Source organism: Micromonospora fulviviridis, assembly GCF_014648395.1.
GTDB classification, from domain to species: domain Bacteria; phylum Actinomycetota; class Actinomycetes; order Mycobacteriales; family Micromonosporaceae; genus Micromonospora; species Micromonospora fulviviridis.
Genome location: NZ_BMRA01000010.1, coordinates 57672 through 114967, shown reverse-complemented (window position 1 = coordinate 114967; position 57296 = coordinate 57672). Strand labels below are relative to the sequence as shown.

The 57296-nt window shown below is 69.6% G+C and carries 51 protein-coding genes and 3 pseudogenes (2 of these 54 cut by a window edge); 18 read left to right on the top strand and 36 right to left on the bottom strand.

Going from position 1 to position 57296, the window contains the following annotated elements; translation table 11 throughout:
- The 3 genes from IEY96_RS24530 to IEY96_RS24520 all read right to left on the bottom strand — a co-directional run.
- Positions 1-4, bottom strand: the 5' portion of a protein-coding gene (locus IEY96_RS24530; RefSeq protein ID WP_189197179.1) for a BlaI/MecI/CopY family transcriptional regulator. Its footprint begins 359 nt before the window's first position; the window shows 4 of its 363 coding nt (coding positions 1-4); its start codon is at positions 2-4; its stop codon lies beyond the left edge, outside the window.
- Positions 5-380: 376 nt separating this feature from the next.
- Positions 381-1070, bottom strand: a complete 690-nt coding sequence (locus IEY96_RS24525; RefSeq protein ID WP_189197178.1) for a DUF305 domain-containing protein — start codon at positions 1068-1070, stop codon at positions 381-383.
- 74 nt (positions 1071-1144) lie between these two features.
- Positions 1145-1552 carry a DUF6153 family protein gene (locus tag IEY96_RS24520; RefSeq protein ID WP_229791859.1) on the bottom strand — a complete coding sequence of 136 codons (408 nt, stop codon included), beginning with the start codon at positions 1550-1552 and terminating at the stop codon, positions 1145-1147.
- A gap of 509 nt (positions 1553-2061) precedes the next feature.
- Between IEY96_RS24520 and IEY96_RS24515 the strand changes: the two genes are divergently transcribed.
- The gene (locus tag IEY96_RS24515; RefSeq protein WP_189197177.1) at positions 2062-2277 is read left to right on the top strand and encodes an SHOCT domain-containing protein; all 216 of its coding nucleotides are present in this window, start codon (positions 2062-2064) and stop codon (positions 2275-2277) included.
- 33 nt (positions 2278-2310) lie between these two features.
- Here IEY96_RS24515 and IEY96_RS24510 read toward each other — a convergent pair whose 3' ends face one another.
- Both IEY96_RS24510 and IEY96_RS24505 read right to left on the bottom strand, forming a co-directional pair.
- A complete protein-coding gene (locus tag IEY96_RS24510) occupies positions 2311-2715 on the bottom strand; it encodes a sensor histidine kinase (protein WP_229791858.1) in 405 nt (134 codons plus the stop codon).
- A gap of 199 nt (positions 2716-2914) precedes the next feature.
- Positions 2915-3115 (bottom strand): annotated as a pseudogene (locus IEY96_RS24505) (NlpC/P60 family protein); the annotation flags it as partial.
- Positions 3116-3385: 270 nt separating this feature from the next.
- Between IEY96_RS24505 and IEY96_RS24500 the strand changes: the two are divergent.
- Complete coding sequence (locus IEY96_RS24500; protein ID WP_189197176.1) at positions 3386-3940, top strand: hypothetical protein; 555 nt, start codon at positions 3386-3388, stop codon at positions 3938-3940.
- Positions 3941-4033: 93 nt separating this feature from the next.
- Here the strand turns inward: IEY96_RS24500 and IEY96_RS24495 are convergent, their stop codons facing one another.
- The gene (locus tag IEY96_RS24495; RefSeq protein WP_189197175.1) at positions 4034-4738 is read right to left on the bottom strand and encodes a response regulator transcription factor; all 705 of its coding nucleotides are present in this window, start codon (positions 4736-4738) and stop codon (positions 4034-4036) included.
- Positions 4735-5979, bottom strand: a complete 1245-nt coding sequence (locus IEY96_RS24490; protein WP_189197174.1) for a sensor histidine kinase — start codon at positions 5977-5979, stop codon at positions 4735-4737. Before IEY96_RS24490 ends, IEY96_RS24495 begins: the two co-directional genes overlap by 4 nt.
- A 202-nt stretch (positions 5980-6181) precedes the next feature.
- Here IEY96_RS24490 and IEY96_RS24485 point away from each other — a divergent pair, with 202 nt between their 5' ends.
- The 4 genes from IEY96_RS24485 to IEY96_RS24470 are packed head-to-tail and all read left to right on the top strand — an operon-like array spanning position 6182 to position 11058.
- Positions 6182-6610, top strand: a complete 429-nt coding sequence (locus tag IEY96_RS24485) for a DUF6220 domain-containing protein (RefSeq protein WP_189197173.1) — start codon at positions 6182-6184, stop codon at positions 6608-6610.
- On the top strand, positions 6607-8607 hold the full coding sequence (locus tag IEY96_RS24480) for a multicopper oxidase family protein (RefSeq protein WP_189197172.1): 2001 nt from the start codon (positions 6607-6609) through the stop codon (positions 8605-8607). The genes IEY96_RS24485 and IEY96_RS24480 overlap by 4 nt, the downstream gene beginning before the upstream one ends.
- The gene (locus IEY96_RS24475; protein ID WP_189197171.1) at positions 8597-8881 is read left to right on the top strand and encodes a hypothetical protein; all 285 of its coding nucleotides are present in this window, start codon (positions 8597-8599) and stop codon (positions 8879-8881) included. The genes IEY96_RS24480 and IEY96_RS24475 overlap by 11 nt, the downstream gene beginning before the upstream one ends.
- Complete coding sequence (locus tag IEY96_RS24470; RefSeq protein ID WP_229791857.1) at positions 8881-11058, top strand: MMPL family transporter; 2178 nt, start codon at positions 8881-8883, stop codon at positions 11056-11058. The genes IEY96_RS24475 and IEY96_RS24470 overlap by 1 nt, the downstream gene beginning before the upstream one ends.
- Before the next feature lie 108 nt (positions 11059-11166).
- Here IEY96_RS24470 and IEY96_RS24465 read toward each other — a convergent pair whose 3' ends face one another.
- The 5 genes from IEY96_RS24465 to IEY96_RS24445 all read right to left on the bottom strand — a co-directional run bounded on the left by IEY96_RS24465 (position 11167) and on the right by IEY96_RS24445 (position 15138).
- Positions 11167-11625 (bottom strand): SRPBCC family protein, encoded by a 459-nt coding sequence (locus tag IEY96_RS24465; RefSeq protein ID WP_189197169.1) that lies wholly within the window; start codon positions 11623-11625, stop codon positions 11167-11169.
- A gap of 81 nt (positions 11626-11706) precedes the next feature.
- Positions 11707-12891 (bottom strand): ABC transporter permease, encoded by a 1185-nt coding sequence (locus IEY96_RS24460; RefSeq protein ID WP_189197168.1) that lies wholly within the window; start codon positions 12889-12891, stop codon positions 11707-11709.
- Positions 12888-13574 carry an ABC transporter ATP-binding protein gene (locus IEY96_RS24455; RefSeq protein WP_189197167.1) on the bottom strand — a complete coding sequence of 229 codons (687 nt, stop codon included), beginning with the start codon at positions 13572-13574 and terminating at the stop codon, positions 12888-12890. The genes IEY96_RS24460 and IEY96_RS24455 overlap by 4 nt, the downstream gene beginning before the upstream one ends.
- Entirely contained in the window at positions 13571-14674 is a 1104-nt protein-coding gene (locus tag IEY96_RS24450) for an efflux RND transporter periplasmic adaptor subunit (RefSeq protein ID WP_189197166.1), read from the bottom strand. The genes IEY96_RS24455 and IEY96_RS24450 overlap by 4 nt, the downstream gene beginning before the upstream one ends.
- A complete protein-coding gene (locus tag IEY96_RS24445; protein WP_189197165.1) occupies positions 14671-15138 on the bottom strand; it encodes a hypothetical protein in 468 nt (155 codons plus the stop codon). Before IEY96_RS24445 ends, IEY96_RS24450 begins: the two co-directional genes overlap by 4 nt.
- Positions 15139-15170: 32 nt before the next feature.
- Between IEY96_RS24445 and IEY96_RS24440 the strand changes: the two genes are divergently transcribed.
- The 3 genes from IEY96_RS24440 to IEY96_RS24430 are packed head-to-tail and all read left to right on the top strand — an operon-like array spanning position 15171 to position 17804.
- Positions 15171-16754: a sensor histidine kinase gene (locus IEY96_RS24440; protein WP_444543427.1), complete on the top strand. Its 1584-nt coding sequence runs from the start codon at positions 15171-15173 to the stop codon at positions 16752-16754.
- Positions 16751-17416, top strand: a complete 666-nt coding sequence (locus tag IEY96_RS24435; protein ID WP_189197163.1) for a response regulator — start codon at positions 16751-16753, stop codon at positions 17414-17416. Before IEY96_RS24440 ends, IEY96_RS24435 begins: the two co-directional genes overlap by 4 nt.
- A gap of 34 nt (positions 17417-17450) precedes the next feature.
- Positions 17451-17804, top strand: a complete 354-nt coding sequence (locus IEY96_RS24430) for a hypothetical protein (protein ID WP_189197162.1) — start codon at positions 17451-17453, stop codon at positions 17802-17804.
- Positions 17805-18077: 273 nt separating this feature from the next.
- On the opposite strand, the gene IEY96_RS24425 is transcribed toward IEY96_RS24430, so the two are convergent.
- A complete protein-coding gene (locus IEY96_RS24425; RefSeq protein ID WP_189197161.1) occupies positions 18078-18659 on the bottom strand; it encodes a type 1 glutamine amidotransferase domain-containing protein in 582 nt (193 codons plus the stop codon).
- A 238-nt stretch (positions 18660-18897) separates the two neighbouring features.
- Here IEY96_RS24425 and IEY96_RS24420 point away from each other — a divergent pair, with 238 nt between their 5' ends.
- The gene (locus IEY96_RS24420; RefSeq protein ID WP_189197160.1) at positions 18898-19740 is read left to right on the top strand and encodes an aldo/keto reductase; all 843 of its coding nucleotides are present in this window, start codon (positions 18898-18900) and stop codon (positions 19738-19740) included.
- A gap of 143 nt (positions 19741-19883) precedes the next feature.
- On the opposite strand, the gene IEY96_RS24415 is transcribed toward IEY96_RS24420, so the two are convergent.
- The 5 genes from IEY96_RS24415 to IEY96_RS24395 form a co-directional block, all read right to left on the bottom strand.
- Positions 19884-20291: a DUF2267 domain-containing protein gene (locus IEY96_RS24415; protein WP_189197159.1), complete on the bottom strand. Its 408-nt coding sequence runs from the start codon at positions 20289-20291 to the stop codon at positions 19884-19886.
- A 73-nt stretch (positions 20292-20364) separates the two neighbouring features.
- On the bottom strand, positions 20365-20997 hold the full coding sequence (locus IEY96_RS24410; RefSeq protein ID WP_189197158.1) for a TMEM175 family protein: 633 nt from the start codon (positions 20995-20997) through the stop codon (positions 20365-20367).
- 191 nt (positions 20998-21188) lie between these two features.
- On the bottom strand, positions 21189-22364 hold the full coding sequence (locus IEY96_RS24405) for a zinc-dependent alcohol dehydrogenase (protein ID WP_189197157.1): 1176 nt from the start codon (positions 22362-22364) through the stop codon (positions 21189-21191).
- Positions 22361-23281 carry an SRPBCC family protein gene (locus IEY96_RS32865; RefSeq protein WP_229791856.1) on the bottom strand — a complete coding sequence of 307 codons (921 nt, stop codon included), beginning with the start codon at positions 23279-23281 and terminating at the stop codon, positions 22361-22363. The genes IEY96_RS24405 and IEY96_RS32865 overlap by 4 nt, the downstream gene beginning before the upstream one ends.
- A gap of 317 nt (positions 23282-23598) precedes the next feature.
- Positions 23599-24657 (bottom strand): DUF2267 domain-containing protein, encoded by a 1059-nt coding sequence (locus IEY96_RS24395; protein WP_229791855.1) that lies wholly within the window; start codon positions 24655-24657, stop codon positions 23599-23601.
- A 522-nt stretch (positions 24658-25179) separates the two neighbouring features.
- Here IEY96_RS24395 and IEY96_RS24390 point away from each other — a divergent pair.
- Positions 25180-26070, top strand: a complete 891-nt coding sequence (locus IEY96_RS24390) for a hypothetical protein (protein ID WP_189197155.1) — start codon at positions 25180-25182, stop codon at positions 26068-26070.
- Between the two features lie 103 nt (positions 26071-26173).
- Here IEY96_RS24390 and IEY96_RS24385 read toward each other — a convergent pair whose 3' ends face one another.
- Positions 26174-26782 carry a tyrosine-type recombinase/integrase gene (locus IEY96_RS24385; protein ID WP_189197154.1) on the bottom strand — a complete coding sequence of 203 codons (609 nt, stop codon included), beginning with the start codon at positions 26780-26782 and terminating at the stop codon, positions 26174-26176.
- A 551-nt stretch (positions 26783-27333) separates the two neighbouring features.
- Between IEY96_RS24385 and IEY96_RS24380 the strand changes: the two genes are divergently transcribed.
- The gene (locus tag IEY96_RS24380) at positions 27334-28662 is read left to right on the top strand and encodes a TolB family protein (protein ID WP_189197153.1); all 1329 of its coding nucleotides are present in this window, start codon (positions 27334-27336) and stop codon (positions 28660-28662) included.
- A gap of 280 nt (positions 28663-28942) precedes the next feature.
- Entirely contained in the window at positions 28943-30400 is a 1458-nt protein-coding gene (locus IEY96_RS24375) for an SDR family NAD(P)-dependent oxidoreductase (RefSeq protein WP_189197152.1), read from the top strand.
- Between the two features lie 289 nt (positions 30401-30689).
- Here IEY96_RS24375 and IEY96_RS24370 read toward each other — a convergent pair whose 3' ends face one another.
- Complete coding sequence (locus IEY96_RS24370) at positions 30690-31430, bottom strand: TetR/AcrR family transcriptional regulator C-terminal domain-containing protein (RefSeq protein WP_189197151.1); 741 nt, start codon at positions 31428-31430, stop codon at positions 30690-30692.
- Positions 31431-31633: 203 nt separating this feature from the next.
- On the opposite strand from IEY96_RS24370, the gene IEY96_RS24365 reads away from it, so the two are divergent.
- The gene (locus tag IEY96_RS24365) at positions 31634-32983 is read left to right on the top strand and encodes a transaminase (RefSeq protein WP_189197150.1); all 1350 of its coding nucleotides are present in this window, start codon (positions 31634-31636) and stop codon (positions 32981-32983) included.
- Positions 32980-33126: a hypothetical protein gene (locus IEY96_RS24360; RefSeq protein WP_229791899.1), complete on the top strand. Its 147-nt coding sequence runs from the start codon at positions 32980-32982 to the stop codon at positions 33124-33126. Before IEY96_RS24365 ends, IEY96_RS24360 begins: the two co-directional genes overlap by 4 nt.
- On the opposite strand, the gene IEY96_RS24355 is transcribed toward IEY96_RS24360, so the two are convergent.
- Both IEY96_RS24355 and IEY96_RS33415 read right to left on the bottom strand, forming a co-directional pair.
- The gene (locus IEY96_RS24355; RefSeq protein WP_229791854.1) at positions 33107-33763 is read right to left on the bottom strand and encodes an NADP-dependent oxidoreductase; all 657 of its coding nucleotides are present in this window, start codon (positions 33761-33763) and stop codon (positions 33107-33109) included. The two genes, IEY96_RS24360 and IEY96_RS24355, sit on opposite strands and share 20 nt — an antisense overlap.
- Before the next feature lie 86 nt (positions 33764-33849).
- Positions 33850-34005, bottom strand: a pseudogene (locus IEY96_RS33415) (NADP-dependent oxidoreductase); the annotation flags it as partial.
- A 205-nt stretch (positions 34006-34210) separates the two neighbouring features.
- On the opposite strand from IEY96_RS33415, the gene IEY96_RS24350 reads away from it, so the two are divergent.
- A complete protein-coding gene (locus IEY96_RS24350; protein ID WP_229791853.1) occupies positions 34211-34786 on the top strand; it encodes a hypothetical protein in 576 nt (191 codons plus the stop codon).
- 879 nt (positions 34787-35665) lie between these two features.
- Here IEY96_RS24350 and IEY96_RS24345 read toward each other — a convergent pair.
- Both IEY96_RS24345 and IEY96_RS24340 read right to left on the bottom strand, forming a co-directional pair.
- Complete coding sequence (locus IEY96_RS24345; protein WP_189197149.1) at positions 35666-36121, bottom strand: hypothetical protein; 456 nt, start codon at positions 36119-36121, stop codon at positions 35666-35668.
- Positions 36122-36300: 179 nt separating this feature from the next.
- Positions 36301-37266 carry a helix-turn-helix transcriptional regulator gene (locus IEY96_RS24340; RefSeq protein WP_189197148.1) on the bottom strand — a complete coding sequence of 322 codons (966 nt, stop codon included), beginning with the start codon at positions 37264-37266 and terminating at the stop codon, positions 36301-36303.
- 56 nt (positions 37267-37322) lie between these two features.
- Between IEY96_RS24340 and IEY96_RS24335 the strand changes: the two genes are divergently transcribed.
- Positions 37323-38063, top strand: a complete 741-nt coding sequence (locus tag IEY96_RS24335) for an alpha/beta fold hydrolase (RefSeq protein ID WP_189197147.1) — start codon at positions 37323-37325, stop codon at positions 38061-38063.
- A gap of 142 nt (positions 38064-38205) precedes the next feature.
- Here the strand turns inward: IEY96_RS24335 and IEY96_RS24330 are convergent, their stop codons facing one another.
- The 6 genes and pseudogenes from IEY96_RS24330 to IEY96_RS24300 form a co-directional block, all read right to left on the bottom strand.
- The gene (locus IEY96_RS24330; protein WP_189197146.1) at positions 38206-38868 is read right to left on the bottom strand and encodes a nucleoside/nucleotide kinase family protein; all 663 of its coding nucleotides are present in this window, start codon (positions 38866-38868) and stop codon (positions 38206-38208) included.
- Between the two features lie 227 nt (positions 38869-39095).
- Complete coding sequence (locus tag IEY96_RS24325; protein WP_189197145.1) at positions 39096-39590, bottom strand: DinB family protein; 495 nt, start codon at positions 39588-39590, stop codon at positions 39096-39098.
- Between the two features lie 171 nt (positions 39591-39761).
- Positions 39762-40385 (bottom strand): DUF4240 domain-containing protein, encoded by a 624-nt coding sequence (locus IEY96_RS24320; protein WP_229791893.1) that lies wholly within the window; start codon positions 40383-40385, stop codon positions 39762-39764.
- A gap of 896 nt (positions 40386-41281) precedes the next feature.
- Positions 41282-41856 (bottom strand): annotated as a pseudogene (locus IEY96_RS24310) (IS5 family transposase); the annotation flags it as partial.
- A 144-nt stretch (positions 41857-42000) separates the two neighbouring features.
- A complete protein-coding gene (locus IEY96_RS24305; protein WP_189197142.1) occupies positions 42001-44565 on the bottom strand; it encodes a glycoside hydrolase family 97 N-terminal domain-containing protein in 2565 nt (854 codons plus the stop codon).
- 112 nt (positions 44566-44677) lie between these two features.
- Positions 44678-47761 carry a DUF5107 domain-containing protein gene (locus IEY96_RS24300; protein WP_189197141.1) on the bottom strand — a complete coding sequence of 1028 codons (3084 nt, stop codon included), beginning with the start codon at positions 47759-47761 and terminating at the stop codon, positions 44678-44680.
- 178 nt (positions 47762-47939) lie between these two features.
- Here IEY96_RS24300 and IEY96_RS24295 point away from each other — a divergent pair, with 178 nt between their 5' ends.
- Positions 47940-48800 carry an AraC family transcriptional regulator gene (locus IEY96_RS24295; RefSeq protein WP_189197140.1) on the top strand — a complete coding sequence of 287 codons (861 nt, stop codon included), beginning with the start codon at positions 47940-47942 and terminating at the stop codon, positions 48798-48800.
- A gap of 24 nt (positions 48801-48824) precedes the next feature.
- On the opposite strand, the gene IEY96_RS24290 is transcribed toward IEY96_RS24295, so the two are convergent.
- The 6 genes in view from IEY96_RS24290 to IEY96_RS24265 are tightly spaced (at most 24 nt apart) and all read right to left on the bottom strand, a layout consistent with a single transcriptional unit that may run on beyond the window.
- Positions 48825-49745 (bottom strand): aldose epimerase family protein, encoded by a 921-nt coding sequence (locus tag IEY96_RS24290; RefSeq protein ID WP_189197139.1) that lies wholly within the window; start codon positions 49743-49745, stop codon positions 48825-48827.
- Positions 49742-51862, bottom strand: a complete 2121-nt coding sequence (locus tag IEY96_RS24285) for an alpha-galactosidase (RefSeq protein ID WP_189197138.1) — start codon at positions 51860-51862, stop codon at positions 49742-49744. The genes IEY96_RS24290 and IEY96_RS24285 overlap by 4 nt, the downstream gene beginning before the upstream one ends.
- 2 nt (positions 51863-51864) lie before the next feature.
- The gene (locus IEY96_RS24280) at positions 51865-52752 is read right to left on the bottom strand and encodes a carbohydrate ABC transporter permease (RefSeq protein ID WP_189197137.1); all 888 of its coding nucleotides are present in this window, start codon (positions 52750-52752) and stop codon (positions 51865-51867) included.
- A complete protein-coding gene (locus tag IEY96_RS24275) occupies positions 52745-53695 on the bottom strand; it encodes a carbohydrate ABC transporter permease (RefSeq protein ID WP_189197136.1) in 951 nt (316 codons plus the stop codon). The genes IEY96_RS24280 and IEY96_RS24275 overlap by 8 nt, the downstream gene beginning before the upstream one ends.
- Complete coding sequence (locus IEY96_RS24270; protein WP_189197135.1) at positions 53695-54960, bottom strand: ABC transporter substrate-binding protein; 1266 nt, start codon at positions 54958-54960, stop codon at positions 53695-53697. The genes IEY96_RS24275 and IEY96_RS24270 overlap by 1 nt, the downstream gene beginning before the upstream one ends.
- Positions 54961-54984: 24 nt before the next feature.
- Positions 54985-57296, bottom strand: partial view of an NPCBM/NEW2 domain-containing protein gene (locus IEY96_RS24265; protein ID WP_189197134.1) — the 3' portion only. It continues 190 nt past the right edge of the window; 2312 of the gene's 2502 nt are visible here — the last part of the coding sequence; its start codon lies beyond the right edge, outside the window; it ends in the stop codon at positions 54985-54987.

Genomic DNA, 57296 nt, shown 5'->3' with positions numbered 1-57296 from the left:
CCACGTGCGCTCCCTTCGTGCCGCAAGGGTACGCGGGGCGACGCGCCAGGCCGGCAGGACGGGCCGAGGAAGCGCCGGCTGCTGGCGAGCGCAGTGGCCCGATGCCTCGTCACCCGCCAGGAGGTCGGCCACACCTTCGGCCTGGACCACCAGGACGAGAACTTCGACAAACCAACCTCGGCACCTGCATGGACTACACCGACGACCCCGGCACCAGGTTCACCGAGGCACATCGCGGCCCCTCGCCGAGTGGCGAGGGACCGCTTGTGCTGGTGCGGGTCAGGCCGCGCGAGTCGGCCCGCTCGGCCCCGGTGAGGTCCTGACCACGGAGCCTCTCGTGGGGTGGGGAAAGCCGTCCGGCCCGGCCCGACAGGCGCCGTCTAGAGGCGGTCGAGGATCTTCTGCAGGGTCTGCACCTCGGCGGCCTGATCCGAGGCGATCTTGGCGGCGAGCGCCTTGGCCTCGGGATTGGTGCCGTTGGCCTGCTCGGTCCTGGCCATCTCGATGGCGCCGTTGTGGTGGGCGATCATCATCTCGGCGAACTTCTTGTCGAAGGCGGTGGCCTTGGCCGCGGTCAGGTCCGCCATCTCCTGCTCGGACATCATGCCGGGCATGTTCGAGTTCATGCCTGGCATGTCATGACCGGGCGAGGCCGACATCCCCGGCATGTTGTGCCCGGGCGCCGAACTCATGCCCGGCATGCTGTGGTTGCTCGGGAGTTCGGTGGACTTCCCCCACGCCGTCAACCACCCCTTCATGGTGGTGATCTCCGGATCCTGCGCCGCCTTGATCTTGGCAGCCAGGTCCTTCAGCTCGGGGTCGCTCGCTCGGGTCGGGGCCAGGTCGGCCATCTCGACCGCCTGCTGGTGGTGCGGGATCATCATCTGGGCGAACATCACGTCCGCGTCGTTGAAGGTGGCGTTGGCCGGGGACGAGGTGCTCGTCGACGGGCTGCTGTTGCCGTGCCGCATGCCGGCCGTGTCGTCACCGCCGCCGCACGCGGCGGTGACGAGCAGAGCGGACAGGGCGACGCCCGCGAGGGCGCTGCGGCGCAGGATGGTTCGCTTCATCAGGTACGTGGTCCTTGTCGCTAGGTCTGCGGTAAAGGGTCGTGGGATCCGAGCAGTGCGGATTCGCGCGCTTCCTATGTCCGCATGACCGACACAGCGGTCAGATGTAGCCCGATGGGACGGTGCGACGGGGCCCGACGCCTCCCGGTCGCCCAGGATCGTGGGCCAGCGGGCACGCAGAGATCCCATCGGCGGTGCCGCAGCAGCGACAGGGAGCCGAGGACCAGGACGCCGCCCAGCACAGCCAGGCACACGGTGAACGCGTGCAGGCCGTCTTTGCGGCCGTGCGAGCCATGGTGGCCCTGCGCTGGAGCCGGCGCGTCTTCGATCGTGTGGACGGCGGACGTCATGTGCCCGACGCCGGGGGATACGAGGTCGGACGGGTGGCCGAAGGTGTGCATGCCGAACACGCCGAACGTCAGGGCGACGAGCAGCACCAGCCGCAGGAGCGTCTGCCTCCGCAGCCTCGGTTCCTTCAGCATCGGACCTTTCATCCCATAACCAGACTAATTGTGCGAATGCGGCCGATGGCAGACCTCACTCGTCCCGACGCGCTTCTACTAATCGCGCATAGTAGATGGCATACCATGGGCACCTGCCGAGGGACCGCGGGTTGGGGGTCAACCCGCCCGACGGACAGCTCTACGTCGCGACCCACCACGGCGTCGTGCGCTTGTCCCACCACGGCTCACTTGGCCTGCCGGCCTCGAGGTCGGCGGGCACGGTGGCGTCGAGTTGCCGCCGCCCGCGTACGCCGTGGCGTCGACGACGGCCTGGACCACGTCCGGGCGGTGAGCGGAAGTCGCGGGCCTTCGCGGTCAGGCCACGGTCGCCCGGCGGCACGGTGGTCACGGCGGTCACTCCGGTGACGGCGAGCAGGCATCCTCGCGTGGGCCGGCCTCGGCGGCGAGGTGATCCGGTAGCCGTGGCGGGTATGCCGGCGAGCCCGCCCTGAAATTCGCGGTCCCACTGCGGAGAGGACGCGGATCCCATGCACGACAACGGCTGGATCTGGCCGATGGGCGCCATGATGATCGGCTGGCTCATCCTGGCCGTGATCATCGTCGCTGCGGTGTGGCTGGCCGTGGGCAACGGCCGGCGGCCCGCAGACCGCAACGACTCGGCGCGGCGCATCCTGGCCGAGCGCTACGCCCGCGGGGAGTTGGATGTCGAGGAGTACCACCGCAGGTTGGACGCGTTGCGCTGACCGCTCCCCCACGCGGCCACACCCCGCAGGTGGTCAGCTGACGTCGAGCGGTCCCGTGGCGGGCAGGGTGACGGTGAACGTCGCGCCCTTGCCGGGGCCCTCACTGGCGGCGCTGATCCGGCCGCCGTGCTGGACGACGATCGCGCGGGCGACGGCCAGGCCGATGCCCGATCCACCATGCTCGCGGTCCCTGGCGGTGTCCGCCCGATAGAAGCGCTCGAAGACGTGCGGCAGGTGCCGTGCGTCGATGCCGTCGCCCGTGTCCGCGATGCCGAGGTGCACACCGCCGTCGTCCCGGGTCGCGCGCGCACTCACGCTGCCGGCGGGCGGGGTGTGGCGTAAGGCGTTGTCGAGGAGGGTGCCCAGCACCTGGCCCAAGCGTTCCGCGTCGGCGTCGATCAGTCCGACATCCGGTGCGACCTGCTCGTGCAACGTCACGCCCTTGGTGGCGTACCGCGGTCGGGCGGCGGCGACGGCGGCGCTGACGAGTTCGCTCTACCACGCCGAGACCGGCATGATGATCACCTTGGCCCACGAGGAGTAGCCGGGCCTGCCCTTGCCAGAGGTGACGGAGGACCCGGTCCGTGGAAAGGGGCGGGAGCCTCCGTCGCAGGCTGGCGGTCAGGTCACGCGGCGCGTGAGCGAGATGCCCGCGGCCTTTGTAGGCGTACTGGGTGAGACCGGAACAGTCGAAGGCGTCCGGACCGTCGGCACCCCAGACGTAGGGGTCCCCGAAATGCTGGCACGCGACCCGGATCGCCGTCTGCGCGGCATTGTCGACCACGCCGGAGATGGTGGGGCAGCCCGTCACCTTCACCGTCGTCCTGGGCAGCGAGGCGGTAGGCGTTTGATTACCCGCCGGCTCGACCCGGAGGCCGGCCATCCCCTGGCGGTTCAGGCCCGCGGACGTTCTGCCACCGAGACAGCCGGACGCGCGACGCCTGACTTCCATCGCCGCCGGCCCCCGCTGGGGAGTCCGGTGGTGGGCTGACCGGCCGCCCCGCCCTGCCTGACCGGCCACAACAACAGTCACCAACCCGACAACCCGTAGTCCCGGGCAACCATCCCGACCAGCATCGACACGCCAACATCACGTGGGGAGCACAGCATGACCGAGCCGTACCCGAACCAGCAGCCGCAGCAGCCCTACCAGCAGGGCAGCCCCGGATACCCGCCCCAGCAGTACCAGCCCGCGGACCCCGGGCAGCCGCAGCCCACCGGCTTCGTCACCACCCCGCCGCCGACCAAGCCCAACCGCCGCAAGCCGCTCCTCCTCGCACTCGGCGCCGCCCTCGCCGTGCTGGTGCTCACCACCGCCGGCCTCGCCGTCTACGAGGGCTTCATCAAGGAGGACTCCGGCGTCGCGGCCTGCAAGGCGATGCGCGACGGCACGTCGGTCGTCGCCGACGACAAGTCCGGCAGCGACGACAAGATGACCGAGGCCGAGTACCGCGAGGTGCGGGAGCTGTTCGAGGATTCCCGGCACGAGAAGCTGCGCGAGCACGGCACCGCGCTGGTCGACATCGTGTGGCAGGTGTCGAACCTGCCGGAAGGCGAGGAGATGGGGGCACTGGCGTTCATCGGGCCGATGGGCACCCACGTGGCCGGGCTGCAGACGGCGTGCGCCGACCAGGGCGTGATCGTCAACCTGAACAAGAAGTAGCCCGAACAGCCGGAAGCCGCCTACCGCCGAGAGGGGTGGGCGGCTTCTTCATGTATCGATTGCCCGTCAGGGGATGCCGCAGTCCTCGGTCGCTCAGGGTGCCATGTGCGGACTGACCAGTCCCGCTTGATAGGCGATGACAACGAGTTGCGCGCGGTCGCGCGCACCCAGTTTCGCCATCGCGTGGCTGACGTGGGTGCGCGCGGTGGCCGGGCTGAGAAACAACTTGGCGCCGATCTCGTTGTTGCTCAGGCCCTGTCCCACGAGGGCCAGCACCTCGCGCTCGCGCTGGGTCAGCACCGCGAGCCGGCCCTCCGCGGCCTGGTTGGCTGTTCGTTGCGCGGTGAACTGGCCGATGAGTCGTCGGGTGATCCGCGGCGCGAGCAGCGCTTCTCCGGCGGCGATCACCCGGATGGCGTGCAGGAGCTCGGCAGGTCCGGCGTCCTTGAGCAGGAAGCCGCTGGCGCCGGCTTGTAATGCCTCGAACACGTGGGCATCGGTGTCGTAGGTGGTGAGGATGAGTACCCGGACCTGTTCCAACCCGTGCGTCCCGGTGATCTGGGCGGTGGCTTGAATCCCGTCCAGCTTTGGCATGCGGATGTCCATGAGGACGACGTCCGGGCGGTTGGCGCGGGCCAGCGCGACGGCTTCGGCGCCGTTGGTGGCCTCTCCCACCACCGTGATGTCGTCCTCGACGTCGAGCAGCATTTTGAACCCGGATCGCACCAGGCCCTCGTCGTCGGCGAGCAGCACCTTGATCGGGAGGTTGCTTGCTGGCGACGCGGCCGGTGCGTTCACAGGCGCGACCCGGTCGGCGCGAGAGGCAGCCGGGCCGTGATTTCGAACCCTCCGCCCGGAGTCGGCTCGGCATCGAGTTCTCCGCCCAGCAGTTGACAGCGCTCGCGCATTCCGAGGATCCCGCGGCCGGGCCTGGCCGAGGTGCCGGTGCCGGTCGGCTGCCGGGCCGACAGGTGCGAGCCCGCAGGGTGATCACCTGGGGCGGCACGGCGGCCCTCATCGGTCACGCGGATCTCCAGAACGTCGATCCCCGGCTTCAGGGCTACCGTCACCCGAGTCGGGCCGACGTGGCGGATCACGTTGGTGATCGATTCCTGCAGGATTCGGTAGGCCGCGCTCCCCACCGCGCTCGGCAACGGCGCCGCGGGCGGGGTCTGCTCCAGGTTGATGTCGAGTCCGGCAGCGCGTGCCTTGGCGGTGAGTTCGTCGATCTGCTCAAGCCCGGGGTACGGCACACGCCCGTCGTTCTCGTCACGGAGTACTCCGAGGATGGCTCGCATCTCTCGCAGCGCACGAGAACTGGTCTGCTCGATGGCTTGCAGCGCCTCGCGTGCCACTTCCGGCCTCTTGTCGAGCACGTGCGCGGTGACACCGGACTGGACGTTGATGATCGCTATGGCGTGCGCGACAGTGTCGTGGACCTCGCGGGCGATCCGGAGTCGTTCGGCGTCGACCCGCGCCCGCGCCTCCTCCTCGCGAGTTCGTTCGGCCAGCTCGGCGCGGTCCTGAGCCTCGGCTGCGATGACCCGTCGAGACCGGACCGACTCGCCGAGAGCTGCGCTCATCACCGACGCACCGATGCGGAAGAACACCCAGCCGATGGCGGCGCGTGGCTCGATGTCGGCCGCCGCGATGAGCCACCCGACGGCCAGCACCGTGGTCCCCACACCCGCGATCACCAATGACCGGCGGCCGTCACCGTACGCGGTGAGGGTGTAGAGGGCGACGAAGAGCCCGAGCCAGCCCGGTCCGTCCGGGAAGTCGAGGCTGAAGTAGACCAGGCTGGCGAGTGCGGTGGTGACAAACACCGGAACCGGCCACCGGCAGCGGACAGCCACGACCAGACCACTCAGCGCGAGCAGCGCGAATCCGAGGTTTCCGAGGTCGGTGAGCGGGCGCGGCGCCCCGTCGGCGGCAACCTTGGCGACCGTGCCCTGCACCTGCATCACGGCGATGAAGAGCGCGAGCGCAACGTCCTGCGCCACCACCCGCGAGGGAAACGACACGGCACGCTGATCCATGCGGTGATCCTACGGTTCTCGCCCATGGACGACGCTGCGCACAGACGCGCGACCTGCTACGCCGGCGGGCGTAGTGAGATGCGAGGCCGGCTACGCCCGACTGCGTAGACGCTGCCTCCCGCTGTCCGAGGCCACGGCAGCCTCCCCGGCGCGACGATCGCCGCCATGACCGATCACCTCCACCCGCTTCGGGGAGCGCGCCATGCGTAGATTCTTCGCCGGCCTGGCGGCCCTGCAGATGCTGGCCGTCGTCACGCAGTTCTTCCTGGCCGCCAGCGGCGCGTTCGACACGGCGCCCAACGACGAGTCCTTCCAGCCCCACCGCGCGTTGGGCGGCGGGATTGTTCTGATCGCGGTCCTGGTGACCGTCGTCGCCGCGACTGCCCGGATGCCCGGGCGGCTCATCGGGATGAGCGGCCTGGTCGCCGGGCTCGCGGTTGTCCAGTTCGTGATCAAGGGGATCGCCACAGCGCTCGACGGCACCGCCGGCGGGCTCGTCTTCGGCCTGCACGCGGTCAACGGTCTCGCCATCGTGGCGGTGACCGGGATGATCATCCGACAGGCCCGGCAGCTGTCCAGGCCGGCTACGCAGCTGTCCAGGGCGGCCACGCCCGCGCGACAGGCGCCATGACCACCGGGCTGCGGATCGTTCTGGACCACGTTGTGGCGCTGCTGAGCATCGCGGCGTGGTTCGCGGCCGGCGTCGCGCTGGCGCTGCGGCGTACCCGGCTGGCGTCTGCCGTCCTCGTCGCAGCGGTGCTCGTGACGCTCCTCCGGGTGGGCACCGTGGCGATGCTGGCCGGCAGGGGCTGGTGGTTCGTACAGGAGAAGGTGCTCCTGGGGCTGCCTGTGCTGGGGGCCGCCGCGGCCGGCGCCGTGCTGCTCGCCGGCCCGCGACTGCTCGCGGCGAGGCGGGGGCGAGGCGACGGCTGGTCGGTGTCCGGCGTCGTTTCGGTGTTCACCGCGGCGTACGCGGCGCTGGCCGGTCTCGTGGTGACCTTCCTGGTCGGGTACCCGCTGACCTTGAGCACGGCTCTGATCACGATCTCGCTGGTCTGCGCCGGCGCGTTGCTGACCATGCGCGTGGTCGCGCCGGCCGCCGAGGAGACCGCTGGTGCGGGCGTCGCGCCGGCGCTGGGGGGACGCCTGATCTCGCGTCGCCGGTTCCTCGGCTGGAGCGGCGGCGCGGCCGCGCTGACGGCGGCCGGCGCCGGCACCGGCACCGGACTGTCGTTCCTCCCCGCCGAGTCGGTGACGGTGGGAGGGGGTGCCGGACGCTCGTCCCGAGCGGCGGTGTCGGTGGCCGACCTACGGGGCTCCGGCTCGCCGGCACCGGGCGGCACCGTGCGACGACACGTGCTCACCGCGAAGAAGGCCACCGTACGGCTGGCGTCCGGACGCGAGATCGACGCGTGGACCTACAACGGCGAGGTGCCGGGTCCGGCGATCACCGCGATCCAGGGTGACCTGATCGACGTGCGGCTGCGAAACGACGACATCGAGGGCGGGGTGACCCTGCACTGGCACGGCTACGACGTACCGTGCGGCGAGGACGGCGTGCCGGGTCTGACCCAGATGGCCGTGCGGCCCGGTGAGGAATTCGCCTACCGGTTCCGCGCCGACCAGGTGGGCACCTACTGGTACCACACCCATCACGCGTCCCACACCGGCGTACACAAGGGGCTGTACGGAACCCTCGTCGTGACCCCGCGCCAGGGGCAGCGAGCCGACGGGCACGCCGCGGTGGAGCAACTGGACCTGACCCTACCGGTGCACACCTTCGACGGCACCGTCGTGATCGCGGGCAGCGACGGCCGCACCGAACACACCGCACCGCCCGGCACCCCCGTGCGGCTGCGATTGATCAACACCAACTCGAATCCGCACCGGATCGTCCTCGCCGGAACCCCGTTCCGGGTGGCGGCCGTCGACGGCCGGGACCTCAACCAGCCCGGCGAGGTCAGCGACGTCGGGCTGCGCCTGCCCGCGGGCGGGCGACACGACCTGGTGTTCCGTATGCCGGAGACGCCCGTGGCACTCGTTGTCGACGACGATCGTGACGGCGGACTGCGCCTGCGCCCGCATGGTGACGTCCCCGGTGACGCGGGCGCCGAAGACACGTCGGCCCTGCCGGAGCTCGACCTGCTGCGGTACGGAGCCCCGGCCGCCACGCCCTTCGGCGCCCGCGACGCCGACCGGCACTTCACCCTGGTCCTCGACCGCGGACTCGCCATGGTGGATGGCCAACCGGCGTACGCGCAGACCGTCAACGGCCGGGGCCACCCCTCGATCCCCGATCAGCTCGTCGCCGAAGGCGACATCGTCCGGTTCACGGTGGTCAACCGGAGCCTGGAAACGCATCCCTGGCATCTGCACGGTCACCCTGTGCTCGTCCTGTCCAGGGACGGAACACCGTCGACGGGCAGCCCGCTGTGGGTGGACACGTTCGATGTGCGGCCGGGCGAGACCTGGGAGGTCGCATTCCGGGCCGCGAATCCCGGGATCTGGATGAACCACTGTCACAACCTGCCCCACGCGGAGCAGGGCATGATGCTGCGGCTCCACTACGACGGCGTCACGACGCCATTCGGCGGCCCGCACGGCGGAAGCCCGGGCCATGGCCACTGATCCGGCCCGCACCGCCGGGTGCGCGGACGAGCTCAAGTCGGATCTTCTCGTCCTGGTCGCCCGGCACACCCGGGCCGTCATCGACGCCGAACTCCACCGGCTGGCCCGTCGAGCCCCGTCGCTCTCCCCTGCCGACCTGGCCTTCGTCAACACGGTGCTGGAAGACCTCGCCGATTCGACGGTTCTCGCCCCGTTGCGAAACGCACCACGGAACACAGCGCCTCTGCTGACGCGCATTTTCGCGCTGAACACCGATGACATGAGGAGAAGATGATGACAACCGAGGCTCCCCGTACGGACGGAGCTCTGGCGGGACTGGCCCGGTTCTGTTACCGGCGCCGTCGCCTGGTCCTCCTGACCTGGATCGTCGGCGTGATCGCCGTGGCGTTGGTCGGCTTCGGGTACGGCGCCGCCCCCGACAACGACTTCTCCGGTGGGGGCTCGCAGTCGGCCAGGGCGCAGAAGCTGATGGAGAAGCACTTTCCCGAGGAGCAGGGAGACCGGCTCAGCCTCGCGATCAAGGCTGACAAGGGGATCGACGAGCCTGCCTCCCGGCAGAAGATCGAGAGGACCATCGCCGATCTCGCCGACTCACCTGTCACCGGGCCGGTGGTTTCGCCCTATCAGGACAGGAGCCTGGTGACGGCGGACCGCCGAATCGCCCGCATGACGATTCCGCTGAGCGACAAGGAGGTGACGAAGAGCGAGGTCAAGCCCTTGGTGGACATCGTCAAGGCCGCCTCCGACGAGAACGTCACGCTCGCGCTGGGCGGGTACATGGCCGAGAAGGCCGAGACACCCCCGCAGGGTTCGGCCGAGAGCGTCGGCATCCTGGCGGCAGCAGTGATCTTGTTCATCGCCTTCGGGTCGCTGGTCGCAATGGGCTTGCCGATCGTGACCGCCCTCCTGGCAATTGCCGCCGGCCTCGCGCTGATGAAGATGGTCGGGCACGTGGTCCCCGCGCCGGATTTCACTCTGATCTTCGGCGCGATGATCGGGCTCGGCGTCGGCATCGACTACGCACTGTTCATCGTGACCCGCTACAAGGACAGCCTCCGGGACGGCGATGAACCCGAGAGCGCAACGGTCAAGGCCATCTCGACCGCCGGTCGCGCGGTGCTGTTCGCCGGCACGACCGTGGTGATCGCGTTGCTGGGCCTGGTCGTCATGGGACAGCGGCTGATGACCGGGGTGGCCGTCGCCACGTCGGTGATCGTGCTGGTGACGATGATCGCCGCAGTGACGTTGCTGCCCGCGTTCCTGGGCTTCACCGGATACAGGATCAACTCGCTGCGCCTGCCTCGTCGCGCGTCCCGCCGGAACCAACCCGCCGGTGCCCGGTCCCAGCAGCGCCGTACGCCAGCCGAGCGTTGGGCCGGCGTGGTGCAGCGCAGGCCGCTGGTCGCCGCACTCCTCGCCGGCGTGAGCCTGCTGGTGCTGGCCGCCCCCACGCTGTCGATGCGGCTGAGCCAGCCCGACGCCAGCGTCCAGCCCCACGACAGGAGCAGCTACATCTCGTACGAGATCCTCTCCGAGGGCTTCGGTCCGGGCTACGGAGCACCCCTGATCTTCGCCACCGAGGTCGAATCCCAGGATGCCGATCTGGGTTCCGTCGTCGAAGCGGTCAGCAGGACCGAGGGCATCGCCTACGCCACACCACCGCGGGTCAGTGAGAACGGGCAGGCCGTCACCTTCACCGCCTTCCCCACGACCGGTTACCAGGACGAGGCGACCGCGAACCTGGTGCACGAGCTCCGCGACGACGTGCTGCCCCGGACACCCGGCGGCGAACAGGTCCTCGTCGGCGGGCCGAACGCCAGCACCATCGACGTCGCCGAGGAGTCCGGCTCGCGCCTACCCCTGATGATCGTGGTCGTCATCGCGATGTCCATGGTGCTGCTGATCGCGTTGGTCCGGTCGGTCACGATCGCCCTGCAGGCCGCCGTGATGAACCTGCTGTCGATCGGCGCCGCCTACGGCGTGATCGTCGCGGTCGTACAGTGGGGATGGCTCGGCCCGATGCTCGGGTTCCCCGCCGCCATGCCGGTCACGACCTGGGTCCCGATGATGATGTTCCCGGTCCTGTTCGGCCTGTCCATGGACTACCAGGTCTTCCTGACCTCACGGGTCCGTGAGGAGTACGAGCGGACCGGCGACACCCGCACGGCCGTCGCCCGGGGGCTGGCCGGGACCGCAAAGGTCATCACGGCGGCGGCCGCAATCATGATCGCCGTCTTCACCACCTCACTGCTCGGCCCCGACATCGCGGTCAAGCAGGGCGGCCTCGGCATGGCGGTCGCCGTGCTCATCGACGCCACGGTCGTCCGGATGATCCTCGTCCCCGCGGTGATGGAACTGTGTGGCAAGGCGAACTGGTGGATGCCCGGACGCCGGGCACCGAAGGCGACCGCGGCTGCGCAGGCCAGGGTCGGGGAAGAGGCCAGAGTCTGACCCTTCGACCAACCGGAGTGCGGGGAATCTTCGATCGGGCTCCCCGCACTCCATCGAATTGAGGACCGCGTGGCAGTTCCAGACCTGACGCGCGATCTGCAACGCCGCCTAGCCCAGTTCGACGAGTCTGGCGAGGTTCGCCAGGGCCATGCGCGTACCCGTCTCGTTGTCCTCGGCCGGGATCACATCCGGAATGCCGTCATGAACGACGACGACCTCGGTGCCGCCGTCCGCATCGCTGAGCGTCGTGGTCATGGTCATCGCGCCGCGGAGCGCGGGATCGTCGGTCTCGAACTCGACGACCTCGACCACCTGCTGATCGGGTACGAGCTTGGCGAAGTGACCGTGGTAGGTGTCGGTGTGTGCCGTCGACTTGCCGGTACCGTCCGGCGCCTCGTAGGTGAGCGAGACGCGCAACGAGCCGCCCTCGCGTGCGTCGAACTCGTGCACGTGGCCGCTCATGCCGGTGGGCACCCGCCACCTGGCGACCGCGGCCGGGTCCAGCAGTGCCCGATAGACGGCTGAGCGCGGCGCCCTGACGATCTGGGATACCTGCGTGGAGTACATGGAATGAATTTAGTCCGCCCGCCCTCGCCTGCGCCCCGTCACGATCCGGGTCGGCACCGACCGGCTGCACGTCCTGAGCCCTCATGCCATTCGTAGCGCCGTGGCCGGGGAGAGGCGGGCGGCCCGCAGAGCCGGATAGACACCCGCCAGCCCTCCGATGAGGAGGGCGGCGGCCAGCCCCGCGCCGATCGCGGCAGCCGGCACGAGCGTCTGCCAGCCGCGGACGACGGACATCACGTACGTGACCGTGGCGCCCAGCAGGACCCCCGCCGCGCCGCCGCCCGCGCCCAGCAGCAGCGACTCGACCAGGAACTGCGCCGCGATGTGCCGCCGGGTGGCGCCCAGCGCCCGGCGCAGCCCGATCTCTCCGCGCCGTTCCAGGACCGAGATCACCAGCACGTTGGCAATGCCGATGCCGCCGACCAGCAGAGCCACGGCGCCGAGGCCCAGCAGCAGGACGGTGGCTCCGCCGGTGACCGCGAGCCGGGCGGTGAGCGCTTCCGAGGGCCGGCTCACCGCGACCTCCTCGGGGTGGGCCGGGTTGGCCGCCCGCCCGAGCAGCCCGGCCACCTCATCGGTGCGCTCGGTCTGTGCCCGCACGAAGATCCGGGTCGGTCTGCCGTCGTACCCGAATTGGTCGGCCGCCACCGTCGCGCCGATCAGCGCCGAAGCGTCCAGCTCTGGCGCCAGCTCGACCGGCGCCATGATGCCCACCACCGTGTACCAGTGGTGGCCGAGGTAGACCTGCGGATGCCCGGTGACGCGGCGGATGCCCAGCGAGGTGGCAGCGTAGTGGCCGAGCACCACCGCCGGATAACGGGCCGTGGCCGCATCCAGGAAGCGGCCGTCAACCAGGGTGCCGTCCAGCGTGGCGAGTAGCGCCGGGTCGGCGGCCCGCACCGACAGCCCGCCGGTCCGCCCGGGCGGCATCCGGTCGTTGCGGTAGATCCGCACGTCGAGCATCGCGGTCGCCGCCGAGGTGAGCACCCCATCGGTACGCGCCACCGCCGTGCCCGCGGTCACCGGCAACCGGGCCTCCTCCCCGCGGATGGTCTTGCCGCTGCCCACGGTGAGCAGGTTGGTACCGAACCGATCAATGCGGGCAAGTACGTCCGACTGGCTGGACCGGGTGACGCCGAGCACGGCCACCACGGCCGCGATCCCGATCGCCACCCCGAGGATGGACAGCGCCGCCCGGCCGGGCCGCGAGCGCAGGCCCACGGTGCTCACCGGCAGCAGGTCGGCGACGCGCAGGCGGGACCTCACGACGCACCCTCGATGTCCGCCACCACCAGGCCGTCCCGCAACTGGATGCGGCGTCGCATCGCCGCGGCGACCCGCTCGTCGTGCGTGATCACCACGATGGTCACACCGTCGTCGTTGAGCTCGCGGAGCAGTTCGACGATCTCGGCGCCGGTCACGGAGTCGAGGTTTCCGGTGGGCTCGTCGGCGAGCACCACGGCAGGGCGGCCGACCAGCGCGCGGGCGATCGCCACCCGCTGCCGCTCGCCGCCGGACAGGTGTGCCGCAGGGAAGTCGGCGCGGTGGGCCAGCCCGACCCGCTCGCAGGCGGAACGGGCGGCGCGCCGGCGTTCGGCGGCCGGCACACCGCGGTAGAGCAGGCCGGTGGCCACGTTCTCAGCCGCACTCAGCCGCTCCAGCAGAAAGAACTGCTGAAAGACGACTCCGAGGAGGTGCGCACGCACGCCGGAGAGCTGCCCGTCGCGCAGCTTCTCGACCGGGTGGCCGGCGATGCGTACCGAGCCGCCGGACGGGCGGTCCAGGCCGGCGGCCAGGTTGAGCAGCGTGGTCTTGCCGGATCCGGACGGGCCTGCCACGGCGACCAGCTCGCCGCTGTGCACGGTGAGGGTGACACCGCGCAAGGACTCGACCGGCGGCGTCCCGGGGTAGACCTTGCGCGTATCGATCAGCTCCAGGACGGCGGTCATTGCGCCGGCACCTCCACGGTCTGGCTGGCGGTGAGGCCGCGGACGATCTCCACCTGGCCGTTGCTCTCGTCGAAGCTGCCCGGTTCCACCTGAACCGCGGCCCCACCGGCCAGACGCACCTGGTAGCCGCCGCCCGGCCGCGCGAGCAGTGCGGCGATCGGGACCAGCAGGACATCGCGGCGGGTTCCGGTGACGATGTCGACGGTCACCGGTGCCTGATCCAGGCCGGAGCCGCGGGGCAGGCGGACAGCGATGGTGAGCGGGACCGTCGCGGTGTCCGGGTTCGCCGGCTGCTGCGGGCCGTTGCCCGAGTCGGCGGAGGGCGCCGTCGCGACCTCGCCGACGCCGGTGACCCGACCGGGGATCGGGTCGGCGTCCGGCAGGCCGACCTCGACATGGTCGCCGGTGTGCACAGTGCTGCGCTGCGCGGTGTCCAGTTGTACGGTCACCGCCCGGTCCGTCGACGTCCCGCTGAGCACCGTCATCCCGGGCCCGACGGTGCCGCCGACCCGGATCTGCAGCTGGGTGACGCGCAGCGGGGCGGGCAGGAACACGACCTCGCCCTGGGCCAACCGTCCGGTGCGCTGGGACGCCGACCGTCCCCAGGACGTCTCCCACCGTCGGATCGCCGCAGCCGTGGTCGCGCTGAAGTGCCGGTCCACCGTGATCCGGTGGTACGGGTCGAAGCCCATGGCGACCAGGTTGCGCTCCAGTTGCCGCACGTCGGGGCCGTCACTCATCCCGTACCGGAAGCCACGGTAGGCAGGAACACTGCCCAGCAGGAGACGGACCGGTGCGTCGGCGACCCGGTAGAGGACGGCGCCGCGGCCGATCGTGTCGCCCGAGTCAGGCCCTGTGGTCAGCACGCCCGGCGCGCCCTGATGGTCGACGGTGTAGGAGCCCAGGTACCCGAGGACGCCGCCGACCTGGATGCGTTCGGTGAGCGTGCCCTGGGTGACCGTGGCGGTTCCGATGGCCACCGTGGCGGCGGGCGTGTCGGGGGCGTTCCCCTGGGGGCGGGCGGCGTAGGCCACGCCGGCGGCGAGCGGCGCGGCCACCGCGACCGCGAGCACGGTGCCGGTCCCCCGCCGGCGGCTCACTTCTTGCCTTCGTTCGCGCCACCGCCGTTGTCGTGGATGCGGACATCCCCGCTCCAGACCTGCCTGCACGCCTGGGCCGCCGTGTTCATCCGCTGGGGCGGGACTCCGTCGGCCAGCGGGGTTCCGGTGAGGTCGAACTCGCCGGCGGCGTTCGGGTCGGGGAACTCGGGGATGCCGTGCTCGCGGATGCACTTGGCGTACTCGCCGAGCTTCCGCACGTCCTCGGACGAGAGCTGTGCCTTGGGGCGGAACGCCGTTGCGGGATACCGGTCCTCGATCGACTTGCACGCCTCGATGGCCCCGGGATGGCTCCGCAGGTCGGTCTTCCATTCATACCCGCCCTGAGGTGGGAACTGGAGGTATCCCTCCGAGCTGAGGTCGGCGTCCGGCATCCGGGGCAGACCGTGGTCGCGCAGGCACTGAACCCACTCCTGGCCGAGGGCGAGCAGCTGCTGACGGCTCACCGAGGCGGACGCCGACGGGCTTTCCGCCCCGGATGCAGAACCACCGCGCTCGCATCCGACAGCCCCGGCCCCGATCGCGAGCAGCGCGACGAGAAACACTGTGGACGTTGGTCTGGTCATGGTCACACGGTGCCCGCCACAGCGGTTCAGCTCATCGGACCGGAGTCGGTCCTTCGGCCGCCGCCGGTACCGCGGACGTAGCACCTGAGTCGGACGCTGCCGATGTCTTCCGTCCCTACCATAGGAGAGTGCCTCGGTTCGTGCCGCGCCACTTCATGACCGACGCCGCCCTGGCGGTGGTGCTGATCGTGCTGACCTTGGGGCCCGGGCTGGTGATGGAATTTCTGGCCAGGACGAACCCGGATGTCGCGGCGGAGTCCGTGAAGAAGAACGCTCTCCCGGCGGAGCAGCTGTGGTGGATGTTCGCCGCGCTGATCGTTGTCGGCCTGCTGATCAGACGACAACATCCGCCGCTGGCACTGGTCCTCACCGGGGCCGGGGTGTTCGGCCACCTTTTCAGCGACGCCAAGTTTCAGCTGCTCGATCTGGCACTTCCGCTGGTGCTGTACACCGTGGCCGCGATGGCCCGAAACCGGCGGGTCTCGCTCGCCGTGCTGGCCCTCACCATGCTCCTGACCTACGCCACGATGCTGAGCGGCCGGATCTATGCCGAACAGCAGGAGTTCGCGCAGTCCGGCAAGCAGGCCGCGCAGAAGCAGGTGGCGCAGAGGCAGGTCGAGGGGGCGCCGGCCAGGGAAGGAACAACGCAGGGGCTGGCGCCCGCTTCGGTGATCTCGGTCGACCGACTGGTCAATGTCGGCCAGTCGGTCACGGAGCTGTGGTTGCTGCTGGTCGCGGCGTTCGCCGTCGGTGACGGCATGCGCAGCCGACGCGCGCACCTGGCCGCGGTCGAGCAGCGCACCGCCGACCTGGCCCGGGAGGAGCGGCATCGGGCGGCGCTGGCCGTCGCGGCCGAGCGCGCCCGGATCAGCCGCGAGCTGCACGACGTGGTGGCGCACGGGATCTCGGTGATGGTGGTGCAGGCGCAGGGCGCGTCCGCCGCGCTGGACCGGCATCCGGACCGCGCCGCCACCGCGCTGCAGCACGTGATCACCACCGGACGTGCCTCCCTGGTCGAGATGCGCCGGCTCCTCTCCGCCGGGCGCACCGACGCGGCCGACGACGCGCGACTCGCCCCGCTGCCGGGCCTCGGCGCGCTGCCCGCGCTGATCGGTCAGCTGCGGTCCACCGGAATGCGGATCGACCTGCACGTCGACGGAGTGCCCGCCGCGGTGCCCGCGGCGGTCGACCTGTCCGCGTACCGGATCGTGCAGGAGGCCCTGACGAACACACTGAAGCACGCGGGCCCGGGCGCCAGCGCGGTGCTGCGGCTGGCATTCGAGCCCGGACGGCTCCGGGTCGAGGTGGCCGACGACGGCACGGGCCTGACGAACGGGGCGGACGGACGCGGCAACGGGCTGCGCGGCATCGCCGAACGCGTCGCCATGCTGGGCGGCGACCTGGAGACCGGCGCGGCCGACGGCGGCGGATTCCGGCTGTGCTCGACGCTGCCGCTCCCGCTGCAAGCGCCCGAGGTCACATCGGTACAGCGATGAGCATACGAGTCGTGCTGGTCGACGATCAGACGCTGGTGCGCACCGGGTTCCGGCTGGTGCTGGAGGAGACCGGCGACATCGAGGTGGTCGGGGAGGCCGCCGACGGGACGCAGGCCCTGAGCCTGGTGGCCCGCAGCCGGCCCGACGTGGTCCTGATGGACGTGCGGATGCCCGGCCTGAACGGCATCGAGGCGACCCGCCGCATCCGCCTCGGCCCGCACCCGGCCCGCGTGATCATCCTGACCACCTTCGACATGGACGAGTACGTGCTCGCCGGGCTTCGCGCCGGAGCCAGTGGCTTCCTGCTCAAGGACGCGCTCGCCGCCGACCTGATCTCCGCCGTACGTGTGGTGGCCGCCGGCGAGGCGGTGGCCGCGCCCACCGTCACCCGCCGCCTCTTCGCGCACTACCTCGGCAAGACCCCGCCCCGGCCCGACACGAACGGGCGGCTGGCGGCGCTGACGGAACGCGAGCGCGAGGTGCTGACCCTGGTCGCGCGAGGGCTGTCGAACGCGGAGATCGCGGCAGCGCTCTTCGTCTCCGAGAGCACGGTCAAGACGCACCTCGGCCGGATCCTGGCGAAGCTGGGCCTGCGGGATCGGGTGCAGGCGGTCATTCTCGGCTACGAGTGCGGCCTGGTCGAAGTCGACAACGATCGGTAGGCGAAGGGGATGCCGTCACCGCGACGCCGACGTGGTGGTCGACCCGATCGGCGGCGATGTCGCGGTCGGGCTGCTGGCCACGCTGCGTCCCGGCGGCCTCCTGGTCACCCTCAAGGGCCGCAACCCTCGGCTGGAATCCGCAGCGGCCCAGCGTGGCGTGCGGCTGGCCTTCACCTATGTGACCCCGGACGGCGCCGCGATGGCCGGGGTGGCGCAGCTGCTGGGCCCACGCACCGTTGGGATTCGTTTGGTGTCCGAGGATCGACACGAACCGATCACCAAATCGGGTTGCGCGTGGTGGGTGCCATCCCGATCGCCTGACAATCACCCTACCTGGAGCGATCATGAGAGCCCCAGGATCGCCGCACGAACGCGACTTCGCAGATGACGGGGCGGTGACCGCGAGGGCGGAGCCGTCAGGCTGAGCGGCTGTCACCGAGCTCGTCACCGACCGGGTTGCCGGCCCGGTCGCCGGGGATCGTCGCAGACGCCCTCCCGCGGACGTGCCTGTAGCCGTCATCGGCGAAGTCATCGCCGTACTGCTGCCCCCGGGCCTCACCGCGGATAGCATCCCAAGCGGCGCCAAGATCCGGTTGGCGGGATACCCGCCGGGCCGGGGCTCCGGGGCGGGCTGATCCTCCCGGCCTGGAGCCCCACCGGGTCAGGCCGTCGCCATCTGGCGGACGTGTCTGCCCTCGGCGAACTCCTCCACCATCTTGGCGCAGAAGGCCGGAAGGTCGCTCGGGCTGCGGCTGGTGACCAGGCCGTTGTCAACCTGTACCTGCTGGTCCACCCAGTTCCCGCCCGCGTTGCGGATGTCGGTGCGCAGGCTGGGGAACGAGGTGACGGTCCGCCCGTTGACCATCCCGGTCTCCACCAACGACCAGGGGCCGTGGCAGATCGCCGCCACCGGCTTCTGTTGCTCAAAGAACGCCCGGACGAAGTCCATCGCCTGCGGGTTCATCCGGAGCCGGTCGGGATCGACGGTCCCGCCCGGCAGCAGCAGTGCGTCGTAGTCGGCCGCATTGGCCTCGTTCACGGTCCGGTCCACCCGATAGCGGTTGGCCGGGTTGATGTCCTGGTTCATTGACTGGATCTCGCCGGAATTCAATGAGATCAGGTGGACCTCGGCCCCCGCCTGCTCCGCGGCGGCCCGGGACTGGGTGTACTCCACGTCCTCGACCCCGTCGGCGGCGAGGCAAGCGACTCGTCTGCCGGTCAGTGGCTGCTGGCTCTGCGCCATTTGTGCGGCCTTCCTTTCGCGGCGCCGCCCCCTCGGCGGCGCATCGTTCGCTCGCGGTCGCCTTCCCGGTGTTGGCACCGGGAAACAGGCCACCGAACGCCGCTCGAGGGCGGACAATCCGCCTATACGCCCGCCGCTCACAGAGGGCCTGCGCGGAGGAAGGTCGCGCTACGAGACTGCTTTCTGTCGCAGCGGGACAACGCACTCTACCCACTACCCAGGCTCCCGAAAGGCCGCCATGACCCTCGCTGCCGCCGCGATCGAGCTGCCATCCGGCCAGACCATGCCCGTGCTCGGCCAGGGAACCTGGTACCTGGGCGAGCGCGCCGGAAGGCGGCAAGACGAGATGGCCGCCCTACGCGCCGGGCTCGACTTGGGCATGACCATGATCGACACCGCCGAGATGTACGGCGACGGCGCCTCCGAGGAACTCGTCGGCGAGGCGATCATCGGACGACGCGCCGACGTCTTTCTGGTCGACAAGGTGCTGCCGTCCAACGCCAGCCGACGAGGAACCGTGCAGGCCTGCCGCCGCAGCCTGCAACGACTCGGCGTCGACCACATCGATCTCTACCTCCTGCACTGGCGCGGCATGCATCCACTCGCGGAGACGATCGAGGCGTTCGCCGAACTCGTCGACGCCGGTGACATCGGGCAGTGGGGCGTGAGCAACTTCGATCTTTCCGACATGACGGATCTCCTCGAGGCGGGCGGGAACTCCTGCGCGACCAACCAGATCCTGTACAATCTCACCCGCCGGGGTCCCGAGTACGACCTGCTGCCGTGGCTACGCGAGCACCGAATCCCGGTGATGGCGTACTCGCCGATCGAACAGGGCCGACTGCTCGGCCATCCCCAGGTCGCGGAGGTCGCCGCCCGACACGGGGCCACGCCCGCTCAGGTGGCGTTGGCCTGGCTACTGCGGCAGGAGAGGGTTGCGGCCATCCCTCGATCGTCCAACCCGGAACACACCCGGGAGAACGCGGAAGCGCGCGACCTGCATCTGAGCGAGGAGGACCTGGCGGCACTCGACACGGCGTTCCCGCCGCCGGCCGGCCCGCAACCGCTGGAGATGTTGTAGCGTCACGGATCGGTTCGGCGGACGGCGTCTGCGTCCGTGCGTCCGCTCGGCGGTGGGTGGGCGCAAGAAGCTTGCGGCGGTGGGCGGCGTGCAGCTGCCGACCGCAAGACATCCGGAGTCGAGCCGGGCGCCGACCGGCCCGGTCAGGTGCCGACCCGGCGGGGCTGGAGCCGTCCCGTCCCCGGCCCGGTCAACTGCCAGAACTCCTGGGGCAGCTGGTCGACCAGGTCTCCGTACTCCTTCGCGCTGGCCGACTCACGAAGGGTATCCAGCACCGCCCGTGCTGCGTCGGTGGCCACCTGGCGATCCACCCCGGCCCGTGACTGCACCCGTTGGAAGAATTCGGCGAGCCCGAACCGTTCCGGATCTTCAGTGGGCCTGTCCACCAGCCCTCGCAGCTCCTCAGGGAGTTGAGAAGCGAGGTCCCTCGCCTGGCCGCCAGTGATCCGTTCTGCCAACGTCTCGAGCGTGGCCCGGGTGATCGGTTCCGCCTGCCCCGGCGGAACCTTCGGTCGCGCTGCCACGGACTGGATGAACTCGGTGTAGTTCACCTGGGATCCCCTCTCGAACCTGGTTGCGGCGGGTACCCGCGCCCGCCGGGGTGAAACGGCGGTCCGCCCGCCCTCAGCCAGCTGGTGGGGGAGGGCGGTGGCTGATCCGGCGGGTTACCCGAAACTGGTACAGGCCGGCGCTGGTGACGGCGTAGAAGGCGGGCAGGAGGAGGAAGATGGCGAGGCCGACCAGCGGCGTCACCAGGTAGCCGAGCACCCCGGCGAGGGCGTACAGGAGGACCCCGGCGAGGGCCCGGATCCGCTCGACGCGGAAGAACTCGTGCTTGACCTGTTCCTTCAGCAGGTCGGGGTGCCGGGCCAGGTAGTGGTAGAACGCCAGCCACGTCGCGCACAGCGACGCGCCGATCAGCGCGTAGAAGGCGATGGCCACGCGCTGGTCGGCGTTGTCGTGTTCCTGCAGGGCGTGCGACACGACGATGGTCGGAAACGGCAGCAGCGCCGTGGTGAACAGCACCAAGAGGTTCATCCAGTGCAGGCCGCGATCAGTCTGCTGGATGCGGTTGAATGCCGCCTTGTGGTTGAGCCAGACGACGGCCACGTACGAGTAGGACGCGAGATACGCGACGTATGCCGGCCACTGGCTGAGCAGTCCGGACAGGAGGCGGCCGGGCGGGACGTCCGGTACCCGGAGATCCAGGACCAGCAGCGTGATGATGATGGCGAAGATGGCGTCGCTGAACGCCACGGCACGGCTGGTGTCCGACCGGGTGCCTAGCTCCGTTTCTGGCCCGCTCACCGAGCGTGCCTACCCAGGGTTGTCCCCGGCTAACACCCAGGCCCCCGCCGCCCGCAATGCGAATCAGTATGACCGGCGCCTCCCGACAGACGCCGCATCCGGCCACCGTGCACGCCACGGTTGCCGGATGCGGGTGGTCGTCAGGGTTTGAGGACGACCTTCTCGCAGTGGTCCTGTTTGTTCTTGAAGATGTCGAAGCCGCGTTCTGCCTCGTCGAGCGGCAGGGTGTGGGTGATGACCCGGGTCGGATCGATCTCGCCGCGTTCGATGCGCTGCAGCAGCGGCTTCATGTAGCGCTGCACGTGGCATTGCCCGGTACGCAGGGTCAGCGCTCGGTTCATCCACGCGCCGGAGGGGAACTTGTCCAGCAGACCGCCATACACGCCGATCACCGATACGATGCCACCGCTGCGGCACGACAGGATCGCCTGCCGCAGTGCGTGCGGGCGCTCGGTCTCCAAGCGGACCGCCTGCTTGACCCGGTCGTAGGCGTGGACGTGTGCACTGCCGTGGGTGGCCTCCTGGCCGACCGCGTCGATGCACTTGTCCGGTCCCCGCCCACCGGTCAGGTCCAGCAGCCGGGACCGCACGTCCACCTCCTCAAAATTGATCGTCGTGTAGCCCGCCCGTTCCGCCATCTGCAGCCGGTACGGCTCCTTGTCGATAGCGATGACCTTCGCGGCGCCGAGCACCCGGGCGCTGTCCATGGCGAACTGGCCGACCGGGCCGGCGCCCCACACCGCCACCACGTCGGTGGACTGGATGTCGCACATTTCGGCACCCATATAGCCGGTGGGCAGGATGTCGGAGAGGAACAGCACCTGCTCGTCGGTCAGATCGGACTCGATCTTCAACGGACCGACGTCGGCGAACGGCACCCGCGCGTACTGCGCCTGACCGCCCGCGAAGCCGCCCGTCAGGTGTGAATAGCCGAAGATCCCGGCGACCGGATGACCGAACATCTTCTCCGCGATCCCGGCGTTGGGGTTGGAGTTCTCGCAGCAGGAGTACAGCTCGGCGGCGCAGGCACCGCACGCGCCGCAGGCGACCGGGAACGGCACCACGACCCGGTCGCCGACCCGTAGCTTGTCGGCGGGCACTCCTGAGCCGACCTCGATCACCTCGCCCATGAACTCGTGGCCGATGACGTCGCCGTCCTGCATCGTGGGCACATACCCATCGATCAGGTGCAGGTCCGAGCCGCAGATCGCGGTGGTCGTGATCCGTACGATGGCATCGCGCTTGTTCAGGATCTTCGGGTCCGGTACGTCACGGACCTTGACCTTGTTGCGGCCCGCCCAGGTGTTCGCCCTCACGCGGCCGCTCCCTTCGCGAGCTCGGAATCCGACAGCGGTTGCGCCGGACGCTGCGGGAACTCCTTGCGGGCCCGCTTGCCCCACGGGGCGCCGTCGGAGCGGACCACCTCGCCGGTCTCCAGCACCTGCTTGAGCCGGCGCAGATCGTCGTCGAGCTGCTGGTGCGGTTCCTCGCCGAAGTACTTGGCGACCGCCTTGCCGACGGCGCCGCCCGGGATGTCGTAGGTCAGGACGACGTGCACCTCGGTGCTCACACCGTCCGGGGCGGGCACGAACCGAACCGTACCGGCGTTCGGCACGTCGGCGTTCCCGGTCGACCGCCACGCGATCTTCTCGCCGGCCGCCTCGTCGATGATCTCGGCGTCCCACTCGACGTTCTTGCCGAACGGAGCGCTGGCGGACCAATGGCTCGTACGGTCACCAGTGGCGCGGACCTCCTGGAGATGAGCCATGAACGTCGGGAGATTGCCCAGATCGCGCCAGAACGCGTAGACCTCCGATGGGGGTTTACGAACGGTTGTCGTGGCGGTCAGCTCCATGGGTCCTCCTCTGCGTGCGCCCCGTACCGCCTGCGCGGAGCCCATCTCCTTCGCCCGGGTGGCTTGCACGGCGGTCAGTAGATCCAGCACCGTGATCCCGAGGACGGCGCCAGTGACATTAAGGAGCCGCCGCCGGCGGCGCCCGCCACGGTGAGCGAGGGCCATTCCGAGCGAGGTCAGGTCCATCGCGTCGCCCACGACACGGGTCCACGCCCAGGCGCTCTTCCGCCGGCTCGTCAGGAGTCCGGCCGCGTGTACAAGCTCCCGCGCCCCGACGAGCGGCACCACCGCCCGAGACGTCGGGGAGTCGTCCACGCCGCTGATCCGGCGCACCGTGTCCGGCGCCGCCAGCTGTGCCACGCCCAGACCGAGACTCATCCAGCCGAGCCCGCGCCCCCGCCGCTGCACCTCCTCCTGCCGGGCATTCGCTGCCTCTCGGACTGCCAGTCGAGTCACGGGTAGCCTCCGTATCCGATCACACCTGGCCGAGCATCCCGGTCATGGCGAACCGGGGCGGCGAACTAGTGGGGCCGGCATACCCGCCGCGGACCACCTGAACCCCGCCAATCGACCGCTGACGGAGACCGCACGCCAGGCCCGGGCGGATCAGAGGGCGTCGGGAAGGAGCCCATCGTCACTGCGACCGGCCGGCGAACGCCGGCGGACCAGGAACCGACTGGCGCCCAACGGTGGGGCTACCCGTCCCTCTCGTCCCGCCAGCCGCCGGGTTCGGGATGGTAGCCGTAAGCGGCGGCCCGCACCGTTTCCTCGTTCTCCAGCCCGGAGCCGATCGCGCCACCGACGGTGGCCAGCGAACTGGTGATCCAGGCGAGCGTCAGGTAGTCGGTGAAATCGACCGGTCGCTGCAAGGTCTGCTCCAGCACGGATGTGTCGATCAGCAGCGCCCCGACGAGCACCGTTCCAGCGAACAGGACCAGGTAGGACACCGCCGTGGCCAGAGTGAGGGTGAGGATCGTACCCAGGTTGAACAGCCGGGCCAGCTCAGCAGGTGTGTCCCGGTCTGGCTTCTCCCACAGGTCGTGCGCGACGATCAGCCAGGCCACCAACGCGGTCAACCCGAGTACCATGATCACGGCGAGCCGGAGTCCGCCGAGCGCATCGCCCATCTGCCAGATGGTGTCCGTGGTGAGCGCGAACGCGGCCGTGCCAAAGGCGCCGACAAGCAGCTTGGACAGGCCCAGCAGAGCCCGTCCCGGTCGGTTGGCCCGGACCATGCCGACCAACAGCCGCACCCGGCCGATCAGCGGCGAGGCCACGTACCCCAGTTCCCCGGCCTTGCCGACCACCTGGTGGATGGCCGTAACCCGGCTTGCCATCTCGGCCGGTGCCCAGCCGGCCCGCGGCACCCGCTGGTCCGAGGCGTCGGTGAGTAATCGGCTCACCATATCCGGAACGGCCGCGCGGGCTGCTCGCAGCTGCTGCAGTCCCAGCGCCGGCAGGGACACCATCGCGACCCGGCGCCGGCCGGAGGTCTGCGCGACCAGCGGCACCCCCTCGGTGTGCAGCGGCAGGTCGGTCAGGCAGATTGCGACGTCCCACCGGTCGCCGGTGCGCCGTTCCGCAACGTCGTCGAGCAGCGCCTCAACGCCACCGTCGCGGCGCGGCGCCACCTCACCCCAGCCTTCCCGAACAATCCACCGTACGTCCGCGTCCACCCGCTCGGCGAGCCGGCCGGCCAGCTCGGCGGTGAGCCGCGCGGCGACCCGGGCCGGGTAATCCGGCGGGGTCGCCACCAGCCCGACGACGATCTCCGGACGGTGCTGTTCGCTGTGGGTCATCGGTGTTCCTCACGGGTAGCTGGGCTCGTCACCGTCCACCGGCACCAATCGCGTCGTCGTGAGCCCTCCGACGGTTGTCATGGTGCTCCCTCTCGGTGTCGGCACGGAGGTCTTTCGCCACCCCGGTCGGCGCGGCGGCCACGAAGAAGGTGCCGACGCTGCCCACTCCCTGGATCACCGGATAGACGGCCAGGCCCCGGGCGCACACAGCCATGAACGACCCGGTGGCGCAGCTTCGCCCGTCGTTGGCTCGTCGTGAGCGCGCGGGCACGGGTGGGAGCAGGAAGTCAGCTGCTTGCCCCTCGCTTTCAGACGCAGCCGATCCGCGTCTGCTCGGCCGCACCGCTGAGCCGTTTGATGCTTCGGCACACGGGTAGACCGCGACCCGGTCCGAGGGGGTGGGCCGAGGATCGGAGCCACATACCGATGTTGGGCTCCATCCGGTCCGCATGTGAGGCGAGGCCCGAGGAGTGCGGGATGGCCGAACCGGAGAGCCGGGGCAGGGGCGCACGGGAGTCGCCCGCGCAACCGCGCGAGCAGATCGATCGACAGCGCGACGCCGAGGAGGGCGCGGGAGTGTCCGGTCGTGGCCAGAACCTCGGTCCCGCCGGCGGGCCAACGGGTGCCGAGCGGCCGGGCAACTACCCCGCCGCCCCGCAGCGTGGTGAGCACGAACTTCCCCAGCCGGCTGGCGGGCACAGCAGCAAGACGATGTCAGACCCGGACGTCGTCCTCCAGATCCCGCAGGCCAAGGTCGAACAGATCTACGTCGAGGTCGACGACCTGGACGCCTCCGTCTCACTGCGAGCCCGACTGGGTAGCCTGCTCCAACTCGACGTGGGCGTTCAGGCGCAGCTCGGCACGGTGAAGATCGATATCAAGGGCGTTGAGGCCGAGGCGATGCTCGAGGTTCGGCTCGAAGAGCTCCGCGGCATTCTCGACAGCGCCCTCCGCACCATCGAGCGCAACCCTCAGATCATCGAGTCGCTGGTCAAGACGGTGGACACCGCCGTGAACCAGGTCGGACAGACAGCTCAACAGGTGCTCGGGCCGCAGGGGCCGCTAGCGCGGACGCTCGACCACGTCGGGCAGACGGCGCAGGAGGCGCTGGGGCCCAATGGGCCGCTGTCGCAGACGCTGCAGCAGACCACCCAGCAGGTCGGCCATCAACTCGGACAGACCACTCAGCAACTGGCTCAGAACGGCGCGGCGGCGGCTGGCGGCGGTGGGGGTCTGGGCGGTGTGCTGGGCGGATCTCCAGCCCGAACGGCGTGGCAAAGAATGAAGAAGGGCGTCAACAACAGCCAGCCACTGAGGCAGGTCACGGCGCGGCTGGTAGGACCGCAGGGGCAACATCGGCAGAGCTGACCGACGTCCGCCGTGGCGCCAAACGGTGCACGGCTGCAACGCTCAGCCATACCCTCGCCCGAGTAGGCCCCAACACCATCGTCAGAGCCCACTCCAGCTTCAGTTATGCAAGCGGATGGGGCTCGCTGGTGAGTGCCGCCAGCCCTGCGGCTACCTCATGGATGGTTGCCCGTACATAAGTAGCGGTGGTGCCGGCGTCACCAGCGCTGCCTGAGTGGCCGGCGTAGGCGCGGGCGATGGCGTAGCCGAAGTTGCGCTCCACCGACGTCAACGTGGTGTGCCGCAGCCAGTGGGTACTGATCTGCTGCGCGTGCACCCACGGCAGGCGCTCACCGATACGCACACACAGGTGGTCGTAGCGCCGGTAGGTGATCGGCTGCCCACTGCGGTACCGGAACAACGGCCCCGTCTCGGTCGCGTGCCGCTGCTCGGCGTGGCGTTGCAGGTACCGCATGAATGTCGGCGACACCGGCTGCCACCGGACCGTCTCGCCCTTCTCGCGCAGCAGGATCAGACACTGGTCCGGGTCCAGGTCGACCGGCCGCAAGGCTAGGGCCCCACCACGGCGGCACGCCGTCTCGGTGTGCAGCCGCAGCAGCAGACTGTCCGACGCCGGATCGTCACCCGTGCTCGCCGCGACCTCGTCGATCGCCGCCAGGCGAGCGTCCGCCAACGCCCGCCGCGTGCTCGGCAACCGCCGCGGCTTCGCCACCTTCAGCGCCCGTGTGGTGCGAAATGATGATGTCATAGGCAAGTCAGGCTATATGGGAATCCGTCGCTTCGCCCTCCCGTCGCAACAGATCCGCTAATCCGCATTGGTGCTCGAAAGTGACCTGATCGAGTTGCTGGAACAGCCGTTTTTGCGGCGGGAAGTCTGGCGGACCCGTTGCAGGGCAAGGGGTTTGCTGGCGCTCCCTGCCGCGTGACCGAAAACGACGTTGTGTCAGATGCTGATTTCGGCTGCCGTTCCTCTTGTTTTGTGGCCGGATGGGCCTTGACCTGCGCCGATAGCGGGACGACTCTGGCCTCGGTCCGGACATCCGGTCCGGAAAGAATAGCGATTGGACGGCAACCACGCCACCGACAATCGCTACGACGCGTGCGCTGACACTCAACCATCTGTGAACGCCAGGTCAAAATCCTACGCCAGATGTCGACGCAGTGACTCAAGCGCAGGCCACGGACGACCAGCAGCTTCGTGGTCGACGAAGAGGGCGAGAGCGCGCCCGTTTGAACATCGGAAATTTGGTCCTTGGAGCCGACATGAGGAATCTACGTATCGGGCTCACGATCCTGACGACCACCACTGTGACGTTCGTGGGTATCCACGCCGTCCCCGCGGCCGCCACGGCGTCCACCACCACCCGGGTCAGCGTCTCCAGCGGCGGGGCGCAGGGCAACGGCCACAGCGGAGGCCGTGGGATCAGCCCCGACGGGCGCTGGGTGGCCTTCGCGTCGGAGGCCACCAACCTGGTCCCCGGCGACACCAACGGCCGCTCGGACATCTTCGTCCGTGACCGGGCCACCGGCACCACGGAACGGGTCAGCGTCGCGACCGGCGGCGCCCAGTCGTCCGGCGCCCAATACACCGTCAACAGCACCGACCCGGTCATCAGCGCCGACGGCCGCTACGTCGCCTTCGTCTCGGACGCCGCCAACCTCGTGCCGGGCGATGCCAACTTCTCCGACGACGTCTTCCTCCGCGACCGTGTCGCCGGAACCACCACCCGGATCAGCGTCTCCACCGGCGGCGCCGAGGGCGACTACCCCAGCTACGAGCCGACGATCAGCGGCGACGGGCGCTACGTCGCGTACACCTCGTGGGCGACGAACCTGGTGCCGGGCGACGAGAACTGGTCGCCGGACATCCTGCTGTGGGACCGTGTCGCCGCGACCACGACCCGGGTCAGCGTCTCCACCACGGGCGGCGACACCTATGGGGAGAGCAGCCAGCCGGCGATCACCCCCGATGGACGCTACGTCGCGTTCACCTCGACGGCGCCAAACATGACGACGCCGCCCACCTACAACGGTTCTGAGATCTTCGTCCGCGACCTCGTCACCGCCACCACCAGCGCGTTGAGCTACTCCACTAACGGCGCCGAAGCGAACAGCGACAGCTACCGCCCCGCGATCAGCGCCAACGGCCGCTACGTCTCCTACTACTCGTACGCCACCAACCTGGTGGCCGGCGACACCAACGGCCGCTACGACATCTTCCTCCGCGACCGGGTTGCCGCCACCACGACGAGAATCAGTGTCGCGACGGGCGGCGCCCAAGCGAACATGGACAGCTATAACTCAGCGATCAGCGCGGACGGCCGCTACGTCGTCTTCGACTCGGGAGCAACGAACCTGGTAGCCGGCGACACCAACGGGTACCTGTGGGACGTCTATCTGCGGGATCGCGTAGCCGGCACCACCACCCGCGTCAGCGTCTCCACCGCCGGAACCCAGGGCAACAGCCAGACCGGTGGCCCGTCGATCAGCGCCAACGGCAGACTCATCTTCTTCAGCGGAGTGGCGACCAACCTGGTGCCCAACGACACCAATAGCGCGAACGACGTTTTCCTCCGGGACCTCGGTGCCTGACGACACCACCACCGCACCGCCCCGCGGTACCAGCGAGGGTGCGCCGCCCACGCGGCGGCGCACCCACCGCCCGGAACGCCCCGGAGCTGTTCGGCGGCCCGCACGCGGACCGAATTCGGAAGCTCCCCCCGCGCGACTGCTACCTGGTGCTCATGGACGGCTTTGGGCTGTTGAACAGACGCGGGATGCGTCGGAGAGCGTGCGGTGCGTACAGTTCCGGGTCGGACTTGGGGTGGGCCGGGTAGATCCGGCGCAGGGAACGGGACGAGACAGCGACGGCATGACGGCGGACAACATTACCGAAACCGGTCAACACGGCATTGACCGCGGCCGGCTGGAGACCTGTCTCAGCGTCTTCGAGGCGTTGGAGGACCTGCCTCCCGATCACCCCGACGTGGTGCGGGTGCAACGGGCCACCGCAAAGCTCTACAAGGTGATCAAGCAGCGGCGACGCGAGGAACGGCGGGATGCCATTGCGGCGGCCGACCGCGCGGTGACGGAGGCCACCGCCACCGGCGCCCCGGGCCGGATCGACGACGAAACCCAGGGCATCCCGCTGGCCTCCCCCACCGTGGGTGCCACGGCCGGCTTCCTGCACAATCCGCGCGGCTGCTACGTCTGCAAGCAGCGTTACCGCGAGGTGGACGCCTTCTACCATCAGCTCTGCCCGCCCTGCGCCGCGCTCAACCGGGAGCGCCGGAACGCCCGCACCGACCTGACTGGCCGGCGCGCGCTGCTAACCGGCGGCCGAGCCAAGATCGGCATGTACATCGCGCTGCGGCTGCTGCGCGACGGCGCGCACACCACAGTAACCACCCGGTTCCCGCACGACGCGGTCCGCCGATTCGCCGCGATGCCGGACAGCGGGGACTGGCTGCACCGCCTGCGGATCGTCGGGATCGACCTGCGTGACCCCGCCCAGGTGATCGCCCTCGCTGACTCGGTCAGCGCCCAGGGACCACTCGACATCCTGATCAACAACGCGGCGCAGACCGTCCGCCGCACGCCCGGGGCATACGCGCAGCTCGTCGCCGCGGAGGCGGCGGCCCTGCCGGACGGCCCTTTGCCGGAGCTGATCACGTTCGCCAAACCTACCGGCCAGGGCGACCCGGCGGGCCTTATCGCCCCGCCGCAGTCGACCCCGGTCACCCCGCAGGCGCTCACCGCGTTGGCGCTGACCAGCGGCTCCGCCTCGCCGGAACGGATCGCGGCAGCCACCGCCATTGACGCCGGCGGTCTGGTGCCGGACCTCGACCCGGTCAACAGCTGGGTGCAGCGGGTGCACGAGGTGGATCCGGTCGAGCTGCTCGAAGTGCAGCTGTGCAACGTGACCGCGCCGTTCGTGCTGGTCAGCCGACTGCGACCGGCGATGGCCGCAGCGACTGCCCGTCGGAAGTACGTGGTGAACGTGTCGGCGATGGAGGGCCAGTTCGCCCGCGGCTACAAGGGGCCGGGGCACCCGCACACCAACATGGCCAAGGCCGCGCTGAACATGCTCACCCGGACCAGCGCCCAGGAGATGCTGGCCGACGGCATCCTCATGACCAGCGTCGACACCGGCTGGATCACCGACGAGCGGCCCCACCCGACGAAGATGCGGCTGGCGGACGCCGGCTTCCACGCCCCGCTGGACCTGGTCGACGGCGCGGCCCGGGTCTACGACCCGATCGTCCGCGGCGAACAGGGCGAAGACCTGTACGGCTGCTTCCTGAAGGACTACGCGCCCTGCGCCTGGTGATCAGCGCGCCCACCCCGCCGTCGGCCGCCCAGGCTCAGGCCGACACGGTCAGCACCGTCGTCCCCGGCCACCACAGGTCCAAGCTGCGGTGGCTGCCGCGATGGAGTCGGTGCTCCAAGCCGGCATGTGGTCCGCGGTTTTCGTCAGTTCGTCGAGGAGTGGGCGGACGGCCAGGTGATCACGATCGGGGTGGACACAAGCGCCCCACACCGCGACGGCAGTGGACGATGCCAGCCAGCGGCCGTTAGCCAGCCTGCAGATTGAGTCCACGTAGCGTGGGTCGACCTTCTCAGCGGTCGGGTCGCGCTGCTGAGACCCGGGAACGGAGCCCTGTGAGGTAGGTCTCCAGGACCGTGCGGAACACCTCGTTCTCGTCCTCGAGAGCGGTGGCCACGTGGGTGCTGGCCGACCGCAGCGTCGCGGGGCGCTGCGCGGGGGTGGCGTAGGCACGCATACCGATCGCGACATCCAACGCCTGTTGCTCGGGAGAGAGGCTGAGCAGTGTCGCCGTGATGCCGATGTGCCCGAGGACTACCTCCGCGAAGGCACGGCAGTGACGGGCGGCTTCTTCGGGCTCGAATCCCGCCTTCGTCAGCTCGCCGATGATCGTGTGAACGAGCTGCATCTCGGCGTCGCCCCCGGTGAAGCGTGCGGCCGACTGGGCCCCGAGCGCAGGACGCGCCAGGTAGGCCTGCCGCATGGACCAGGCGGCGCTGCGCAACGTGTCCACCCAGGTCCTGCCCGGCTCGATCCCCGCAACCGCCTCCGCCATGATCTGGTCACCCATGGCGAGCAGGAGCTCGTCCTTGTTGCGGAAATGCCGGTAGAGGGCGGTGGGATCGGCGCCGAGGGCACGTCCGAGGCGGGTGAGGGTCAGGAAGGTCGCTCCCTCACTGTCGGCGAGGCGCATGGCGGTCTGCAGGATGACCTCCCGGGAGAGGCTTGCCCGCGTCCTCGTCCCGGACGAGCGCGTGGGCCCCGGCGGCGCATCCGGGGAGGCGCCGGGACCGCCATCGGATTCCTTCGCCATCGAACTCGGCCTCCTCGTGGTCGCGCTGATGCCAGCAGATCACACCGCCGCGACCGTGGCCCGCGCCGGGTCAGGCAGGTGGTCATGGCGGGGCCGGGCCGTCGTCAGTGGCACTGTCAACGCCGTTGACGGAAGGAAATCGCGGCGAGTAGATTCCAGCTCCGTCGCCGATCACGCGGCCCGCATCGTCTCCAGGAGGATCCATGGATCGCAGCAGGCTCAGCACTCTGTTGGAGCGCGAGCGCGACAGCTACGTCCGACGGAATCCGCGTTCGGCCGCGGCGTACGCGAAGGCAGAGCACCTGTTCGGTCGAGTGCCGATGACCTGGATGAACAAGCAAGCCGCCGGCTTCCCGCTGTACCTGGAGTCCGCCCGCGGCAGCCACGTGGTCGACCTCGACGGCCACGATTACGTCGACCTGTGCCTGGGCGACACGGGAGCCATGGCGGGGCACAGCCCGACCGCGGTGACGGAGGCGGTCACGCGACGGCTGGCCTCCCTCGGCGGAGCGACGGCGATGATGCCGACCGAGGACGCCGAATGGGTGGGCGCCGAGCTGACCCGCCGGTTCGGCCTGCCGAAGTGGAGCTTCTCGCTGACCGCCACGGACGCCAACCGCTGGGCGATCCGCCTGGCGCGCGCGGTCACGGGTCGACCGAAGGTCCTAGTCAACAGCTTCTGCTATCACGGCAGCGTCGACGAGTCACTCATCCTCGTCGGCGAGGACGGCGAGGGGGTCAGCCGGCCGGGCAACGTCGGCGCTCCGTGCGACGTGACGCTGACCAGTCGAGTGGCGGAGTTCAACGACGCCGACGGGCTCGCGCGGCAACTCGCCCACGGCGATGTCGCCGCCGTGCTCATGGAGCCGGCGCTGACCAACATCGGCATCGTGCTGCCCGAGCCGGGCTACCTCGACGCGGTACGTAGCCTGACTCGCCGGCACGGCACTCTGTTGATCAACGATGAGACGCACACCTTCTCGGCTGGCCCCGGTGGCTGCACGGGTGCCTGGGGCCTCGCACCGGACATCGTCACCATCGGTAAGGCCATCGGCGGCGGGGTGCCCGTCGGCGCGTACGGCCTCTCCGCCGCGCTGGCCGCTGCGATCCTCGACCGCGACGACCTCGACCTGGTCGACATGGGCGGGGTGGGTGGGACGCTGGCCGGGAACGCGCTGTCGCTGGCCGCCACGCGAGCCACGCTCGAGCATGTGCTCACCGATTCCGCGTTTGCGGGAATGACGGCGCTCGCGACCCGGTTCACCGACGCGGTCACCACGGTCATCGAGGCCCATGACCTGCCGTGGTCGATCAACCAGCTCGGCGCCCGGGCGGAGTACCGGTTCGCGCGACCCGCCCCCCGCGACGGGACCTCATCGGCGCGCGCATCGGACGGCGAACTGGAGGACTATCTGCACCTGTACCTCGCCAACCGCGGCGTGTTGCTCACTCCGTTCCACAACATGGCGTTGATGTCGCCCGCGACGACTGCCGCTGACGTGGACCACCACACCGAGGTGTTCACGACCGCCGTCGCGGAGCTCCTGGGGTGACCACCTCGCGTCCGCTGGCCGGACAGGTCGCCCTGATCACCGGCAGCGGCAGCGGCAGCGGCATCGGCTTCGCCTGCGCGCGCCGCCTGGGCCTGCTGGGTGCGCGCGCCTATTCCAGGGCGCTCAGGGGCGCACGCGAATGACGGTCTTGCCCTTGCGCCGCTCGGTCGGGTTGAGCGCGGGGATGGCGTCGTCGAGAGTCGCGACTGTTCCGATGTGCGTGCGAAGGCGCCCGTCTCGCACCCGGTCGACGATCTCCATTAGCTGACTCGGAACGGACTCGACGACGAAGTCGACCGCCAAGCCGTCGACAGGTCGAGCCTCAACAGGTCCGACCACCGACACCAGCGTCCCGCCAGGCCGGATGATGCTCGCCGAGCGCCTTTGGATATCACCGCCGATGACATCGAAGACCAGGTCGACCCCGCCGATGTCGTCGAGATCCTCGTGGTCGAGGTCGAGGAACTCGTTCGCGCCGAAGTCGAGCGCCGCCTGGCGGTCCGCCGCCCGACCGGTACCGATGACGTAGGCGCCGAACTCCCGGGCGAGCTGCGTCACCACTGATCCGACGGCGCCGGCGGCGCCGTGTGCGAGGACGCTCTGCCCCGCCTGAAGACGACCGTGCTGGAACAGGCCCTGCCACGCGGTCAGGCCGGAGATCGGCAGACTCGCACCCACCGTGAAGTCGACGTTCCCCGGCAGCGGCGCAAGGTTGCGTGCCTCCACGGCCGCGTACTCAGCCAGCGTTCCATCGCGGTGCCAGTCCGTGATCCCGAACACCCGCTGTCCCAACGAGAGTCCCGTCGTGCGTAGCCGAGGGAGGAGACCACTCCGGCGAACTCGTGGCCGATGATCGCCTGGGCGCGATCGTGACCGCAGCGATCGACCCACGTCGAGGGCCACTCCCACTCCGCGGGGACGAAACCCGACGCGTGGACTTCAACGACGACGTCGTTGATCGCCGGCGTCGGCTCAGGCCGCTCCGCGAGTGTGATCCCGGCTGCTTCCGCGGCCTGATCCATCGCGACGATTGCCTTCATGGGTGCCTCCGTATATCTCGTGCTCGTCGGCTCTGCGCGCTGCCTTTTGGGCCCGCTAGCCCTACAGGTGCCGACAATGACATCCGCCCTGGTCACGGCCGGCTTGACCACGACGACAAAATCTTGCCCTCATCAACGTGCCCAGGCTGGTCGAATCGCTGAAACCCCTGGGCGAGGATGACTGGTCGTGCTGCTTCGACTGGCCTACCTCGGCGTAACCAACGCGCTGGCGATGCTGGCACCCGAATGGAAGGCCACCGCAGCCTCGGCACTGGCACACATGCTGGCCGCCTCGGGCGGCGACCCTGTGGCGATCCCCGATCACCAGGTCGCCGAGGTCTTCCGACCAACTCTCGACCGCCTCGTCGGGGCGGGCAGTACGGGGCAGGAACGCACCCTGGTCCTAGCCGGGCCCGGCATTCCGCACGCCGACGGCGACCTCGCCCTCATCCCGGAACACCCGCAAACCGGTGAACTCTGGCCGGTAACCCCGCCGATGATGCCAGTCCCGCTGGCCTGGGACGCCTGGCGACACCTCGCGTTCGACCGAGCCCCGAAGCCGGTTGGACGGTCCGTCCCAATCCCGCCGGACGCCCTGCCGGCACTGCTCCCGAATCACCGATTCGAGCCGGACGGTGAGATCTTCCTCAACGTTCTCCCTCGACTGCCGCAGGTCAAGCAACCACGGTTACGCGCCATCCACGACCGACGCCGCCCCTACAACTACACCCTCTACAAACTCCTGAACACCGGGTCACCGTGACAGCGGCCCCCCTTCGACGGGTTTACTACCACCCGCATGAGCGACAATGCCCGGCAGAACACCGCGGGCAACACATGCCGACGCCTTCGGGCTCGCCGAAGTGGTCACCGTTGAGGAAGCTCTGCTCACAGGGCTGCCGGTGGGATTCGGATCTCAGCTCGCGGGATCGATACCGACGCCACCAGGCTGCTACCCAGAGCCGTACATCGATGCGACCCCGGTCTCGTAATTGGCGTCGTCGGGCCTCAGATCGACAGCCGACACCAGCCAGGCGGGGAGCAGCGAACCCTGACCACTTCGGTCTTCTCTGGGAGGTCACGCCGCACCGCTCGACCGCATCACCACAGTTCAGGGACCTCTGCCCTGCCCAGCCTCGGTAGCTCCTCGGGCGCGGTGACCACTTCGCCAACCTGCACCCAATCTGCTCCCACTTGCAAGGCCAGGTCATCCAGTGGTTCCTTACCGCCGTGACCTGCGCACACTCCCCCGCCAGGGAACATAGAGCGCCGTCGACCGCAGCGCGAAATGGCTGAGCACTCCGGCGTGAAGCAGGACGCTGCACCCACTCTGACCTGCAGAAACGCGAAGCCGCAGGTAGGGGCGGGTGCAGTTGAGCGCCGTCACGCGCTGTCGGATGCAGTTCAACGCCGTTCAACCCACCCGGCTGCTCCCCACGTGCTCCCCGATCCCCGGCAGCCGACCGCGGCGTCGCCCGGCGCCTTGGCGCTCCGCTTCGACACGTTCTCAAGAAACAGGACCGAGGCTGACGCTTACTCAGCGCGACCGGTGTGCTGAGCAGCGCGCGCACGGCTGGCGGCAGATGAGCTCAGGACGCGTTGCGTGAGACTGATCGTGTGACCAATCGCCTCGTACAAGAAGTCACGGGTGCCCGACCCTGGGTGCGCCTGCCCACTCCGCAGGCTTATGCCGAACCCACTCTCCGAGTGGTTTGGCTGGAGCACCGTCGATGAAGGCTGCGATTGCCTCTGTTGCCTTGGCCATGCTGGAGACGAAGCCACCCGAGAATGTGCAGTCGCCGCCGAGCACCGGGAGTTCGACTGTTTTCGTCTCGGGCAGCACGCCATCCCCAAGAAGAAGGCGGCAGTCGTCCGGGGACTCAAACAGGTGCATGACTGCGTAGTCCCCTTTGAACGAGAACGTCAACAGAGGGTAGTCCGCCTCGACGCGGCGAACCTCCGTGTATCCCTCTCGGGCGCCGAGAAGGTGCTGGAGCCGCGACATGAAGCCGTCGACGTCAGACCGGGTCTCCGTGGAGGCCAGGTCGCCACTTCCGGGATCGATCGCGATCCATGCCACGTCCATGTGTGTCTCCATCAGGCGAGTCGAGGCGTCGCACGCAGCCTCTTTCACGAGCACGCAGGGTGCGCTGTCTTCGGCATGTCCGGCCGCCAGCCAGCCCGACCCGTCGTGAGGCCGGCGGCAAGCGGATCGCGGCAAGAGCGGATGTTTCATGCTGGCCGACCTACCAACTTCGACGGGACGCTGGTGGCGGCCTACTCGCCTGCGTCTGCGTGGGTGAGTAGGCGAGCGGCCAGCGCGCGCACCTCGGCTCTGAGTGCGGCGGGCCGTTCGATGGTGAAGGGCCAGCCGAGCCCGGCCAGCATCTGGGCGGCGCCGTCGAGGTGTTCGGCTCGGGTGGTCAGCCGCACTCCGTTGGCGACCTCGGTGAGTGTGCCGACCGAGGGAAGGATCCGCCGCCGTGCCTGGGCGAGGCTGGTGTGCAGCAGGACCGAGACGTCGTGGGCGTAGGGCACCGAGGCCAGTCCGGCGAGGACGTGGCCGGTGGGGTCGAACCCGGCCGGTACCTCGAACGCCCCGTCGGTGCCGCGGATAGCGCTGATGCGGTCGAGTCGGAATGTCCGCACGGATTCGCTGGCGTGGTCGCGACCGGTGACGTACCAGCGGCCGTTGTGGAAGACCAGCCCGTACGGGTCCAGGCCGCGTTCCTCGCTGGAGCGGCCATGCCAGTTGGTGTAGGTCAGCTGTACCGGGTGTCGGTGGCGGGCCGCCTCGGCGAGCACCAGCAGCACCTCGGTGCCGGGCGGGGCGGGTTGTCGGACGGGTCCGGTGACGTCCATGGTGATCAGTAGGGCGTCGATGCGCCGGGCAAGGACGGCTGGCAGTACCCGGCGCAGCTTGGCGGCGGCGCTCTCGGCGGCCGCGTGATCGGATGTGACCAGTCCCGCGCGGAACCCGGCGGCAAGGCCGAGGGCAATGGCGACCGCCTCCTCATCGGTGAGCATGAGCGGCGGCAACTTGTATCCGGGCGCGAGCCGGTACCCGCCGTAGCGGCCACGGCGCGCTTCGACCGGGATGCCCAGGTCGAGGAGGTGGGTCGCGTAGCGGCGGACGGTGCGCTCGTCGACGCCGAGCCGGCGGGCCAGGTCGCCGACGTTGAATGCGCCGCCCGACTGGAGGACCTCTAGCAGGGCCAGTACCCGCGCTGTCGGCCTGGCCAAAGACGTCCTCCTAATCCGGGCGGAAACTGTCCGGTATTGAACGTAGCGTACCGCGCATGACGACATTCGTACTGGTCCCCGGGTTCTGGCTCGGCGCCTGGGCCTGGCATTCGACGGCCGCTGAACTACGCCGGCACGGCCACGACGTGTACCCGATCAGCCTGACCGGCCTCGGGGAGCGCGCTCACCTGGCCCGTCCCGACACCGACCTCGATGTCCACGTCACCGACGTGGTCAACCTCCTGCGCTACGAGGACCTTCGCGACGTGGTCCTCGTCGGGCACAGCTACGCCGGTAGCGTCGTCACCGCGGCCGCCGACCGCGTCACCGACCGCGTCGCCCAGCTGGTCTATGTCGACACCGGCCCGCTGCCCGACGGGGTGACCCAGGTCGAGTTCACCCCGCCGGCCGAGCGCGAGCGCAACGCGGCATTGGTGGCCGACCACGGTGACGGGTGGCGGCTGCCGCCGCCGCCCTGGGCCGACCTGGCTGCCAGCGTGCCCGACGTGGATGACTCGATCGTCACGCTGCTGCGCGAGCGGTCGGTTGACCAGCCGTGGGCGACCGCCACCGCCCCGGTCCGGCTGACCGGGGCGTGGGAGAAGCTGCCAAGACTCGGCGTGCTGTCAAGCTTCACCGCCGCGCAGGTGCAGGGGATGGCCGCGACACTGCCGCTGTACCGCCACATGGCCGACGACGCGTGGCGCTACGAGGAACTGCCGACCTGGCATTGGCCGATGCTCAGCCGACCGGTCGAGCTGGCCGCAACCCTGCACCAGGCGCGGCTGACGGCGTAACCGCCGCTGCCGGGTGACCACACACCAGGACACCCGGCAGCGGTACGCGGTCAACGACGGGAACCCAACAACCCGGCCATGCCACTCAAAGCAACGTCCGCAATTCGGCAGTTCCGCGCACACTCAGCGGCAGTTGAGTACGTCATCTGCCGATGATCCGCGGAGCGCTGACATCGCGGTTGTCGATGAGGATATCGGCTCGCTGTTGCGGGGAGCAGGCTCTGAAGTAGATGCGCTGGGCCTCCACGTAGCGCCGCATGCTCGGGTGCTCTGGATCGGGGTTCGTGCCGTCACGAGCGGCCATACGCCTGGCCGTTTCATCGAAGGGGACATCCAGGAACACCGACAAGTCCCAGGCCATGACGATCTCGTCCCGATGCAGAAAGAGCCCGTCGACGACGAGCACCGTCCCAGGAAGGGCAGTAAGGGGTTCCGGGTCGAGGATGATGTCGGTCGCGAGGTCATGCGCGGCTGGCCGGTATCGCCGGGAGCCGGCCGGGCCGAACGGATCCAGGACGTCGCTCTGGAATCGCAGGTAGTTGTATGAGTCCTGCCAGAAGCCTTCCGGCGACTCGCGTCCCTGTCGGTACCGGACCGCTCGGACGTTGTGGAAGTCGTCGAGTGATATCCGCACGACACGGCGGCCGAGAGCGCGCACGGCCGCGGCGAGTTCGTCGGCGAACGTGCTCTTGCCGGATCCGTCCGGGCCGTCGACAGCAACGCGGAGACATCCAGGGCCGTCGGGTGCGGGAATGCGCTGTGCGACCTGCCCAATGACGTCACGCCGCTCCGCAGAGGCAATCATCCGGCAAGTCTCCCAACCGGCAAACCGAACAGCCGGCCGGGCAATGACACACATACTCTTCTCGGCATGACAGCGCACGGCGCCAGGCGCAACTGACGCGCGCGGACAGCGGCAGATTCGTGCGTTCCTCACCGTCACCTTGCCGGCCCTTCGGGCCGTTGGTGGTCTCCGAGTGCTCCACGAGGCTGCGTTGCACCGGATGGGGTACGGCTCCGAGTCGCGATCTCCTACCGGCCGGTGGCACCGTCGATGAGCTCTCGCAGGATGTCGGCGTGACCGGCATGCCGGATGGTCTCGCTCGTCATGTGGGCGAGCACCCAGCGAAGCGTACGAGGCGCGTCACCGACCGGCTGCGCGGTGAGGAGGTCGGGGCCAGCGGCCGCGATGATGTGGGCGTCGCTGTCGGCGATCGCGGTCCGGTAGCCGGCGATGATCTGTTCCGGGGACCGGTCCGGCTCGACCACCATGTCGAAGTCGACGTCGGCGTAGCGCGGGTCGCCGGCGAACGTGTAGCCGAACCAGTACCGTTCGGCGTCGGTCAGGTGCTGGACCAGGCCCAGCAGTGTGGTGTCGGAGACGACCAGGCGGCGCCGCAGCTGCTCCTCGTTCAAGCCGGCGACCTTCTTCAGCACGCATGATCGAGCGAAGGACAAGAAGGCGAGGGTGGTGTCGAGCTCGCCACCGTCGTTGCGCGGTACGGCTTCGCGTTGGGATTCGATCATGCCTTGACCTTACGTACTGTCATCCGGGAGAGGCAGGTGGGGACGTCAGGTGCGGTACCGACCAGACGCCCGCTCATCGGCATGACAGTGCACCCGATCAAGCTGTCTTTGATAAATGCTCACCCGGTCGACGGCACTGCGTGCTCGATCGCCTTGTCAGAGGGGGACTCGTCACCACCCGCCTGGATTGCGGCCCGACTCGCGGGAGATGCCCGAGCCGGTGTCCGGGTAGCGGCCGAACCGTTCGTTGTGCAGGTGGGCGAAGAAGTAACACATCGCCTCGCACTCCGCGTCCATCACTGCCATCCGGGGGGCAGCGTGAACCGCGTTGTAGAACTCCCGGCCTGCCGCGACGATGAACCCGCGGCAGTACAGGAAGCCGTCGTCCGAGCCGTCGGTGTGCTCATGGATTTCTTGCCGATCGAGGTCGTACAGCTTTCGCTCGACCACGCGGTCCAAATCCGTCAACTCCGCGCTCGACAGGTCGGCACACAGCCGACGTAGCTGCGCCAAAAACCGATCCATCCAGGCTTCGAGGGCGTAGAGGCTGCCGTTGTCATCATCTGCTGCGGGATCACGCCCGACCAGCGCCTGCCGGACGCAAGCCGGCTCGGGCCCGAACGTCGCCCATGCCGACTCGACCAACCCCCAGAATCGGGCCTCCTCGTCTTCGGTCGGTACCCGGCCCATGCCACTCGTCATCACGACAGGAAAATAGCGGGACCCACCGACATCGGGGTCCGCGATCGAACCGCCGCCCATCGCCGTCGGTGGCGACGTCGATCGGCGGCCCATCCTGGTCACTCGATCGCCTCAGCCCCCACCGGCCGACAGATCTCGCCCCGCGCAGTGGGCCAACAATCTGATTCCTTCGGGCACGCCGAAGAGCTCACCAAGCAGGAAGCCCTGGTCAGAGGATTGCCGGTGGGATTCGCGTCTCAGGTAACGGGATCTCGGCCGACGCCAGCACGGCAGGGCCCAGAGTCATACGTCGATGCGCGACCGCACTCTTGACGGGCGTCAGCAGGCCCCAGGACGACGGCCGGCACCAGCCAGTCAGGGAGCAGCGGAGCCTGACCACTTCGGTCTTCTCTGGGAGGTCACGCCGCACCGCTCGACCGCATCACCGCAGGTCAAAGCCCTCGCCACTGTCCGGTGTCGGTGAGCACTTCGGGCGCGGTGACCACTTCACCAACCTGCACCCAATCTGCTCCCACATGCAAGGCCGGCCCATCCAGCGGCTCCTTACCGCCATGACCTGCGCATACTTCCCCACCAGGCGATATAGAAGAATGCCGACTGCTGCCCAAACTGGCTGAGCACTCCGTGTGAAGCAGGACGCTGCACCGACTCTGACCTGCGAAAACGCAAAGCCGCAGGCAGGGGTGGGTGCAGTTGGGTGCGATCAGCTGCCGTTCGGTGCGGTTCAGGGCCGTTCAGTGCACCCTGCTGCTCCCAACCTGCTCCCCCGATCAGGGGCTCGCGACCGGGCTGCTGCGTCCAGGCTTTGCAGGGGTCATGGGTCGGCTGGGCCACGCCAACGCCCGCTCATCCAGATCGGCGGGCGACCACCTTCGCTGCCCGCTCAGCGCGGGGACAACATCCCGGTCCATGTCACGCACGGGTGTCACCACCAGCAGCCCTCAGCAGCCGCTGGCAACCGCCGCTTGACACCAAACAGCGTGGGATGTCTTGTCGGCGATGACGTGGTCGGGCCGGACCCGAGGCCGACTGGGCCCCGGCCGCTCGACCCGGATGGCGACCATGACCTGGGCGAAGCGGGTGCAGTCGTTGACGTTGCCGCCGGAGAGCACGAACGCCAGCGTCCGGCCCAGTCCGTCGCAGGCGAGGTGAATCTTGGTGGTCAGTCCACCTCGAGATCGACCGAGGGCGTGATCTTGTGGTTCGTCCGATTCCCGGCGCCCCCTTTAGCGCCGGCCGCGTGCTGGTGGGCTCGCACGATCGTGGAGTCGACGGACACCAGCCAGTCAATGTCCCCTGCCGCGTCTGCGTCGGCCTGGACCCCGGCGAGCATCCGCTCGAACGTGCCATCGAGGGCCCACCTGCGGAAACGGGTGTAGATCGACTGCCAGGACCCGTACCGGGCCGGCACGTCCCGCCACGCCGCGCCGGCCCGGATCTTCCACACGATCCCGTTGAGCACCCGCCGGTCATCGACCCGCGGCCGACCACCAGTCACCGCCGACGGCAGATACGGCGACAGCGCCTCCCACTCGACGTCAGACAACTCGTAGCGACGACCCACGCCCTACATCATCCGACACCAAGATCCTTTGAAGACACCGCCTAGCGGTCACCACGACCACCACCGCGGCGCTGGCCCCGCGATCCAGGGTGGCGACCTCGTGTTGGCTGCACGAGGTCGCCGCCCGATGGTCGACGGGAGTGGTTACCGCACCACGCTCACGCGGTCGATGGCGACGGCCGCGGACGATGCCGACTTGACCCGAATCGTGTTCGCACCGGCCGTCAGGGACAGTCCGAGCGTCCTCGTGGCCACGGCGGTGGAGGATCCGGTCGCGGGGAGGTTCACCGTGATGGCGGTGCCCCCGTTGACCTGGAGCTGGACGGTCTGCGCAACGGCGCTCGCGTAGTCCAGGCGGACGGTGTGGTTACCGGCCGCCGCGACGGTCAGACCGGTGATGTCCAGCGTTCCGCTGCCGCTGAGGCCCGCCACCGCGGAGCTCCCCGAGCAGCCGGAGCAGCTCGTCGCGGTGGCGCCACCGGCGAGGGTGTTGCCGGCGGCTTCCGCCTCGGTGGCGCGCTCGATCGTCAGGGCGTCGATGTCCGAGGCGAAGGCGCTGGGGTTGTCGAACCTGATGGTGTTGTTACCCGCCACCAGGGGCACGTCGACGCTCCACTTGTTGAGGAACTCCCAGCCGCCGGAATCCGGCAGGTTCTCGGTGCTCAGGACGGTCCCGTTCACCGTGATGCGGACGGATCGCGGGTCGGCCGACGTGTAGGTGAAGGTCATCCGGTGGGTGCCCGCCGTCGACGCGGTCACCTTGTTGAACTGGACCGAGCCACCCGAGCCGACGTTGCCGATCTTCGACCCGTTGGAGCAGCCCTTGCACGCCTGCGCGGAAGCGCCGCCGGCGAGGGTGTTGGAGACGGACTCCGCTTCGTACCGGGCGTCGCCGCTTCCGATCTGGGCGAGCGGCGTCTGGGAGACCTGCACGGCGACCCCACCGGTGGCGATCTCGGGCAGGGACAGCGTGGTGGTGCTGCTGACGGTCTGCGTGCTGACCTGCACCCGGCCCGACGCGTTGTCCGAGAAGATCGTCGCGGTGTAGGAGCCGGCGCCGAGGAAGGTCAGCGGGACGGACGCCGTGCGCGCCGGCGAGGTCATCCCGGCGATGAACCAGTCGCCGCCCAAGCGGCGGGCCACCGTGATGTGGTCCCCCGGGAAGCCCTCCACGACCTTCGTCTCATCCCACTTGGTGGGGATCGCCCGCATGAGGTGGCGTCCCGGCCACTGCTCGTACGCGGCGGCCGAGTCGGCATAGTTGATCATGCCGGTGTTGTAGACGATCGCCTGCGCGAGAGTGTGGGCCTGGGTGAGCACGGACGCGTTCTGCGAGATCATCGCCGGCGTGTAGTCCATCGGGCCGATGGGACCGCGCGTGAAGGGGTAGGTCACGTCGGCGGCGGCAGTGGTGGGCGGGGGGTACTTGTAGTGCTCGGTGCCGGCGACGGCCTCCGTGGTGAGCACCCACGGCCAGGTGCGGTTCTCACCGCCGGGCTTCGTGCTGCCGTGCAGGTCGAGCATCATCTGCCCGGCTCCGGCGGCGTCACCGATGGACTGGTACCACTGCTGGACGGCCTGCGAGTCGCTCAGGAAGAAATCGACCTTGAGCCCGTCCACTCCGTACGCCTTGTGATCGGTGACGAGCTTCGTCGCCGCGGCCGGGGTCTGTCCCGCGTCTGCGGTGACCCAGGCGAACACCTTCACACCCTTCTGGTGCGCATAGGCCGAGATGGCCGGAAGGTCGACCGCCGGCACGTAGCAGCAGTCGACGGTGATGTACTCGAAGCCCATCGAGGCCGCGAAGTCGACCATCTGCTTCTGCTTGTTCAGGTCGGATGCGCTGTCCTCGTCGGTGTACCACGACCAGGCCGCCCGGCCGGGCTGGACCCACGAGGGGGTCGAGGCGGCCGGCGGGTTGAGGTTCTGCATCAGGTCGCTGTTGTAGAGCTTGTCCAGGTTCGACGCGATGACCGCCGTACGCCAGGGTGTCTGGAATGGGTAGGTGCTCGCGATCGGAAAGCCCTGGTCGGGGGTCCGCACGATGTTCAGCAGGCCGGTGCCGGCGCCGTCGCCGTGGAGCATCGCGGGCGCGTAGCTGGCGTTCGAGTTGTAGACGTTCGCCTCGCTGATGAGGGTGAAGTAGGTGTTGCTGTTCACCGAGACCAGGGCCGGCATCGTCAGGTTGGTGCCGGAGTTGAGGCCGGCGGCGTTGCGGTAGATGTAGTCCTGCTCGTAGTTGGCGTTCCACGGCGCGGCCCAGCCTCCGTCACCCGGGTTGAGCCGGAAGCCGGTGGTCTCGCCGGTGATGCTGGCGGCCCCGGAGCCGGGGATCCGGTACCGGAAGGCGATGCCGTCGTTGTACGCGCGGGCGATGAGCTGCAGCGTCGCGCCGCCCTTGGTGTAGGTCAGCGTCATCTCGCGGCCGTCGTTGGTGTAGGTCGGCTTCGTCCCGGCCGGCAGCGAGTACGTTTCGGTGATCACGGCCCGGGTCTCGCCCGTGTAGGTCAGGCCGCTGGTGAAGTCGGTGGTGCTGGTGGTGATGCCGAGCGGTGACGAACCGAAGACCGCGGTACCGCCGGCGGTGACGCCGTAGGTGAGCGCGCCGCTCGTCTGGTCGGTGACGGTGAGGTTGATCTGACCGTCCGGCGAGGTGATGGTGTGCGTGACGAGAGCGGCCGCCGGGCTCGCCGTAAGAAGCGACAGCACGAGCGCGGCGACCGCCGTCGAGGCGATGGCGACACATGTGGGACGAGAACGTCCCCGCCGATTTCGCATGGTTCCCCCTGCTGGTGGTGGGGTGCCTTCGTCTCGCGAGGTCCTATTCTCGCGAGACGTTCTCGAGGCTAGGACCGCTCGAGTCGCCCAGGAATGCGCCTTCTGACGGGCGGACTGGACGTTCCGACTCGGTTGCCGCCGCTCCACGCTTCGCGGCGGCAAGCGCCTGAGGCCGGAACAGCAGCAGCTGCGGGAGCGACGTCGCGAAGTAGTCGGGGGCGGCGTCGGGGTCGACCTCCTGCGGGCGCGGTTGAGCGTCGGCGATCGCCCGGGCCGCCTCCGCCCCCTCCTGGTCACCGAGGAGGGCGTAGAGGGCCGAGAGGCGTTCGTGGATTGCCGTCGTCGGTGCGAGCGGATGGCGCGCCTCGCCGAGAGTCGCGGGAGGGGTGAGGGCAGATTCGGCATACCGGATCGCCGCGTGGACGTCCCCGTCCGCCTCCGCCTGCCAGCTGAGCGCGAGGGCGACGTGCTCCCACGCCGCCAGGGCCAGACCTTCGCCGCCCTCCCAGGGCGCGAAGGGCCGCGAGGTCAGGACGGCGCGGGCATCCGCTGCCCGGCCGACGGCGCTCAGCAGCTCGACGTACGAGATGGTGAGGTCGTCGCGCTCGAGAACCAGGGAGAGCTCGCATTCCAGGAGGTCCAGTCGCCGCTCGGCCGTGGCGCCGGCGAGCGCGAGGAGCTGGTCTCGTTCATAGAGGAGACGGGCCGAAGGGTGGAGGTGGAGAGCTTCGCGGTACCAGCCGAGGGCTTGCTCGGCCAGGCCGTGCAGGTTGACGACGGCGACAGCGGCGTTGCGCAACGTCACCGCGTCCGCCTCCCCGGCGTCGATCGCGCGCCGCCAGAGCCGCAGAGCTTCCTCCTCACGGCCGGCGTCGTAGAGGAGCATCCCGAGCAGCGCACCCGTGCGGTGGTCGTCGGGGAACAGGTCGAGCACGGCACGCAGTGCGTCGTGGTCGTCGAGTCCGACGGGGAAACACCGGCGCGGGTCGACGCGGCGGGACTCCGCGAGAGCGTCGTCCGCGCTCTCAATCTGGCCAGCCCGACGGAGCAGCACGGACCGGTGGAGGTGGGCGATCGGACGGACATTGCCCGACAGGCCGACCGGCCGCTCCGCCGCCTGCGCGAGCAGGGTGATCGCCCGATCGTCCTCGCCGGCCGCCGCGAGCTCGAGCGCCACGTCGATGACGGTACGACCGTCGGCGCTCACCGGCAGGCCGGCGAGCGCGCGAGCCACCTGGTCGAGCGGATCGAGCACGAGCCGGCTCCGGAGGTGCTCGTCCGCCGGGTCGGTGCGGCCGAGGCGTCGCTCGAGGACGATCCGGAGCGCGAGCGCGCGCGAATCGGCGGCATTGACGGCCAGCGCCTTCTCGACGGCCGCCAGCGCAGCACGGTCCGACCCGCCCCGCGCCAGGATCCGAGCGGACTCCAGCTGGGCCGGGGCGAGCCATCGCACGTCCCACGCGGCCTTGGCGAAGGCATCGAGCGCGGCTGCGTCGCGACCGGTGCGCATCAGGACCAGCCCCAGTAGGTACCGGGCCTCGCCGTCGCGCGGGTTGCCGTTGCGCCGGGTCTGGCTGTCGAGCGCGCGCCGCAGGTGCGTCTCGGCCTCCGCATAGCGGCCGCGGCGCAGGAGGTGCTCGGCGAGCGCCGTGTTGCTGCGGCTGTCTAGCTCGTCGCGGCGAAGCGCCTCCTCCCAGTAGGGCAGCGGCGATCTCGTCGGGTGCCGGTTCTGGGAGAGATGGATGCCCGTGAAGTACAGCTCGTCCTGGCTGGCGATCTCCTTCGGAGCGGGCGGCTCGCTCGCCGTCCACGGCTCCTCGGTGATGATCTCCGCGCGGGGGCGCCAGGCAATCAGGCGTCCACCATCATCGCCGGTGACCCGCAGCTCGTGATCAGCAGGTCGAGCCGACCCCGTCGCCGCCTCGAAACGGAACGGCACCCCCGGGGCGATCCGAACCCGCTCGTCGACGATCACGTCGTTACCGGCCGTCACCGTGACGCGCACGTCACGCTCGGAGACCAGGCAGACGCCTCCGGCCACCACGCCGTCCGCGACGTCGAGCCGCACGGCGGCCTCCGCCGTCGCCTGGTTCGCGGGCCCGATCTCGTGGATCGGGAACCACAGCTGGCTGAACTCCTTCGTCTCTCCCGGCTCGAGCCAGGCGAAGTCGGGCTGGTTGTCGGTGTAGACGCCGGCCATCAATTCTACGTACGGCCCGTCCTCGTCGGTCAGGAGCCGGTCCCACGCGTGCCCGAAGGCCGCGTCACCCCACGTCCACTGCTTCTTGCCCGGAGCGATGTGGCGATCGGCGACGTGCACGAACCCGGCCCGGGCCCGGTGGTCGTAGCCGCCGAAGAAGTCGTCCTCGGTGTCGGTGACCATGTACGACGTCGGCACGGGGATGTTCCGGTAGAAGTCGATCCGGTCGCCGCCGGTGGCGTGCCGGGCCGGGTAGTCGACGCCGTAGTAGGGCCGGTCAGCCTCGGGGAACGCGGTGATGGCGCGCCGGGCGTGGTCGGCCACATAGGCGACATCGGTCGGGAAGAACGACTGGTAGTCGTCGTGCACGCGCGCCGCGACGTTGGCCCACCAGAGGAAGGTCTGGACGTCGCTGGTGCGGTTGTGGAGCCGCGCGACGAGTTCCACGACGGCACGATCCGGGGGCAGGCGCACGCCGTGCATCCCTTTCATGCGGGTGAACGGGTCGTGATCGGAACACCAGACGGTGACGGATCCGTCCGGTTGCTCCTCGATCGCGGTGTCGACGGGGAGGAAGGTCGCGGGCCGGTGGTGTTGCGGCCAGTTGAACTCGACGCCGCCGGAGATCCAGGGTCCGGCGAGCCCGACAAGCGCCGGCTTGATGACGTTGTTGCGGTAGAAGAAGTCGTAGTCGGCCGTCTTGTCGTAACCGATGTGGATACGTCCGCCCAGCTCGGGAAGGACCATGAGCCGGATCCAGCGGTTCTCCAGATGGATGGCCTGCCAGGTCCGGTCGGTCGGCTCGGCGGAGACCCGATCGATGAACGGGATCGGGTAGACGCGTCCGCTCGACCCCTGGTAGACGCGACGGTCGAGGAACATCGGGAACTCGTCCGGCGTCCCGGGCTCATAGGTCGGAATGGTCACTGGGGCACTCCACGCGACAGCGCCACCGGCGTCGAGGCATTCACGCAGGTGTTCGGGTGCGGCAGGGCGGAGGTCATCGCTGAGCATTGCTCCATCCAATCGACGAACTCGCCGCGGTGGAATGCAGTAAGAGCACGCCCCCCTGGACAATCCGATGATCGTTACCCAGAATGTCCCCATGCCCATCGAAGATGGATTCCGAGGGCAGCGGCTCGTCGTCGTGCCGCGGCCCGTCGTCTCCGACGCGCTCAGGAAACCCGTCACCCGGCGCCTTCTCGTGACGGATGTCGGCTACTATCCGGACGCGCTCGACCATCAGATGAGCAGACCGCGAGGCACGAACGAGACGATCGTCATGGTCTGCGCCGCCGGCACCGGCTGGGCCCGGATCGGCGACACGACCCATCGGATCGGCAGCCAACAGGCGATCGTCATCCCTCGCGGCATCCCCCATTCGTACGGCTCCGACGCGAACCACCCCTGGACGATCTGGTGGGCGCACATCACGGGCACCGATGCGCAGGAGCTCGTCGAGGGCATGGAGGTCACGGCGGCGCGACCGCTGCTTCGGGTACGGACGATCGAGCGCGCTGTCGCGCTCCTCGACGAGATCGTCACCAACCTCGAACGGGACCAGACGCCCCCACGGCTGATGGCCGCCTCCGGCGCCGCGTGGAAGCTCCTGACCCAGCTGGCGGTCGACTGCTTGCTGCCGGCGCCCGAAGATCCGCTGCAGCGGGCGATGAACTACCTGAGCGACCGGCTCGACGGATCCGTGCGGGTGCCCGAGCTCGCCCGGCTGGTCGGCGTCTCCCCGACCCACCTGACTTCGTTGTTCCGGCGTGCGACGGGCGGCGGCGTCCTCGCCCACCACACGGCGCTGCGGATGGCGCGAGCGCGCCAGCTCCTCGACACGACGGATGCGACGATCGCGGAGGTGGCCCGCGATGTCGGATACCACGACCCGTTCTACTTCTCGCGGCACTTCCGGCGCCGCCACGGGATGAGCCCCTCGGCCTTCCGCGCCCGCAACTCGTGACCGGCGAGCCGTGGGATCCGCCGATCATCCGACAAGGCGGATTCCCCATGAGACGCTCCACCGCTCGCCGGCGTCGAGCCAGCGCAGCCCCTCGCCCGTGCGCAGCGCGTTCGGCGGGGCGGTCATCGGTTCGACGGCGAGCGCGACCCGCACCCCGCCGTGCCCGGTGGGGAACGCATCCGCCCGGTACAGCTGGGTCCAGCGGTAGGCCGGGTCGGCCCAGAGCTCGAGCTGCGCCCCATCATCGGCGCCGAGGCGATGCACGATTTCACCGTCGGCGTCCTCCCGCATCAGCGTGGCATGGCCGGGTGCCTCGGCGACGAGTCGCGGCCGCCGGAGGTCGCTGGAGGTGCCGTCGACCGGGAAGCGGTCGCGCGGGATGTGCCGCTCGTCCAGACGGTAGGCGTGCGTCGCGTCCACGCTGAGTCGCAGTGCCTCGACCGGCTGTTCGCCGAGACGCAGGTAGGGGTGGGCGCCCAGCGCGACCGGGGCGTGCTCGGCGCCGACGTTGACGACGTCGGTGGTGACGGTCGCTCCTCGGTGATCGACCCGATAGGCGACGACGACATCGAGTTCGAACGGATAGCCGGGCGGACGTCGGATCATCGTGCCGAGCACGATCGCGGCTCTCCCCTGACGCAGGATGTCGAAGCGTCTGCCGGCCAGCAGGCCGTGGTTGGCGTTGCCGAGCTCTGGCTCGCTGACGTCGAGCTCGTGGCGGCGTCCGTCGTGCCACCAGCGCGCGTCCTCGACGCGGTTCGGCCACGGCGCGAGGATCGCCCCGGCCATGCCGGGGACTCCAGGCATCGTGTCCGTCGGCTCGACCAGGTCGACGCCGCCGACGGTCAGCCGGCGGAGCGAGGCCGCCAGCGGCTCGACGACGAGCGTCGTCGCGCCGCCGGCGAACCTGACCGTCGGCCGCTGGGGCCACCGGACGGGACTCACACCGCCTCGATGCGGAACAGCACCGTGCGATCCGGGTCGAGAGAAGGCGCTTCGAGACCGTGGACATGCAGTGCCCGCCCCGTCGTACGCACGCCGGCGTCGAGCCACGGCGGCCTCTGCCCGGCGGGTACGGGGGCCCCCGGCGCGAACTCGGTGACGCGGTACCGCCTCTCGGGATCGAGCCCGGGGAACCGCAGGCGCGCGGGCGGCCAGGTGGCCGTGCGCGACAGCACGGTGAATCCGAAGATCGCCTCGGAACCGTCGACCGCGACGACCCCGTCGAGGCGCACGTCCGCACCCGTGTCCGCGCGAACCGTTCGACCGGTGTGGAGCAGGCTCCGATGCCGCTTGTGGGCTTCCACCCATCGTCTGACGTGGGCGAACGTGTCGTCGTCGAGCTCGGTCAGGTCCAGCTCGACGCCGAGGTTGCCCCAGAAGGCCGTCGCCGCGCGGAAGTCGAGGGGCGCGACGCGGTGAGTGGTGTGCGAGTCCTCGGCACCGATGTGGGTTCCCTGCAGCTCCGGCGGGACGAGCACACCCGTCCACCGCTGGACGTCGACGCGTTCGTGCGGGTCGTTGCAGTCGGAGGGCCAGACGCGGTCCGTCCGCTGGAGGACACCGAGGTCGATGCGACCGCCGCCGCTGGCACACGACTCGATCTCGAGCCCGGGATGCCGGCGGCGCAGCTCGTCCATCATTGCGTACACGGCGAGGGTCTGCTCGTGGACGCCCGCCCGGCCGCTGCCGCTGTGGCCGGCGTCGGTGAGGTACCGGTTGTGGTCCCACTTGATGTAGTCGATGCCGAGCCGGTCGACGAGGTCGGACACCTTCCCGAGGACGTGCGCGTTCGCGTCGGGGTTTCCGAGGTCGAGGACGTGCTGGTACCGCGACGGGAGGCCCGGTCCGTGGCCGCCGTCGAAGACCCAGTCGGGGTGAGCGCGCGCGAGGTCCGAGTCGAGGTTGACCATCTCCGGTTCGAACCAGAGGCCGAACTGCATCCCGAGGCCGTGGACGTGGTCGGCGAGGCCGTCCAGGCCGTCCGGCCAGACGACCGGGTCGACGTCCCAGTCGCCGAGCGAGCTGGTGTCGTCCCGACGCCCGGTGAACCAGCCGTCGTCGAGGACGAACCGCTCGATCCCGAGGTCTGCGCTGCGCTGGGCGAACCGCCGCAGCTTCGCCAGGTCGTGGTCGAAGTAGACGGCCTCCCAGGTGTTGGAGAGGACCGGCCTGGCCGAGCTCGGGTGCTGAGGACGGGCACGGAGCATCCGGTGCATCCGGTCGGTGACCTCGTTCAGGCCGTCGCCCCACACGCCGTGGACCGTCGGGGCGGCGTAGGACTCGCCGGGCTGGAGGGTGACCTCGCCGGAGAGCAGGATCTCGCGCGCGCGCAGGTGCCGGGTGCCGGCGGGGGTCCGTTCCGCGGCGACGAGCTGGTTGCCGCTCCAGGCGAGGTGCGCCGTCCACACCGCGCCACGCTCGAACCCGAACCCCGCCTCGCCCGCGGCGAAGAGGGTGGAGTGGTCGAGTCCGGGTTTGCCGCCCCGGCTCTCGCGCAGCCAGGTCCCGATCGGGAAGGGATGGCGCTGCGGCACGCGCTCCAGGGCCCACCGGCCGCTGAGGTCGAGCAGCTCGCCAGCCGTGTCCGGGAGCGGCAGCGCCGGCTCGACGCCGTCGAGCGCGTACGGCCCCGACCCCTCGTTGCGCAGCTCGGCGGAGAGCGACAGCACACCTTCCGGGCTCAGGTCGAGCCGGAGCGCGACCCGGAGCGCGGACTCGGGGTCGGTGGCCACGCTCTCGACCTGGTCGTCGGTGGTGGTGTGGGCGGCATCGCGGAACCACGGCGCGAACGCCCGCCCGGCGCGGTTCCCCGTGACACCCGGACGGCCGAGCCACCCTTCGGCGAGCTGCGGGATGACCGGCACGGGCTGCGGGTACGTCACCGCGCTGTCGCCGATGGTCGGAAGCGTGGCGGATCGCAGGTCGGCGAGCTGGTCGTGGTCGAGGGCGCCGAGGTCGGCTCCCCAGTGCAGGATGCGCGGGAGACGCCCGCCGGTGAGGTCGACGACGACGCTGACGCCGCCGCGCCTGAGGTGGACGATGTCCGGTGCGGGGGGCATCTCTATCCCTTCAATCCGCTGCTGGCGATGCCGGCGAAGAACTGTCGCTGCAGGACGATGAAGACGATGACGAGGGGGAGGGTGCAGATGAGCGCCCCGGCCATCAGGGCGGGGTAGTCGGTGCCGAACTGTCCCTGCATGCTCGCCAGGCCGACCGTGAGCGGGCGGTTGTCGCCGGCCGGCGTGACGATCAGCGGCCAGAGCAGGTCGTTCCAGGAGTACAGGGAGGTGAGCACGGCGAGAGCGGCGAGCATGGGTCGCGCCATCGGCAGCATCACGCGCCAGAAGATCCGCAGAGTCCCGGCGCCGTCGAGCTGCGCGGCCTCCTCGTACTCCTTCGGCATCGTGATGAACGCCTGCCGCATGAGGAAGGTGCCGAAGGCGCTGAAGACGCCGGGGATGGCGAGCGCGGGGACCGTGTTGAGGAGTCCCAGCTCCTTCATGATGTCGAACTGGCCGAGCACGAACAGCTGGCTCGGCACCATCAGCATGAGCACGAAGAGCGCGAAGATCACGTTGCGGCCGGGGAACCGGAGCCGGGCGAAGGCGTAGCCGGCGAGCGCGGCCACGAGAACCTGCCCGGCGACGCGGAGCGCGAGCGAGGTCGCCGACACCGTGAACTGGGCCCAGAACGGGACCGACGCGAAGAACGTGTCGAAGCCGACGAGGCTCGGGGTCGCGGGGACGATCGTCGGCGGGAGGGAGGCCACCTCGTTGGAGGTCTTGAACGCGGTGAGGATCTGCCAGACGAACGGCACGACCATGAGCGTCGCGGCGACGATCAGGATGAGGTGGATCCGCCACTGGCCTCGGCTGCTCACGGAGCGGCGCCGCGGGCTCCGTCGGCCGCCGTTCCGCACGCGCGGGGTGGCGAGTTCGATCTCAGTCATAGTTCACCCACCTCCTCTGCAGGCGGAACTGGATCGCCGTCGCGATCATGATGATGACGAGCAACACGATCGCGATGGCCGCGCCGTACCCCTGCTTGAACTGGACGAACGCCGCCTCGTAGAAGAGATAGACGATGGTCTTGGACCCGTCGATGGCGGTGTTGTTCACGCTGCCGAGCATCACGAAGACCAGGTCGAACATCTGCAGCGCGCTGATGATCGTGAGCACGGTGACGAAGAAGACGCTGGGGCTCAGCAGCGGCAGCGTTATCGAGAAGAACTGGCGGATGCGCCCGGCCCCGTCGACGGCCGACGCTTCGTAGAGCTCGACCGGGATGCTCTGCAGCCCGGCGCCGAGGATGATCAGGTTGACCCCGAGGCCCATCCAGATGCCGACGACGGCGAAGGCGTAGATCGTGAACCGGTCGTCCGCGACCCAGTACTCGCCGGGGACGCCCACGAGGGAGAGCAGGTAGTTCAGGATGCCGAAGTCGCCGTTGAGGATGAACCGCCAGACCATCCCTACAGCCACCGGGAGGGTCACGACGGGGAGGAAGAACAGCACCCGGTAGAGGGTGCGTCCCTTCGCGGCCTGTTCGATCAGGGCCGCCAGGACGATCGCGATCGGGATGCCGAGGAGGACGAGGAGGGTGTACCGGGCGGAGTTGCCGAGAGCACGCCAGAAGTCCTCGTCGCTCAGCAGCTTCGTGTAGTTGTCGACGCCGGTAAACGTTCCGGGGCCGAAGACGGGCACCTTCATGAAGCTCTTGACGAAGGTCGAGAGGAACGGCCAGAGATACAGCGCGGCGAGCCCGATGAAAGCCGGCACGATCATCGGGATGGCCCACCAGTCGATGCGGTTCCGGCGGCGGCGGAGGCGCGGGGGCGAGGTGGGGCCGGGACGGCGCTGCTGCCGCCCCGGCCGGTCGAGTGTGGCCCTCATTACTTCTCGGCCAGGACCTTGTCGATCGCGCCCGCGTACTGCTTGGTCGCGTCGGCGACGCTGGTGGTGCCCTCCCACGCGCCGGTGAGGTACTTGGTCTGGTCGCCCTGCCACTCGGCGGCGTTGCCCTGGACCGGCAGCGGGACCGAATACTCCTTGGCGTCGATGAACACCTGGAGGTTCTTGAACTCCGGCATCGCCGCCATCCAGGCCTTCTCACCGCCTTCGTACGCGGGGAGCACGGCACCCGACTTGGCCTGGATCTCCGCCGCCTCCTTGCCGCTGGCGAACAGCAGGAACTTCTTCACCGCGTCCGGGTGCTTGGTTCCGGCGAAGCCGACGTTCACGATGCCGCTGGTGACGGTGGCGCGCTTCTCGCCGACCGGGAGCGGGGCGACATCGACGTTCGCGGCGATCTGCTTGTTCTGGTAGAGCTTCAGCGCCCAGTAGGCGCCCGACATGTACATGGCGACCTTGCCCTGCTCGAACATCGTCTCGGCCTCGGTGTCCGACAGCTGCTTCAGCGTCGGCGACGACTTGTCCGCCTGGAGGTTCGTCCAGAACTCGATCCCCTTCTGCGCCTTGGGGCTGTCGATCTCGGCCGTCTTGCCGTCGTCCGAGATGACCTGGCCACCGGCCTGGAAGATCGTGTTGTAGTAGCCGCCCTGGTAGTCGATCGGAGCGGCGACGCCCCACACACCGGCGGCCGGATCGGTGAGCTTCTTGGCGGTCGCACGGAAGTCGTCCCACGTCCAGTTCGCCGACGGGTGGGCGACGCCCGCCTTGTCGAAGATCGCCTTGTTGAACCACACCGCGTTGGTGTCGACGTCCTTCGGCAGGCCGTAGATCTTGCCGTCGCCCTGGTCGTACAGGTCGAGCACGGCCTTCGGGTACTTGCTCAGGTCGACCTTCTCCTTCTTGATCTCGTCGGAGACGTCCAGGAGCTGACCGCCCGAGGCGTAGGGCCGGATGTTCTGCGCGAGCATCCAGAAGGCGTCGGGAGCGGTGCCGCCGGCCGCGCCGGTCTGGAGGGTGGACCAGTACTCCGGCCAGGGGCGCTCTTCGACCTTGACCGTGATGTTCGGGTTCTCCTTGGTGAACGCGGCGGCGATCTCCTTCATCGCCGGAGTCTGGGTTCCCGCCCAGACTCCGTAGGTGAGGGTCACCTTCTCGTTCGAGTCACCACCGGTGTTCCCGTTGGAACAGGCGGTGAGAAGGGCCGCCGCGGCGATGATCGCCGGTGCGATGAGCAATCTCCTGTGCATGGGTTCTCCTTGATATGCCGGCCGTCAGTGACCGGACTGCTGTGGGCACGACAGGGTGCGGGCGGTGAGGGTGGGGTTCGCCCAGTCGATGTGGGCGGCCGACTCGGAGCTCGGCTCGGTGCGCAGCGTCAGCGTGCGGCAGCCGGTGATGTCGATTCGGAAGGGGACGGCCGGGGCTCCGGCGGTCAGGTCGACGCGGAACAGCACCGTCCCGTCGGCCTCGACGATCGCCGCGGCCGCCGTCGCCGGTGTCTCGTCGTCGATGCCGACCACGCCGTCGAACCGTTCCCCACGTCCGCCGAGGTGAAAGTGCGCCTCCGCCGGCGACGACATGCCCAGGCCGGTGTCGTACTCCTGTCCGGCTATCGACATGCGGCGCCCGTCCCCGGGGTTGCCCCCGCCGTTGCTCATGTCCCGCTCGACGGGTCCGCTCTCGTTGCGGAACGCGAGCATCGGAAGGGAGGACAGCGGCGCGATGCCGGAGAGCGGGCGGACGGCCCGGACGGGGCGGACCGTCGGGACTCCGCGGGTAACGGGGCCCTCCACCGTGACGACGCCCAATGCGCCCGGCGGAAGATCAGCGGGCGCCTGGATGTCCCACCGACCAGAGCGCCGGGGAGTCGCACGCCAGCCGGGCCCCACCCGCACCGACACCGCGTCCGGGGCGACGATCTCGGCTCGCCCGTCTTCGTCGAGCTCGACGAGCTCGGCGGACACGACGGGAGGAGCCGCCGGCTCGACGGGTGCCGCGCGGAACGCGTCTCCGCCGGCCGGTGTCAGGATGGCGACGAAGCCGCCGTCCCGGCTGACCGGGACGGTGAAGATCTGCTCGACCGTCGCGCTCCTCTCGGTCAGGCCGCGGCCGTCCTCCGTGCGGGCGTCGCCGACGATCCACGCGTCGAAGGGTCCACCGCCGAGCCGGTCGAGCGGGACCTCCACGGTGCGGGCGGGGCCGGTCGCGATTCCTCCGACGAACCAGCGATCGCCGGAGCGGCGCGCCACGACCGCCTCGGTGTCGGGTGTCCCTGCGAGCAGGCGGGTCTCTTCCCAGCTCGGAGCGAGTTCCGCCAGGAAGCGGGCGACGAGCGGACGCTCGACGTACGCGTCCACGCTGTCGGCGAAATGGGTGATGCCGCACTCGAACGCGACGCTGAGCGCGAGCTCGTGCCCGTCGCTGGTCGACCGTCCCGGCGCCGTGAAGGCCACCGGCGTGTAGTCCATCCCGCCGACGACGTTGCGGGTGAACGGCTGGATGACGTTGTGCCCGGCCGTCAACGGGGTGTCGTTGTAGAAGACGTAGTACTCGGATCCGCGGACCGCTTCGTAGCCGATCACCTGGGGCCAGGTCCGCGCCCAGCCGCGCGGGATGACGGACCCGTGGAAGTTCACCATCAACCCGAGACGCGCAGTCTCCTGAAGGATGGAGTCGTACCAGCGGTAGCGGTCCTTGGACTCCGACTCCATGAAGTCGACCTTGATGCCGGCGACGCCCCACGACCGCCACAGGGCGAGGCGTGCGAGCTTCGCCGGCCCGTCGAGGTCGTGCCACACGGTCCACAGGTGGACCTGGATGCCGAATCGGCTGGCGTACGACACGATCTCGGGGACCCAGGTCTCCTCCCAGCCGCAGTCGATGAGGAGGTGCTCCCAGCCGAGCCGGGCCGCGACGTCGACGAAGTGCTTCTGCGCCTCCACCTGGGCCCCGGAGTAGAAGTCCGACCACCACGACCAGGCGGCGCGACCCGGCCGCACCCAGCCGGCGTCCTGGACGGATCGGTGCTGGGCGGGCGCGAGCTCGTCGACGAAGACGCTCTCCACGACGTCGGCGATCCCGCCCACGACGAAGACCCGCCAGGGCGTGATGGCGCCGCGCGCGATCTCGGTGACGGCGTCCGCCCGCTGGAAGGCGAGCACGCCTTCCGCCGCGTCGACGACGGCGTGTGCGCCGCTGTAGCGCCCGTCGATGCCGGACTCCGTGATGAGGACGTGTTCGCCGTCCCGTCCGCGCAGGAGCGCGGGAAACCCGTAGGCGCCGCTGGCCAGGTGGGGGATGTCCCGCCCGAATCGAGGGGTCTCGTACCAGGTCTGATAGGCGAGCAGCCACGCGCGTTCGAACCCGTCGAGCTCGAGGGCGGTCGCTTCGCCGTCGAGGGTGCTCAGCCCCCGCAGGTCGGGGATCCCGTAGCGGAGGGCGACTCCATCGGCGGCGACCCGGACGTCGATGCACCACTCGCGGTCGCTCGCATCCGCGAGCGTCACCGTCAGCTCCTCGTGCGTCCACGTGCGCGGTGTCGTCGACTTCCCCGACCAGGGCGTCATCGTCTCTTTGATGCTGC

Bases quoted from the DNA above. Each gene is read 5' to 3' on its own strand.
- IEY96_RS24525 (WP_189197178.1), bottom strand. From the start codon at position 1,070: ATGAAGCGAACCATCCTGCGCCGCAGCGCCCTCGCGGGCGTCGCCCTG.
- IEY96_RS24520 (WP_229791859.1), bottom strand. From the start codon at position 1,552: ATGCTGAAGGAACCGAGGCTGCGGAGGCAGACGCTCCTGCGGCTGGTG.
- IEY96_RS24515 (WP_189197177.1), top strand. From the start codon at position 2,062: ATGCACGACAACGGCTGGATCTGGCCGATGGGCGCCATGATGATCGGC.
- IEY96_RS24500 (WP_189197176.1), top strand. From the start codon at position 3,386: ATGACCGAGCCGTACCCGAACCAGCAGCCGCAGCAGCCCTACCAGCAG.
- IEY96_RS24490 (WP_189197174.1), bottom strand. From the start codon at position 5,979: ATGGATCAGCGTGCCGTGTCGTTTCCCTCGCGGGTGGTGGCGCAGGAC.
- IEY96_RS24485 (WP_189197173.1), top strand. From the start codon at position 6,182: ATGCGTAGATTCTTCGCCGGCCTGGCGGCCCTGCAGATGCTGGCCGTC.
- IEY96_RS24480 (WP_189197172.1), top strand. From the start codon at position 6,607: ATGACCACCGGGCTGCGGATCGTTCTGGACCACGTTGTGGCGCTGCTG.
- IEY96_RS24475 (WP_189197171.1), top strand. From the start codon at position 8,597: ATGGCCACTGATCCGGCCCGCACCGCCGGGTGCGCGGACGAGCTCAAG.
- IEY96_RS24470 (WP_229791857.1), top strand. From the start codon at position 8,881: ATGACAACCGAGGCTCCCCGTACGGACGGAGCTCTGGCGGGACTGGCC.
- IEY96_RS24465 (WP_189197169.1), bottom strand. From the start codon at position 11,625: ATGTACTCCACGCAGGTATCCCAGATCGTCAGGGCGCCGCGCTCAGCC.
- IEY96_RS24455 (WP_189197167.1), bottom strand. From the start codon at position 13,574: ATGACCGCCGTCCTGGAGCTGATCGATACGCGCAAGGTCTACCCCGGG.
- IEY96_RS24440 (WP_444543427.1), top strand. From the start codon at position 15,171: ATGCAGAACCACCGCGCTCGCATCCGACAGCCCCGGCCCCGATCGCGA.
- IEY96_RS24435 (WP_189197163.1), top strand. From the start codon at position 16,751: ATGAGCATACGAGTCGTGCTGGTCGACGATCAGACGCTGGTGCGCACC.
- IEY96_RS24425 (WP_189197161.1), bottom strand. From the start codon at position 18,659: ATGGCGCAGAGCCAGCAGCCACTGACCGGCAGACGAGTCGCTTGCCTC.
- IEY96_RS24420 (WP_189197160.1), top strand. From the start codon at position 18,898: ATGACCCTCGCTGCCGCCGCGATCGAGCTGCCATCCGGCCAGACCATG.
- IEY96_RS32865 (WP_229791856.1), bottom strand. From the start codon at position 23,281: ATGAGTCTCGGTCTGGGCGTGGCACAGCTGGCGGCGCCGGACACGGTG.
- IEY96_RS24390 (WP_189197155.1), top strand. From the start codon at position 25,180: ATGGCCGAACCGGAGAGCCGGGGCAGGGGCGCACGGGAGTCGCCCGCG.
- IEY96_RS24380 (WP_189197153.1), top strand. From the start codon at position 27,334: ATGAGGAATCTACGTATCGGGCTCACGATCCTGACGACCACCACTGTG.
- IEY96_RS24375 (WP_189197152.1), top strand. From the start codon at position 28,943: ATGACGGCGGACAACATTACCGAAACCGGTCAACACGGCATTGACCGC.
- IEY96_RS24370 (WP_189197151.1), bottom strand. From the start codon at position 31,430: ATGGCGAAGGAATCCGATGGCGGTCCCGGCGCCTCCCCGGATGCGCCG.
- IEY96_RS24365 (WP_189197150.1), top strand. From the start codon at position 31,634: ATGGATCGCAGCAGGCTCAGCACTCTGTTGGAGCGCGAGCGCGACAGC.
- IEY96_RS24345 (WP_189197149.1), bottom strand. From the start codon at position 36,121: ATGGAGACACACATGGACGTGGCATGGATCGCGATCGATCCCGGAAGT.
- IEY96_RS24335 (WP_189197147.1), top strand. From the start codon at position 37,323: ATGACGACATTCGTACTGGTCCCCGGGTTCTGGCTCGGCGCCTGGGCC.
- IEY96_RS24330 (WP_189197146.1), bottom strand. From the start codon at position 38,868: ATGATTGCCTCTGCGGAGCGGCGTGACGTCATTGGGCAGGTCGCACAG.
- IEY96_RS24325 (WP_189197145.1), bottom strand. From the start codon at position 39,590: ATGATCGAATCCCAACGCGAAGCCGTACCGCGCAACGACGGTGGCGAG.
- IEY96_RS24320 (WP_229791893.1), bottom strand. From the start codon at position 40,385: ATGGGCCGCCGATCGACGTCGCCACCGACGGCGATGGGCGGCGGTTCG.
- IEY96_RS24295 (WP_189197140.1), top strand. From the start codon at position 47,940: ATGCCCATCGAAGATGGATTCCGAGGGCAGCGGCTCGTCGTCGTGCCG.
- IEY96_RS24285 (WP_189197138.1), bottom strand. From the start codon at position 51,862: ATGCCCCCCGCACCGGACATCGTCCACCTCAGGCGCGGCGGCGTCAGC.
- IEY96_RS24280 (WP_189197137.1), bottom strand. From the start codon at position 52,752: ATGACTGAGATCGAACTCGCCACCCCGCGCGTGCGGAACGGCGGCCGA.
- IEY96_RS24275 (WP_189197136.1), bottom strand. From the start codon at position 53,695: ATGAGGGCCACACTCGACCGGCCGGGGCGGCAGCAGCGCCGTCCCGGC.
- IEY96_RS24270 (WP_189197135.1), bottom strand. From the start codon at position 54,960: ATGCACAGGAGATTGCTCATCGCACCGGCGATCATCGCCGCGGCGGCC.